Here is a 55,093-nt window from a genome sequence, read left to right as displayed (position 1 = left end):
AAGTCGGGCACGTTCGGCACGACCATCGCCACGCGGGAGCCGCGTCCGATCCCGCGCGCCGCGAGGGCGCCGGCGTAGGCGCGGGTCTGGTCCCACAGCTCGCCGTAGGAGGTGGTGGTCCCCGCGAAGTGCAGGGCCGGGTAGTCGGGATGGCGTCGCGCCGTCTCCGCCAGCAGCGACGCCGCCGAGAGCGTCCCGAAGCCGGGGCCGTCGACGGCGTCGTCGGTGACGTCGTCGGTGACGTCGTCGGTGACGTGGTCGGTGACGTGGTCGGCGGTGGCGCGGGCTGGTCCGGGGGAGCCGGTGGCGGGGGCGCCGGGGTCGGGGATGGTGGTCATGTCCGGTCCTTTCGTCGTCGTCGATCGTGGACGGAGGTGGGTGGGGCTCAGGGGCGGAGCTCGGCCCGCCCGAGGGAGCTCAGGTGCACCTCGTCGGGGCCGTCGGCGAGGCGCAGGGCGCGGGCCGCGGCGAACATCTCCGCGAGAGGCTGGTCGCCCGACAGCCCGGCGGCGCCGAAGAGCTGCATCGCACGGTCGAGGACCGCCTGGACCGCGCGCGGCACGGCGATCTTGATGGCCTGGATCTCGCGCATGGCCTGCCGGTTGCCGACCGTGTCCATGAGCCACGCGGTCTTGAGGACGAGCAGGCGGAGCGCCTCGATCTCGACCCGGGAGGTCGCGACCCACTCGCGCACGACGCCCTGCTCGGCCAGCGGGCGGCCGAACGCGGTGCGCTCGCGGGCCCGCTCCGCGGCGAGCGCCAGCGCCCGCTCGGCCATGCCGAGGGCGCGCATGCAGTGGTGGATGCGGCCCGGCCCGAGGCGTGCCTGGGCGATGGCGAACCCCTCGCCCGCGCCGCCCAGCAGGTTCGCGGCGGGCACGCGGGCGTCGTCGAAGACGATCTCGGCGTGCCCGCCGTGGTCGCGGTCGTCGTAGCCGAACACGGTCAGGGGGCGCACGACCGTCACGCCGGGGGTGTCGCGCGGCACGAGCACCATCGACTGCTGCCGGTGGCGGGGCGCGTCGGGGTCGGTCTTGCCCATGACGACGAGCAGCGTCGCGCCGGGGTTCATCGCGCCGGTCGACCACCACTTGCGGCCGGTGATCACGAGGTCGTCGCCGTCGCGCCGGATGCGGGTGCCGACCTGCGAGGCGTCGCTGGAGGCCACGCCCGGCTCGGTCATGCAGAACGCGGACCGGATGCGCGCGTCGAGCAGCGGGTCGAGCCACTCGCGCTGCTGGTCGGGCGTGCCGAAGTGCGCGAGCAGCTCCATGTTGCCGGTGTCGGGCGCCGCGCAGTTGAACGCGGCCGGGCCCAGCCGGGGGCTCCAGCCGGTGAGCTCGGCCAGCGGCGCGTACTGGAGGTTCGTGAGGCCGGCGCCGCGGTCACCGGCGGGCCCGTCGCTCGGGAGGAACAGGTTCCACAGGCCCTGCTCGCGCGCGGCGGCCTGCAGGTCGCGCACCACGGGCGGCGGGGACCAGTCGTCCGGGGCGGCCGCGAGCTGCGCGTCGAGCACCGGCTCCGCCGGCAGCACGCGCTCGTCGAGGAACGCGCGGACCCGGTCGGTGAGCTCGGCGGTGCGGGCGTCGGGGGCGAAGTCCATGGTCAGGCCCTCCCGGCGGGCGTCGTGGGCGGTGTCGTGCTCGACGGCGTGGTCGGCGTCGTCGACGGCAGGTGTGCGAGACCGTCCTCGGCCAGCGGGGCGACGAGCGCGCCGATCCGGTCGAAGCCGTCGCCCACCGTCTCGCCCGCCCGGTAGCGGTAGTGGATCCCCTCGAGGATCACGGCGAGCTTGTACGCCGCGAACGCGCGGTACCAGGCCAGGTCGGGCGGCGCGGTGCCCGACCGTGCGGCGTAGGCGTCGACGAGCTCCGCGAACTCCGGGTAGCCCGCGCCCGGGACGACGGCGCTCAGCGCGCCGTTGTCGTCGGCGCCGTCCGGGGAGCCGTCCGCGCCGGTGAGGCCGCGGATGTCCCAGTACAGGCCGAGCATGCCGAGGTCGACCAGGGGGTCGCCGAGCGTCGCCATCTCCCAGTCGAGGACGGCGGCGACGCGGGGGGCGTCGGGCGGCCCGACGACGATCGCGTTGTCGAGGCGGTAGTCGCCGTGCACGATGCCGGTGCGCCCGCCCGAGTCGGGGACGCTCGCGGCGAGCCGGTCCTGCAGCGCGTCGAGGCGGGGCTGGGGGCGGGAGCGGGAGGCGTCGTACTGGCGCCGCCAGGTGGCGACCTGGCGGTCGAGGTAGCCGTCGGGGCGGCCGAAGTCCGCGAGCCCGACGGCGGCCGGGTCGACGGCGTGCAGGTCGGCGAGCACCTGCGCGAGCTCGAGTCCGAGGGCGTGGAGGCCGCCGGTCGTGAAGGCGGCGTTCTGCCCCGGCCGGGACAGCACCGTGCCTGCCACGTGCTCCATGACGAAGAAGACGGTGCCCGTGACCTCGGCCCGGTCGGTGTCGTCGACGACGTCGACGGTGCGGGGCACCGGCACGGGGCTGTCCGCGAGGGCGGTGACGACCCGGTGCTCGCGCCGCATGTCGTGCGCGGTGGACAGCACGTGACCCAGCGGGGGGCGCCGCACGACGAGCGGCACGCGGGCCCCGTCGACCCGGTAGGTGAGGTTGCTGCGGCCGCCGGCGATCACGCTCGCGGTGAGCTCGGTGCCGGCGCTCTCGCCGGGACCGCCGCCGGCGAGCTCGGGGTGCTCCCGCTCCAGCCATTGCCGCAGCCCTGCGGTGTCCAGTCCGGGCACGTCGGTCATCGATGACCACCTTCCGTCGACCCGGCTCGTCCCGGGGCTCGCGGCGAGCATACCGCGCAGTCGGTATGTGGAGCGACCATGCCTCCCGTCGCGTGCCGAACAGGCGGGTGGGGGCGTCGCCGCGGGGTCAGTCGAGGGTGGCGACCGCCTCGCGGATGCCGTCCGGCACGGGCACCGGGCGTCGGGTCTGCTCGTCGACGAACACGTGCGTGAACCGCCCGACCGCGATCGGCTCGTCGCCGCCCGCGCGCAGCACGTGCAGGTCCCAGGTGAGGCTGGTGCGCCCCAGGCGCTCCACGCCGATCCCCACCTCGAGCTCCTCGGGATACGACGCCGGGGCGCGGAACTCGCACGACGACGCGACGCACAGCCCGATCACGTCGCCGCGGGGGTCGAGCCCGCCGTGGGCGATCATCCACGCGTTCACGGCGGTGTCCATCGCGGCGTAGTACACGGTGTTGTTGACGTGGCCGTACTGGTCGTTGTCGTTCCAGCGCAGGGGGAACGGGTGACGGGCGCGGGGCATCGGTGCTCCTGGGGTCTCTGGGGTGGGGCGACGGCTCAGGCGGGGGTCGGCGGTACTCGCAGCAGGTGCCGGAACGCGACGGCGGCGCGGTCCGCCTCGGGCGCCTCGCCCGTGATCAGGTCGGCGTAGGTGAACGACTCGGAGACGCGCACCAGCAGGTAGGCGAGGGACGCCGGGTCGATGCCGCCGTCGCCCTCGCCGCCTTCGCCTGCGCCGTCGTCGAACGGGTGGTCGCCGATCTCGGTGCGGACCAGCCACTCGCACGTGGCGAGGAAGCGGTGCTGGATGGGGCTGGCCTTCGTGGTCAGCAGCCGCAGGGCGCGGGCGGGCTCCTTGGCGAGGAAGTCGCGGAAGTAGGGGGCGGTGATGAGGTCGCCCGCAAAGCGCGTGAGGAGGTCGGCGACCCGCGCCGCCCCGCGCTCGGACGCCGTCGCGCGATCGGCCTGGACCAGGGTGGGCACGGCCAGCGACCAGAGCACCTCGGTGAGCAACGCGTCGCGATTGCCGACCCAGCGGAACACGGAGGTGCGGTCCACCCCCAGGCTCGCGGCGAGGGAGCCCATGTCGAGGCGCCGGCCGGCGATGAACGTCTCGCGCGCGAGGTCGAACGCGCGCCGGGCGTCGGCGTGGGCGCCGGGGGCCAGGCGCAGGGACAGTGGCGTGGGCGCGGCCTCGAGGCCGACGGCCGCGACGGGCGCGTCGTGGTGCCCGCCGTCCGGCGCGGCGTCGCGCGCGTCGGCATGCAGCTCGGCATGCAGGTCGGTCGAGGTGCTGGTGGCGCTGTCCGGCATGCCCGCAGCCTAGTGCGGCGGGCCGAGATTCGTGCAACATCTTGGAAAATGATGCACGCGGGTGCACACTGGTCGCGTTCGACGACGATCGGAGCAACGATGACGTTCACCGCCCCGGCCCCCGACGTGGCCACCGTCCCCGCCCTGCTGGACGCCGACTTCTACGGCTTCCAGGGCCTGCTGTCTCCCCGCGAGCAGGAGGCGGCGCTCGCCGTACGCGAGTTCATGGAGCGCGAGGTGCGCCCCCTCGCCGACGACTACTGGGAGCGCGCGGAGTGCCCCGTGCACCTGTTCAAGCCCTTCGCCGAGCTGGGCACGGTGGGCGCGGCGTGGCCCGAGTGCGCGCCGTTCGAGAGCTCGGCCGTGTTCCGCGGCTGGATCGGCATGGAGCTGGCCCGCGTGGACTCCTCCTTCTGCACCTTCATCGGCGTGTCCTCGGGGCTCGCGATGAGCGCCATCGGGCTCGGCGGCTCGCCCGAGCAGCGCGCGCAGTGGCTGCCGCCCATGGCGAGCGGCGACCTCATCGGGGCGTTCGGCCTCACCGAGCCGCTGTCCGGCTCGGACACCGCCAAGGGCCTGCGCACCACCGCCACCCGCCACGGCGACACCTGGACGCTGCACGGCGCCAAGCGCTGGATCGGCAACGCGACCTTCGCCGACGTCGTCGTGATCTGGGCCAAGGACACCGCGGACGACCAGGTCAAGGGCTTCCTCGTGCGGAAGGGGACGCCGGGCTTCACCGCGACGAAGATCGAGCGCAAGCAGTCGCTACGGATCGTGCAGAACGCGGACATCGAGCTCGACGGCGTCCAGGTCGCGGAGGCCGACCGGCTGCAGCGCATCGACAGCTTCCGCGACGTCGCCCAGGTGCTGCGCGTCACCCGCGACGGCGTGGCCTGGCAGTCGCTCGGCACGATGATCGGCGCGTACGAGGCGGCCGTCGCGTACACGAGGCAGCGCGAGCAGTTCGGGCACCCGATCGCCAGCTACCAGCTGATCCAGGACAAGCTCGCCACCGCGCTCGCCAACGTCACCGCGAGCCTGGCCGTGTGCGTGCGGGTGTCCCAGCTGCAGGACGCCGGGACGCAGCGCGACGCGCACGCCGCGATGGCCAAGTCGTTCGTCACCACCCGCATGCGCGAGACCGTCGCCCTCGCCCGCGAGGCCTGCGGGGGCAACGGCATCACCCTCGACACCGGCGTCGCGCGGTACTTCGCCGACGCCGAGGCCGTGTACACGTTCGAGGGCACCCGGGACATGAACAACCTCATCGTCGGGCGCGAGATCACCGGCCACGCGGCGTTCGTCTGAGCCCGTCCGTCAGCGCCGCGCACCCCCTCGCACCACCGACCCGCACCGCTCTCCACCGACCCGCTCCGACCTCGCAAGGAGACACGACATGACCGAGGCGTACATCGTCGCCACCGCGCGCTCGCCGATCGGCCGCGCGCACAAGGGCTCGCTCAAGGACGTCCGCGCCGACGACCTCGCCGCGCGGATGGTCTCCGCGGCCGTCGCGCAGGTGCCCGGGCTCGACCCGGCCCGCATCGACGACCTGCTGCTGGGCTGCGGGCTGCCCGGCGGCAGGCAGGGCATGAACATGGCCCGCGTCGTGGCGGTCCTGAACGGCTGGGACTCCGTGCCCGGCACCACCGTGACCCGCTACTGCTCCTCCAGCCTGCAGACCACGCGCATGGCGTTCCACGCCATCAAGGCGGGGGAGGGCGACGTCTTCGTCTCCGCCGGGGTCGAGTCGGTGAGCGGCATGGCCGTCGGGTCGAGCGACGAGATCCCCGGGGTCGACCTCACGAACCCGCGCTTCGCCGACGCGCTGGAGCGCACCGCGAAGCGCGCCGTCGGCGGCGCCGGGACGTGGACGGACCCGCGTGCCGACGGCGGCCTGCCGGACGCCTACATCGCGATGGGCCAGACGGCGGAGAACGTCGCGGACCTGCGCGGCATCTCGCGCCGCGACCAGGACGAGTTCGCGGCGCGCAGCCAGCAGCGCGCCGAGGCGGCGATCGCGGACGGCTTCTGGGCGCGGGACATCACGCCCGTCACGCTCGACGACGGGACCGTGGTGTCCGCGGACGACGGCCCGCGCCCCGGGACGACGGTCGAGAAGCTCGCGACCCTCGACCCGGTGTTCCGCCCCGACGGCACGGTCACGGCGGGCAACGCGTGCCCGCTCAACGACGGGGCCGCCGCCGTCGTCGTGGTCTCCGACCGAGTGGTCGAGGAGCTCGGCCTCACGCCGCTCGCCCGCGTCGTGTCGACCGGCGTCACGGGCCTGTCGCCCGAGATCATGGGCCTCGGCCCGGTCGAGGCGAGCCGGCAGGCGCTCGGCCGCGCCGGCCTCGGGATCGACGACATGGACCTCGTCGAGATCAACGAGGCGTTCGCCGCGCAGGTCATCGCGTCGGCCCTCGAGCTGGGCATCGAGGACGAGCGGCTGAACGTGCACGGCGGCGCCATCGCCGTCGGGCACCCGTTCGGCATGACCGGCGCCCGCATCACGTCGACGCTCATCAACGGGCTCGAGGTGTCCGGCGGCCGCTACGGCCTGGAGACGATGTGCGTCGGCGGCGGGCAGGGCATGGCGATGGTGCTGGAGCGCGTCGCGTAGACCGACGACCCTCACCCCACGAACGCCTGCGTGCCCAGGACGACGGCGAGCGCGAGCCGCTCGGCGTCGTCGGTGTCGGGCTCGGCCCCGTAGACCATGACCCGCAGGTCGTCGCCCGCGACGACCAGCGTGTCGCAGTCGAGGGTGAGGCGCCCGACCGCGGGGTGGTCGACGACCTTGCGTCGGGACGGGACGTCGCGGCGCGCGACCTCGGCCGACTCCCAGAGCTCGACGAACCGCGGGCTCAGTGTGCCCAGCTCGGCCACGAGCCGCCGCACGCGGGGGTCGGCGGGGTAGCGCGCCGCCGTCAGGCGCAGGTCGCCGACCAGGCCGGCGACGAGGTCGGCGTACTCGTCGGCGGTGTGCACGACGCGCGAACCCGGCCCGACGAGGTGGCGCCACAGCGCGTTGCGCTCGATGCCGCGCCACGCCGTCGTCGCTCCGAGCAGGGCGTCGTACGCCGCGTTGGCCGTGACGAGCGTCCACGTCGCGTCGTAGACGGCGACCGGGCTGTCCGCCAGGCGGTCCAGCAGCCGCTGCACGCTGGGCGGGATCCGCGTCGGGACCACGCCGGTGCCCGGCACCGGGAGGCCCCCGAGGCGGAACAGGAGCTCCCGCTCGGGGTCCGTCAGGCGCAGCGCCCGCGCGAGCGCCTCGGCGACCTGTGCCGACGGCGACGTGGCGCGGCCCTGCTCGAGGCGCGTGAGGTAGTCCACCGAGATGCCGGCCCGGTCCGCCAGCTCCTCGCGGCGCAGCCCGGGCGCCCGCCGTCGCGCGCCGACGGGTACGCCCGCCGCGTCCGGGGTGACGCGGTCGCGCCAGCGGCGCACCGCCCGGCCGAGCTCCGTGGATCCCACGCGTCGAGTGTGCCTCCCGGGCGGCCCGGCTGTCCTGGCCCTGCCGGTCCTACGACAGCCCGACGACTGCCTGCCGCGACGCGCGGCGGCGAGGCTGACGGCATGACGACGACACTGATCACCGGAGCGACCATGGGCCTCGGCGAGGAGACGGCGCGCCGGCTCGCGGCCGTCGGCCACGAGGTGTGGATCGGGGCCCGCGACGCGGGCCGCGGGCGCGCCGTCGCCGCGAGGATCGGGGCGCGCGTTGTGCCCCTCGATGTCCTCGACGACGCCTCCGTGGCGGCCGCGGCCGACCTCGTCGAGGCGGCGGGCGGCCTCGACGTGCTGGTCAACAACGCCGGGATCGAGCCCCGCCTCGCCGGCAACGCGATCCCGACGCCCGCGGACGAGACGGCGGCCGACGTGCTGCGGACGTTCGCGACCAACGTGCTCGGCGTCGTCCGCGTCACGCACGCCTTCTGGTCGCTGCTGCACCGCTCGGCGGCGCCCGTGATCGTCAACGTGTCCAGCGGCCTGGCGTCGTTGACCGGGCTGAGCGATCCGTACAGCCCGACGCACTTCTACCCGGGGCTCGGCTACCCGGCGTCGAAGGCCGGGGTGAACGCGCTGACCGTCCAGTACGCGAAGGCGTTCCCAGCTGCGCGCGTCAACGCCGTCGAGCCGGGGTTCACCGCCACCGCGCTGAACGGCTTCGCCGGGACGCAGACCGTCGCCGAGGGGGCCGAGACCATCGTCCGGCTGGCGCAGCTCGGCCCCGACGGGCCGACCGGGACGTTCGTCTCCCGGGACGGCGTGCTGCCGTGGTGACGGCCGCGAGCCCGCGCCTCAGAGCCACTCGCCGTCGCGCATGAGGGTGCGGCCGGCGAGCTCGTCGACCTCGCGCCAGGCCTGGACGCGGTGGGGGCGGAGCACGAGGTAGACGTCGTGCTCGCGGCCGGGGCGCGGGTCCCAGTCCGCCTGCGCGGCGTAGCCCTCGGCGAGCTCGGGCGGCGCCTCGGCGACGCGGACCGAGCGCTCCAGGACGGCGTCGATCATGACGACGTCGCGCGTCGCCCCGAGGGAGAGCCGTGCGGTGCCGGTGGCGAGCAGGTTGCGGCCGGTGCGCGACGTCGCCTCGAGCGCGAGGACGACGCGGTCGTCGATCCATGCCAGCGACAGCGGGACCAGGTACGGCACGGGCATGCCGTCGTCGGCCACCGAGGCGGTGGCGACCCACAGGTCCCGCGCGGGGGTGCGGAGCATCGCCAGGGTGTCGGCCAGGCGCTGTTCGCGCGGGCGGGGACCGGGGGCGACCTGCGGGTTCGTCGTCATGGCGTCATCTTGCCTGACCCGGTCGGGGCCGGGCAGGGCGGGCTGCCCGATCAGCGTGGCTGGGTGTGTGCCCCGAGCCAGTCGGCCATCGTGTCGAGCGCGAGGTGGGTGTCGGCGACCGTGAGCACGAAGTCGGCCATCTCGATCTGTCCGCCGACGAGCCGGCGGCCGTTCATGGCGTAGAAGACGTGCACGAGGATCAGTGGCAGCCGCTTGTTCCCGTCGTGCAGCGGGTGGAGGCGGTTGGCCGAGTCCATGAGCGCCGCGGCCTTGAGGTCGAGCCCTTCGTAGAGCTCGACGTCGTACATGCGCGACCTCGGCCTCTGGCACACGGAGTCCAGGAGGCCGAGGTCGCGCACCTGCCAGTCGTTGCGGTCGACGACGGCGAGGGCGTCGGTCAGGGCGACGTACCGTGTCACGCGAGGCGGTCCAGGGCTTCGCCCCAGGAGTCCATGGCGTCCGTGATGTAGGCCTGGATGTTCTCGTCGCCCGCCTCGTCGAGAAGCCGTTCGAGCGCCTCGCCCTGCGTCAGGTGCTGCGCCTCCGCGCGCGCCTTGAGCCGGTCGCGCACCGCGGTCGGCACCTTGATGGTCGTCATCTCCACCGGCGTGGTCATACCGCGAGTATACCCGCCGCCTACCGCTCGGGGACGTACAGCGCCAGCGTCTGTGCGACGAGCGCCGGCTTGTCGATCCCCTCGATCTCGACGGTCACCGTCGAGGCCAGCCGCACGCCCTGGGCGACGGTCTCGGCGCCCGTGAGCTCCGTCGTCGCGCGCACGCGCGAGCCGGCGGGGACGGGGTGCAGGAAGCGCACCTTGTCCAGGCCGTAGTTCATCGCCATGGCGACGCCGCCCACCTCGACCAGCGACGACGCCAGCCGGGGCAGCAGCGACAGGGTGAGGAACCCGTGGGCGATCGTCGTGCCGAACGGGCCGTCGGCGGCGCGCCACGGGTCGACGTGGATCCACTGGAGGTCCTCGGTGGCGTCGGCGAACGCGTCGATGCGCTCCTGCGCGACCGGGAACCACTCGCCCGTGGCTCTTTGCCCGACGGCGTCGCCCAGCGTGGCGGGGGAGGAGACCTTGATGGTCGTGCTCACGCCTTGCTCCACTCCCGTCACGCCTTCGGCCCGCCCGCCACGTAGAGCACCTGGCCCGAGACGAACGACGCCTCCTCGGAGCAGAAGAACGACACGGCGGCCGCGATGTCCTCCGGCTGCCCGACCCGCCCGACGGGCACGTCCTTGGCGGCCTCGGCGTGGAACTGCTCGGGCGTCATGCCGATGCGCTCGGCCGTCGCCGCGATCATGTCGGTGGCGATGACGCCGGGCGCCACCGCGTTGGCGGTGACGCCGAACTTGCCCAGCTCGATCGCGAGCGTCTTGGTGAACCCCTGCATGCCCGCCTTCGCGGCGGAGTAGTTCGCCTGGCCCCGGTTGCCCAGCGCGGACGTGCTGGACAGGTTGACCACGCGGCCCCAGCCGGCGGCGACCATGTGCGACTGCACGGCCCGCGTCACGACGAACGCGCCGCGCAGGTGCACGCGCAGCACGGCGTCCCAGTCGTCCTCGGACATCTTGAACAGCAGGTTGTCGCGCAGGATGCCGGCGTTGTTCACGACGATCGTCGGCGCGCCGAGCTCGTCGGTCACGCGCGCGACGGCGGCCTCGACCGCCGCGGCGTCGGCGACGTCCACGCCGATCCCGATCGCCCGCCCGCCGGCGGCGACGATGCCGGCGGCGGTCTCGGCGGCCTGCTCCTCCAGGAGGTCGAGGACGGCGACGGCGTGGCCGTCGGCGGCCAGGCGGCGCGCGGTCGCGGCGCCGATGCCGCGGGCGCCGCCGGTGACGACGGCGACGCGCGGGGTGGAGTCGGTGGTGGCGGTCATGCGGTGTTCCTCTCGTCGAAGGTGATGAGCTGGCGCAGCTGGGCGCCGGCGGCGAGCTGGTCCAGGGCGGTGGGCAGGTCCTCGAGCCCGATGCGGGCCGAGACGAGCGACTCGAGCGGCAGGCGGCCTGCGCGCCACAGGTCGATGTACCGCGGGATGTCGCGCCGCGGCACGGACGACCCGAGGTAGGAGCCCACGACGGTGCGGGCCTCGGCCGTCAGGGTCAGGGGCGCGACGGACGCGCGGGCGTCGGGGCCGGGCAGCCCGGCCGTGACGGTGGTCCCGCCGGGCGCGGTGAGTGCCAGGGCGGTCTCGAACGCACGCGCCGACCCGGCCGCCTCGACGACCACGGGCGCCCGCTCGCCGCCGTCGAGGGCCGCGTCGAGGGCCTCCGTGGGGGTGCAGGCCGTGGCGCCGAGGTTGCGGGCGAGGTCGAGCTTGGCGGGCACCGGGTCGACGCCCAGCACCTCGTGCCCCAGGGCGCGCGCCACGAGCAGGGCGGCCATCCCGACGCCGCCGAGCCCGACGACGGCCACGCGGTCGCCGGGCGCCGGGCGGCCGGCGTTGACGACCGCGCCGCCGCCCGTGAGGACCGCGCAGCCCAGCAGGGCGGCGACGTCGGCGGGCACGTCGTCGTCCACCGGGACGACGGAGGTGCGGTGCACGACGGCGTGGGTGGCGAAGGCGCTGGCGCCCAGGTGGTGGTGCACGAGGGTGGGGCCGCGGTGCAGCCGTACCGCGCCGCCGACGAGCGTGCCGGCCGCGTTGGCGGCGCTGCCCACCGAGCAGGGCAGCCGGCCGTCCGTGGCGCAGGCCGCGCAGGTGCCGCACCGCGGCAGGAACGTCAGGACGACGCGGCGGCCGGGGACGATGCCGTCGGGCTCGCCGTCGGCGTCGTCGGCGCTGTGCTCCGACCCGGCGCCGACCGCCTCCACGATCCCGGCGGCCTCGTGGCCGAGGAGCATGGGGACAGGGCGTTCGCGGCTGCCGTCCACCACGCTCAGGTCGGAGTGGCACAGCCCGGCGGCCTCGATGCGGACGAGGAGCTCGCCGGGGCCGGGCGGGTCGAGCTCGAGGGTGGTGGCACGCAGCGCCCCGGAGGTGGCGTACGGCGGAGGTGCTCCGGTGCGGTCCAGCACGGCGCCCACGATCTGCACGGTCGACCTCCTCGTCGTCGAGGGCCCAGTCTGCTCCCGAGAGCCCTTTCGTTCGACATACCGACTGCGCGGTATGTCGAGTGCAGCGTACACGAGCCGGGCGCTCACCCGGACGACCTGCGCGGTTGACAGCGGTCGCCACCGCGACGTCTACTGACAGTGTTCGAACAAGCGTTCGAACGCGATGTTCGCGTCGTGCTGGTCGTTGCTGGTCCATTGCTGGTCATGGTCCGCCGGGTCTCTCCCGCGTCGGGCCCGGGGGGAGGTCGCGTGACGGTCGTCGCCCCGCCGCGGACCGCGGCCCGCCCCCTGCCCGAGCGCGACCGCCCGCTCGACCGTGCCGCCGTGGACCGTGCCGCCGTGGACCGTGCCGCCGTGGACCGTGCCGCCGTCGCGCGGGCGGCGCTGCGGGCGGCGGAGCAGCGCACCGGCCAGCGGCCCGTGGAGCGCCCCGTCCCGCACCCCGGTCAGCGGCTCGGCGGTCGTGGGACGGAACCGGGCGGCCGCCTGCTGCCGGTGCACCCGGGGCTGGCGGGCCTCCTGCCCGACGGCGGCCTGACGGCGGGCACGGTGCTCGCCGTGCGCGGCTCGACCACCCTCCTGCTCGCGCTGCTGGCGGAGGCGTCGCGGTCCGGCGCGTGGGTCGCGCTCGTCGGCGCGCCGAGCGTCGGGATGCTGGCCGCCGCGGACGCCGGGATCGCGCTCGGGCGGACCGTGCTCGTGCCCGCCCCGGGCCCGGACGCGCCGGCGGCCCTCGCCGCGCTGCTCGACGGGATGGACGTGGTGGTCGTCGGCCCCGGCGCCACGCTGCTCGACGGCGACCGGCGCCGGCTGGCGGCGCGCGCCCGGGAGCGGGGCGCGGTGCTGGTGGCGCAGGCGGTGTGGCCCGGCGCGCACGTCACCCTGGACGCGCGGGGCGGCACCTGGTCCGGCGTCGACCACGGGGCCGGCTGGCTGCGCCGCCGCACCCTGCGCGTGCGGCGCACCGGGCGAGGGGCCGCCGCGCGCCCCCTCGAGGTCGAGGTGGACGTGCCGCTGCGGGTCGAGCGGGTCGTCGGCGGCCCTGCCGCGGCGGCCGCCGGCCCGCACGTCGAGCACGCCGCCGAGCCCGCCGGCGAGCCCGGCCGGCGGGCCACCCGGCTGCGGGTGGCGTGATGACGGTCGCGAAGGATCCTGGCGGGGGCGGGCCGGCTACGACCGGGGCCACCCCGAGGACGGCCGTGCTGTGGGTCCCGGACTGGCCGGTGGTCGCGGCGCTGGCGGGCGCGGGCCTGGACGCGCACGTCCCCGCGGCGGTGCTCGGCGCCCGCTCGGGGGGCGGGTCGAGCGCGGGGCACACCGTCGTGGCGGTCTCCGCGGTCGCCCGCGCGCAGGGGGTGCGGCGGGGGATGCGGCGCCGACAGGCGCAGGAGCGGTGCCCCGAGGTGGCGCTGCTGGCGGCCGACGACGCCCGCGACGCGCGGGAGTTCGAGCCGGTGGCGCTCGCGGCCGAGACGGTGGTGGCGGGCCTGGAGGTGGCCCGCCCGGGGCTGCTCCTGCTGCCGGCGGGCGGGGCCGCGCGCTACCACGGCTCCGAGCTCGCGCTGGCGCAGGCGCTGGTGGGCGCCGTCGCCGCGCGCACCGGGCACGAGAGCCAGGTGGGCGTGGCCGACGGGCTGCTCGCGGCGGTGCTCGCCGCGCGCGAGGACGCCGTCGTGCCCCCGGGCGGGTCCGCGGCGTTCCTCGCCGGCCGTCCGGTCGGGGAGCTGGTGCACGCCGTCTGCGACCCGGCCGGGGTGGCCGCCGTGCGGGAGGCAGCCGGGCTGTGGTGGCGGCTCGGCCTGCGCACCCTCGGCGACCTGGCCGCCCTGCCCGCTGCGAGCGTGCAGGCGCGCTTCGGCGACCTCGGCGCCTGGGCGCAGCGGCTGGCCCGCGGCGAGGACCTGCGCCCGCCGGCGCGGCGCCGCATCGAGGAGGACCTCGCCGTCGCGGAGGAGCTCGACCCGCCCGCCCTGCGGGTCGACGTCGCGACCTTTGCCGCGCGCCGCCTGGCCACCGCGCTGCACGACCTGCTCGCCGTGCGCGGGCTGGCCTGCGGGCGGCTGCGGATCACCGCCCGTACCGCGGGTGCCGACCTCGGCGGGGACGACGTCGGCGGGGATGCGGGCGAGGGTGCCGTGCTGGAGCGGGTGTGGCGCACGGACGACGCCGCGGCCGGCGGCATGAGTGCGGCCCGGATCACCGACCGGGTGCGGTGGCAGCTCGAGGGCTGGCTGACCGCGGCGTCCGCCCGGCGCGGGGGTGAGTCCGACCCGGTCGTCGCGCCGATCGCGCACCTGGCGCTGGCGGCGGAGGACGTCGTCCCGGCGACCACCCACCAGCCCGGCCTGTGGGGCGCGGACGCGGGCGAGGGCGAGCGCGCCCGGCGGGCGCTCGGGCGGGTGCAGGGGCTGCTCGGCGGGCACGCCGTGCTCACGGTGGAGCTGCAGGGCGGCCGCGGCCCCCGCGACCGGGTGCGCCTCGTGCCCTTCGGCACCGAGGGCGGTGCGGGCCGCGACCCTGGGCTGCCCTGGCCGGGCGCCCTGCCCAGCCCAGCGCCCGCGGGTCTGCCCGACGAGCCCGTGCCCGCCCGCGTGCTCGACGCCGCGGGGCACGACGTCGTCGTGGACGCCCGGCTCGCGATGAGCGGCGAGCCCGCCGCCGTCGCGTGCGGCGGCGGTCGCGGGGCGGACGGTGCGCGGGACGTCGCCGCCGTGACGGGGTGGGCGGGTCCCTGGCCGCTCGCCGAGCGCTGGTGGTCGGCGGGCGGGGGCGCCCGCCGCGTCTACCTGCAGGCGGTGCTCGACGACGGGCGGGCGCTGCTGCTGGCGCAGACCGGCGGCGTGTGGCAGGTGGAGGCCTTCTATGACTGAGCGGACGACCAGCGGGTACGCCGAGCTGCACGCGCACTCGGCGTTCAGCTTCCTCGACGGCGCGTCGCACCCGGAGGAGCTGGCGGCCGAGGGCGCGCGCCTCGGGCTGGAGGCGCTGGCCCTGACCGACCACGACGGGCTGTACGGGGTGGTGCGCTTCGCGGAGGCGGCGCGGAAGCTGGAGCTGCCCACGGTGTTCGGCGCCGAGCTGCACCTGCCCGCCCCGGTGACGCCCGGGGCCGCGCCGGGCACCGCCGGGAGCCGTCCGGTGCTCGACCCGCCCACCGGCGTCCCCGACCCGCGCGCCACCCACCTGCTGGTGCTGGCGCGCGGCGACCAGGGCTACCGCAACCTGTCCCGGGCGATCGCGACCGCCCACCTGGACGCGGGGGTCAAGGGCAAGGCCCGGTACGACCTCGAGCGGCTCGGCGCCGAGGCGGGCGGCGAGTGGCTGGTGCTCACCGGGTGCCGCAAGGGCGCCGTCCGGCGCGCGCTGACCGCCCCGGCCGGCGGCGTCGACGCGGCGCGGCGCGAGCTCGACCTGCTGGTCGCCACGTTCGGTCGCGACAACGTGGCCGTCGAGCTCACCGCCACGGGCGACCCGCGGGACGCCGACCTGCACGATGCGCTCGCCGCTCTGGCCCGCGGCGCGCGGCTGCCGGTCGTCGCGACCACGGACGCGCACTACGCCCGCCCGCGCGACGCCGACCTGGCCGGCGCGCTCGCCGCCGTCCGGGCGCGCTCCTCGCTGGACGGCCTGGACGGCTGGCTGCCCGGCGCCCCGGTCGCGCACCTGCGCTCGGCCGCCGAGATGCGGGCGCTGCACCGGCGCCACCCGGGCGCCGTCTCCGCGGCGGCGGGGCTCGCGGCGGAGTGCGCCTTCGACCTGCGCCTGGTGGCGCCGAACCTGCCGCCCTACCCGGTGCTGGAGGGGCACGACGAGGCCAGCTGGCTGCGCGAGCTGGTGCGGCGGGGCGCCACGGACCGGTACGGCCCGCGGCCCACGACGGGCGGTGCCGGGAACGCCAATGCCTGGAAGCAGATCGACCACGAGCTGCGCGTCATCGAGGACCTGACGTTCCCCGGCTACTTCCTCGTGGTCTACGACCTCGTGGAGTTCTGCCGCCGGGAGGGCATCCTGTGCCAGGGCCGGGGGAGCGCCGCCAACTCGGCGGTCTGCTACGCCCTGGGCATCACCGCGGTCGACGCCGTGAAGCACGGCCTGCTGTTCGAGCGCTTCCTCGCGCCGGAGCGCGACGGGCCGCCGGACATCGACATCGACATCGAGTCCGGCCGACGCGAGGAGGTCATCCAGCACGTCTACGCGAAGTTCGGCCGGCAGCACGCGGCGCAGGTCGCGAACGTCATCTCCTACCGGCCCCGCTCCGCGGTGCGCGACGCCGCGCGCGCTCTCGGGTACGACGTCGGGCAGCAGGACGCGTGGAGCAAGTCCATCGAGCGCTGGGGGTCGCTGCGTGGCCCCGACCCGGCCAGCCCGGCGGCCGACGCCGCGGCGCAGGCCGCCCGGGCGGCCGCGGGCTCCGGCGGCTCCGGGGGCGGGACGCCGGCGAACCGGACCGCCGCCAAGGACGCGCGCGTGGCCGCGCTGTGGGGTCCGGCGGAGTCGCTCCCGGACCCGCGGCAGCCACGCGCTCCGGGCGGGGGTCGCGCCGAACGTCCGCACGCGGGGCACCTGCCGGGGACCGGCCGGCGGGACTGGTCGCCGACGCTCGGCCACCGGCAGGGCGACCCGCAGGGCCGCCGCCGCGTCGTCGACCCCCTCGCGACGGACGAGGGGGAGGTGCGTCGTGCCGACGACGCCCACGACGTCGTGCCCGCGCAGCAGCCGCCGTCGGCCGAGGAGGAGGGGCAGATCCCCGGCCCGGTGCTCGACCTGGCCGACCGCATGCTGCGCCTGCCGCGCCACCTGGGCATCCACTCCGGCGGGATGGTCATGTGCGACCGCCCGGTGATCGAGGTCTGCCCCGTGGAGTGGGCGCGGATGGAGGGGCGCACGGTGCTGCAGTGGGACAAGGAGGACTGCGCCGACGCGGGGCTGGTGAAGTTCGACCTGCTCGGCCTCGGCATGCTCACCGCCATCCGGTACGCGTTCGACTCGATCGAGCAGCAGACGGGGGAGCGGCTCACGCTGCACGGCCTGCCCGACGACGACCCGGCGGTGTACGACCTGCTGTGCGCCGCCGACACGGTCGGGGTGTTCCAGGTGGAGTCGCGCGCCCAGATGGCCACCCTGCCGCGCCTGCAGCCACGGACGTTCTACGACATCGTCATCGAGGTCGCGCTCATCCGCCCCGGCCCCATCCAGGGCGGGTCCGTGCACCCGTACATCGAGCGGGCGCGGGGCCGCGAGCCGGTGACGTTCCTGCACCCGCTGCTGGAGAGCTCCCTCGGCAAGACCAAGGGCGTGCCGCTGTTCCAGGAGCAGCTCATGCAGATGGCGATCGACGTCGCGGGCTTCACCCCCGCCGAGTCCGACCGGCTGCGCCGGGCGATGGGCTCCAAGCGGTCGGTCGAGCGGATGGAGGCCCTGCGTGGTCGGCTCATGGAGGGGATGCGGAAGAAGGGCGTGGACGACCCGGCCGTGCGCGAGGAGATCTACGACAAGCTCAAGGCGTTCGCCGACTTCGGCTTCCCCGAGTCGCACGCCTACTCGTTCGCCTACCTCGTGTACGCGAGCTCGTGGCTCAAGGTGCACCATCCCGCCGCGTTCTACGCCGGCCTGCTGGCCGCGCAGCCCATGGGGTTCTACTCGCCGCAGTCGCTCGCCGCCGACGCGCGCCGGCACGGCGTGCAGGTGCTGCGGCCGGACGTCAACGCCTCGCGGGCACTCGCAGGTGTCGAGCGGCTGCCCGACGCGGAGACCGGCCTCACTTCCTCGGCCGGCGAGGACCGGGGCTTCGGGCCGCCGCCCGACCCGGCGCTCGCGGTGCGCCTCGGGCTGAGCGCGGTGCGCGGCATCGGCGACGACCTGGCCGAGCGGATGGTCGCCGAGCGGATCGAGCGCGGCGCGTTCCGCGACCTGCGCGACCTGGCCCGCCGGGTGGGGCTCAGCACCGCGCAGCTGGAGGCGCTCGCGACCGCCGGCGCCACGGAGGGCCTGGGCGCCGGACGGCGGGAGGCGCTGTGGGCCGCCGGGGCGCTCGGGCAGGAGGGGCCGGGCACCCTGCCGGGCGTGTCCGTCGGGATGGACGCCCCGACGCTGCCGGGCATGACCCCGGTCGAGACGGACGTCGCCGACGCCTGGGCCACCGGCATCACGCCCGGCTCGACGTCGCCGCTGGAGCACGTGCGTGAGGGCCTGGAGAAGGCGGGGGTGCTCACCGTCGCGGGGGTGTGCGCCACCGAGCCGGGCCGCCGGGTGGCGGTGGGCGGCGTCGTGACGCATCGGCAGCGCCCGGGCACCGCGGGCGGCGTGACGTTCCTGTCGCTCGAGGACGAGACGGGGCTGCTCAACGTCATCTGCACGGCGGGGCTGTGGCGCCGCTTCCGGACCGTGGCGCGTGGCGCCCCCGCGATGGTGGTCCGGGGCCGGGTCGAGAAGGCCGACGGCGCGGTCAACCTGCTCGCGGAGCACCTCGCGCCGCTGCGGCTGCCCGTGTCCACCCGGTCGCGGGACTTCCGGTGACCGCCTCGTTCACCATCCCGTGGACCAGCCCTCCGGCCGCCCGGTGCCCGCCCACGTCGTGCCGTCCCGCGACTCGAGCCGCACCGATGTGACGTCGCTGGTGTCGCCGTCGAGCACGCCGCCCGCGGTGCAGGCGCCGTCGCGCACGACGCACGCCCCGAGCCGGGACTCGCGCGCGTCCGGCCCGGCGGTGACGACGACCTCGTAGGCGTCCTCCGCGCCGGGGTCGCGGACCACGACGTACGCCCACGACGGGTCGCCGTCGTAGAGGAACGCCGTGCCGACCGAGCGCGCCGTCTCGCCCGGCCCGGCGTCCGCGGCGACCAGGTCGGCCGCGGTGAAGGAGCGCCCGTCCGCGAGGTCGAGCACCTCCCGGTAGGAGGCGGCGAGCTCGCGGTCCGGCGCGGTGGCGGTCCAGACCGTCGCCCCGCCCGCCAGCACCAGGGCCGCGCCGGCGGCGGTGGCGAGCGCGCGGCGTCGGCCCCGGTGCCGGCGGACGGCGGACGCCGCCCCGGGCGTCCCCGCCGCGCCGGGAGAGCTCGGCGTCCCCGGGGCCTGCGACGGGCCCGCCATCCGCGCGAGCACCCGCCCCTCGAAGTCCGCTGACGGCTCGCGCTCCGGGGCGAGCAGCAGCAGCTCGTCGGCCGCGGCCGACAGCGCGGACAGCTCCTCCCGGCAGTGCTCGCACGAGGCGAGGTGCTCCAGGACGGCGGCGCGCGTCACGCCGTCGGCGGTGCCGGTGGCGACCTCCGCGAGAGCGTCGCGCAGGGGCAGGCCCCGCTCGGGGCCGTGCTGACCGAACGGCCCGTCGAACGGCCCGTCGAACGGCCCGGTCGGCCGGTCGGTCGTCATGGCGTCACCTCCCGCAGGGTCGCCAGCTCCTCGCGCAGGTGCCGCAGCCCCAGCCGGATGCGCGTCTTGGCGGTGCCCAGCGGCACCCCGGTCCGCTGGGCGACCTCGGCCCCGGTGAGCCCGAACACGGACGCGAGCACCACCGCCGTCGCCTGCTCGTGCGGCACGCGAGCCAGCGCGGCGTCCACCGTCGTGCCGGTGGCGACCCGCTCCGCGAGGCGGTCGGGCGCCACGAGCGTCTCGGCCATCACCACCGGGTCCACGGGGACGTCGCGCCGCACGCGCACGACGTCGATCGCGGCGTGCCGGGCGATCGCGAGCAGCCACGTCGTCGCGCGGCCGCGGCGCGGGTCGAAGCCGTCGGCGTGCCGCCACGCCCGGACGAACGTCTCCTGCGCCACCTCCTCCGCGACCGCCGGGATGCCCACCACGAGCAGCGCCAGCCCGTACACGCGTGCCTGGTGGCGGCGCACGAAGACGGCGGCCGCGTCCGCGTCGTCCGCGGCCATCCCGGCGAGGAGCGCCTCGTCCGACACCGCCATGACCTTCCTTACGGGCGACGGTCGCCGATGGATCTCTGCCCGCCCGAACTCGTCGGGTCGGGTCGTCGAGAGATCCGTGCGTCGCCGCGGCGCGTAAGGACGGGTGAGGGAAGGGCCGCGGACGGCGACGACGCCGCCGGGCCCGGAGGGAGAGGAACCATGTCCGGTCCGAGCAGGCTTGTCGAGATGGTGACCAGGTCCAGCGTCCGCCCGCCGGGGGAATCCGCGCCACCGGGACGCGCACCGGCGACCGCCCGCGGGCGCACGATCCGGGTGGCCGCCGCAGGGGCGGCGCTCGCGCTGCTCGCCGCGGGCTGCGGCGGTGACGACGGCAGCGGCGGCGGGAGCGGCGGGATGACCCTGGAGATCACCGCGCCCGACGACGGTGCCACGGTCGACGTGCCGTTCACCGTCGAGCTGTCGTCCAGCGAGGAGCTCGGCCCCACGGAGTCCGGCGCGCACCACGTGCACGTCTTCTTCGACGGGGACGACAGCGAGTACCAGGTGGTGGAGAGCGACAGCGTCGAGATCACCGACCTGCCCGCCGGCGAGCACGAGATCGACGCGTCGCTGCGCAACGCCGACCACTCGCCCGCCGGGGTCGAGACGTCGATCACCGTGACGGTGGGCGAGGGCGGCACGGGCGGTACCGGGGGTGGGGATGAGCTCCCGGGGTACTGACCCGCGGCGACGTCCGTCCACGCCCACGGTGGAGCGGAACCCGCGGCCCGCCCGCTGGTTCCACGCGGGTGCCTACGTGACGGTCCTCGTGCTGCTCGCCACCGGGTGGTGGCTGCTGCTGGGGCACGAGGGCAGCCCCAGCGTGGTCGCGCGCGCGACCGGCGTCTCGGACGCCGACCTGCACACCGTGAGCGGCTGGGTCCTGGCCGGGCTCGTGCTGCTCGCGGCGGTCCTGGGCGCGCGGGGCTGGCGCACGTTCTGGCGCGAGTCGGTCCGGTTCCGCCGGGGCGACGGGGCGTGGTTCCGCCGCTGGCCGGCGGCCGTCCTCACCGGGCGGTTCGGTCACCACGACGGCCGGTTCGACCCGGGGCAGCGCGTGGCGAACCTCGTGCTGGTCGGGACCCTGCTGACGCTGGTGGGTTCCGGTGTGGGGCTGGCGCTGGTCGGCGGCGGTCCCGCGTTCGTGTGGTTCGTGCGGGTGCACCGCGTCGCCACCTGGGTCGTGACGCCCGTGATCGTCGGGCACGTCGTCATCGCGTCGGGGATCCTGCCCGGGTACCGCGGGGTGTGGCGCGCCATGCACGGCGGCGGGCACCTGCGCGTGCCGGACGCCCAGCGGGTGTGGCCCGGCTGGACCGCCCGCGCGACCGGCGCGCCCGACCGGCCGGAGCAGCGCGACCGACCGACCCGCCCGGGGCCGCGCCCGCCAGACCGGACGTGACCGTCGGGCGGTCAGCCGGCGGCGCTCGCGGTGGTGCCGGCGTCGTCGGGGGTGTCGTCGAGTGGGGTGGAGCCGGCGGCGCGACGACGCGCGCGACGGCCGCGGGCGACCTCGGTCGCCAGCGCGTCGAGCGGCTGGGCGAACGGCTCCGCGAAGCGGGCCAGCCACAGGCGCACGACGTCGAGGCCGGCGTCGTCGACCGCGTAGAGACGGCGGGCGCCCTCGGGACGGACCGTGACGAGGCGCGCGTCGCGCAGCACCCGCAGGTGCTGGGAGACGGCGGGCTGCGAGATGCGGGCCTCGGCCTGCAGCGTGCCGACCAGGGACCCGGCCGGCTGCTCGCCGGCGGCGAGCAGCTCGAGCAGCCGCCGGCGGACGGGGTCGCCCAGGGCCTCGAAGACGCCGGGGCCGTCGTCGCGCCGGCCGTCGCCCGTGCCGTCGTCCCCCGCGGCGGCGCGGCTCGGCATCAGACCTCCGGCACCGTGGTGTAGAAGGCGAGGGTGCGCTCGGCCGCGGCGCGCGCGGCGTCCGGGTCGTCGCCGGCGGCGATCGCGGCGTCGGCCCATCCCGCGGCGGCGAAGCGGGCGAACTCGACGCCCTGGGGGGACAGGGACCATGCCTCCGCGGCCTTCGGGTCGAACGGGGCCCCCGGGTCGGCGACGTGGAGCCCCAGCCCCACGAGGCCGAGGTCCCAGCCGACGCCCGTGGCGCCGGGGCCGTACTGGTCCCAGAGCTCCTGCGGCACCGAGGCCTCGTGCACGAGCTCCAGCACGGTGTCGTCGCCCGCCTCCGTCAGGGACACCTCGAGCCAGGAGACGGAGCCGCCGAACTCCCACGTCACGGCGAAGGTCTCGGGGGCGTCGCAGCGCTCCACGGTGCCGCCGGCGTTCCCCTCGAGCTGGTACCGGCCGCCGACGGTCAGGTCGCCGCTGACGGGCAGGAACCAGCGGGCGATGCGCTCTGCGGTGGTGACGGCCTGCCACAGGTCGCGGCGGTCGGTGGCGTAGGTGCGGCGCGCGACGGCGATCTTCGTCGGCGCGCCGTCGCGCTCGCCGGTGCGGATCTCCCGCGTCACGAGGCCCGCGGTGGCGGCCGGGTCGATGGTGATGGTCATGGCGACCTCCCTGATCGATATAAGTAGACACTTATATACAACCACGGACCGGTCCGGCGGGGAAGTGGCTCGGCCGATGCGTGCGGGCTCAGTCGACGGGCGCGACGACGCACACGGAGAAGGTCGCCCGTCCCCGGCGCAGGAGATAGCGCACGTCCTCCGCGGCGCGTTCGGCCGCGAGCTCGTCCCGGTAGCTCCAGCGCACGGCCACCCAGAGGAGACCCCAGCCGGCCTCGTCGACGGCACCCGGAGTCGGCACGGCGGCGACGGCCTCGGCGGCCCGCTCGGCCACGGGCCGCGCCCGGTGCAGCTCCAGCACCTGCTCCGGCGACGTCACGACCGTCGACGCGGACTGGCCCACGTGCAGTGCCGGCAGGTCGAACCGTTCGGACAGGTCCTCCAGGTCGCCCGCGCCGAGCGCGAGGCCGAGGTCCGCGAAGAAGGTCGCCAGCGCCTCGTCGTCGTACGCGGCCGGTGTCCCCATCCGCCCACGGTAGCCCCGTGGCATCATCGGCGCTCATGAGCCGTCGTCACGCGCGAGGTCCCCTGCCCGCCGTCGTCGCCCTGACCGTGAGCGCGACCGGGTGCCTCGCCCTGAGCGCGTGCGCCGGCCTGACCGGTGCCGCCACCGCGGGCCCGTCCGACGGGCCCGCGACCCAGGGCGAGATCGCCGCGGCGGCGGAGGCCTGGGGCGCGGCCCCGCGGTACGTGCTCACGACGTCGGCCGAAGGGTTCGCGGCGGTGCCGATGGCGGCCGGCGTCTACGGGGCCGAAGGGTTCTCCCTGCACTTCGGCAGCGAGTCCGGGCACGCGTTCATGCTCTCGGCCGTCGAGGGCTCGATGTCCGCGGACGACTGCCCGACGACGCCGGTGCTGGGCGTCGGCGAGGAGGAGTCCGACGGCCCGGTGACGTGCGTCGAGGAGGACGGCGCGTTCCGGCGCACGGCCGGGGAGGCCGAGGAGTACGCGGTCGTGCGTGACGGCGCCCTCGTGCGCGTCTCCGGGAGTGCCGTCGACCACGACGCCCTCCGCGCAGCGGCCGCGAACGTCCGCACCCCCACGAGCGCGGAGCTGGCCGCGCTCGTGGAGGGCACGCCGAGGGACCCGGACCCCCAGCTCGAGCGCGGCGACCTGCCGCCCGGCGACGGCGCACCCGACAACTCGGTCGGTGCGGGCGGCTGACGGAGGCGTCGGGGCGCGCTCACCAGGCCTGCGCGAAGACGTCCGCGAACAGCTCGTCGGGATCGACCTCGAGGCCGCGGGACGCGAACCACGTGCACACGTTGCGGCAGTCGCGGTGCAGCAGGTCCGCGCCGAACGGGTTGGCCACGAGGTCCACGACCTGCGGCAGGTCGATGATCACGAGGCGTCCGCCGTCGGCGCCCCCGTCGCTGCTCCCGTCGGTGAAGCCGTCGACGAGGATGTTGTACGGCGACAGGTCGCCGTGCGCCCACCCGAGCCGCGCGATGACGCCCATCCCGTGCCGCAGCTGCTCGAACCAGTCCGCGAGCTGCGTCCGTCCGGGGCGGGTGCGCGCGAGGCGCGGCGCGGCCTCGACCGTGCCGTCCGCCGACTCGAGGCCCACGAACTCGAGCAGCAGCTCGGTGCCGTCGATCTGCACCGGATAGGGCACGGGCGCACCGGCGTCCCACAGTCGGGAGAGGGCGAGGAACTCGGCGTCGGCCCACTGGGTCGCGGCGACGGCCTTGCCCCACGAGGACTTGCGGTCCTCGATGGCGCGCTGGTCGCGGGTGCGGCGCACGCGCCGCCCGTCGGTGTACTCGCCGTCGCGGTGGAACTGACGGTGGTCGCGACCGCGGTACCGCTTGGCGGCGAGCAGGCTGCGGCGGCTCGCGTCGTCGGGCACGGCGCGCTCGACGAGGAAGACGTCCGCCTCCTTGCCGGTCTTGAGCACGCCGAGCTCGGTGTCGAGCGCGGCGTCGGCGGTGACGACCCAGTCGGGTCGCGGCTCCGGGCCGCGCTGACCCTTGGTCACGGACGTCCAGGTGGACCACCGCTGGTCGGGCCCCGGCTCCACAGGGAGGTCTCCGGCCGCGTCGGCCCCGAAGGGGACGACAGAGGCGGGAGCGGCGGGGAAGGAAGAGAAAAGGGAAGGGGTGTGCTGGTGCACGCGAGACTCCTGCTCAGGTCGAGGAGCTCGGTCTCGGGCCCCTCAGGATCGGGTGGTGTCCGCCCGCCGGAGAGCCTCCGGGAGGGCGCGCATGACGACGTCGTCCATCGCTCTGCCCTCCTCACGTGCGGGCCCGCGCCGATCGCGTGCCGCCTGCAGGGAGCATGGCAGGCGCGCGCGGCGGTGGTCCACGGATTTATCCGACGGGTGGATGCGACGCGTTCGTGCGACGGGCCGCACCCGGACGTCGTCGTCCGTAGGGTGCGGGCATGGGGTTCGTGCCGGTGGTCACGGGGTCGCGCGGCGTCGAGGACGTCCTGGCCCGCACCGCCCGGCGGTTGCGCACCACGACCACCCTGGTGCTCGCGCCCGCCGGCGGCGATATCCGCGACGGTGCCGGCAACGGCGGCCGCTCCGCGCTGCTGGTCGACCCGGCGTGGGAGCCCGACGAGCTCGTGGCGATCGCCGCCGAGGTGGGCGACCGGGGCGGGCGGCTCGTCGCCGGGTACGCGACGCACGCGCACCACGACCATCTGCTGTGGCACCCGCGTCTCGGCCTCGACGTGCCCCGCTGGGCCACCGCACGGGCGGCGCAGGTCGCGCGCCGGGAGCGTGCGCGGTTGCTGGCGGAGGCGCGGGCCGACGCCGCGCGGTACGGGGGAGCGGTGCACCCGGCCGAGGTGCTCGATCTCCTCGGGCGCGTCGACCCGGTCCCGGCGGGCGAGCCCGGCGTCCCCGACCCGGCCGGCGCCCTGCCGCCCACGGAGCTCGTGGTGCACGACGGTCACGCGCCCGGGCACGGCGCGCTCTGGCTGCCGCGCAGCCGTGTCCTCGTGGCGGGCGACATGCTCAGCGACGTCGAGCTGCCGCTGCCGCTCGACGAGATCGCCGACGAGGCGGCGGGAGCAGAAGCCGCGGCCCGCGCCGTCGAGCGCTACCTCGCCGGGCTGGACCGGCTCGCGTGCCTCGCGACCCGGGCCGCCGTCGTCGTGCCGGGCCACGGGACGCCGACGTCGGACGCGACGGTCCGCCTCGACGCCGACCGGCGCTACCTCGACGCCGTGCTGGCCGGGCGTGCCGCCGACGACCCGCGCCTGGGGCCGCCCGGGGCCGCGGAGGAGGACCGGCGGCTGCGCGCGACCCTGGCCGGTGACGAGCCCCGCTGACGGGGAGACGTGGTGGTCAGCCGCCGATCGCGCCGGCCCAGGCCGTGACCTGCTCCCAGACCGGCTGCGTGTCGAAGCCCATCTGGCCCAGGGCCGCCCAGGCCACGCCGACGACGGCGTAGAGGCTGACGGGCGTCATGACGAGCCACTCCCGCCACGACCCGGCGTCGCCCAGGATCGGCAGCGACAGGTTGCCGCCGTCGCGCCACACGTCGTCGAAGGGCAGCACGCGGTAGCGGCGCACCCAGTAGGGGGAGCGGAACTTCAGCGGCCACAGCAGGGGGACGCCGGCGGTCGTGACCAGGTCGCCGAGCACGTGCACCGTGCAACCGAGGGCGACGGCCAGCGGCATCCAGTTCCACTCCTCGGGCGCGAAGACGGCCACGCACGCGGCCAGGAGCAGCGACAGGGTCCAGGTCCACCAGCGCCTGCCGCCCGTCACCTTCCAGGCGCGCAGGGCGAACGCGATGAGCAGGACCGCCATGACGCCGGGGCCGACCAGCACCTCGCCGAACGCCTCGGTGCTGATGGAGACCATGCCCATCACCCACGCGATCGCGGTGAAGACGGCGATGCCGAGGATGGAGTGGGTGCCGTTGCGGTGCCCGCCGGACACGGTCGCGACGAGCTTCGAGACGCCCTCGGAGACCGGGGGCAGGGAGTGCGCGATGGTGCCGCTGTGGTGGTCGGCGTCGGGCAGCAGGGCGGCGCCCGCGCAGACCAGCGCGCCGGTCATCACGCCGACCTCGGAGACCGGGTGCCAGCCGAACGCGAACGGCGCCGTCGACGTGACCGCGACCCAGGCGGCCGCTCCCGACGCGGCGTGGTGCCCACCCATCATGACCTGCGGCGCTCCGTCCCCGGCGGCCGGTTCGCCGCTGCTCGTCCCGTTCCTCATCCTTGACCGGTTGGTCCGGCCGGGCAGGACGCTACACGCCGCCGCCGACGCGCGGGCCTGTGACCTGGGAGGGTCGACGCGGTTTGCGAGAGCCCGCCCCCGCCGTGCTATGTTTTTCCCCGCACCGAGACGGCGCTGAGGCGCTGTCGAGGTCCACTCGTCCGGGTGGCGGAATGGCAGACGCGCTAGCTTGAGGTGCTAGTGCCCTTTATCGGGCGTGGGGGTTCAAGTCCCCCTCCGGACACTCGTTGAGACAGCGACGACGAAGGCCCCCTGGTCCACAACAGGGGGCCTTCGTCGTTCTCGTGCTCGGGCGGCCACGGCACCATGGCGGCCGGCCGATGGCGCAGGTCACGCCCGGGTGGGCAGCACCGGCCTCTGACGGCCGACGGTCGTGACGTACAGCACCAGGCCTGCGACCGTGAGGGCGGCGCCCGCCCAGACGGTGGACAGCGTCCCCCAGCCCGCGCCGAGGGTGATCGCACCACCGACGGCGCCGAGCGAGTTGGCCAGGTTGAGGGCGGCCAGGTTGAGGGCGCCCATGAGGGTCGGGGCGTCGGGCGCGAACCCCGTCAGGCGGACCTGGATGGTGGGGATGGCGAACATCATCGTCGCTCCGGTGCCGAAGAACCCGACGAGAAGCACCGTGAGGTTGCTCCCGGCCAGGCCGATGAGGACGAGGAAGAGCAGCACGCCCCCGTAGCCGTACAGCAGGCCACGGTTCTGGTACCGGTCGGCGATCCGCCCGCCCCAGCTGTTGCCGACCGCCATACCGACACCGAAGACGGCCAGCGCGATCGGCACGACGGACGGGTCCCGGCCGGCGGCGTCGGTGACGAACGGGCCGATGAACGTGTAGACGGCGAAGATGCTGGAGATGCCGAGGGAGGCGATAGCGACCATCAGCCACACGCTGGGCCGGCGCAGCGCCCCCAGCTCGTTCCGCACGGAGCTTCCGTGCAGGTCGCTGGTACGGGGCAACCAGGACACCAGTGCCGCGCCGGCGAGGAGGCCGAGGACGACAACCGCCCAGTACATGGCCCGCCAGCCGGCGTGCTGCCCGATGAACGTGCCGAGCGGCGATCCGAAGATCGTGGCCATGGTCAGACCGGCCATGACCGTGGCGAACGCCTTGCCGCCCTTGCCCGGGCCGTAGACGTAGGCGGCGACGACCGCGCCCGCACCGAAGAACGCGCCCTGCACGCTGCCCGTGACGAACCTGGCGGCCGTCAGCAGACCGATGGTCGGAGCCCACGCGGAGAGGGCGTTCCCGACGAGGAACAGGACGATCAGCCCGAGCAGCAGCGTGCGACGATTGATGCGCGCGGCGAACAGGGTGATGGCAGGCGAGCCGATCATGACCCCGAGGGCATAGGCGGTGATCGCGGAGGTCGCCACCGGGATCGACACGCCCAGGTCGGCGGAGAAGAGCTGGATGATGCCGTTGCTGCCGAACTCCCCGGTGCCGATGGCGAAGGTCCCCAGAGCCAGGGCGAGCAGCGCCAGCCGTGGATTGCGGATCGGGGAGGTGGCGGACTCGTGCCGCTCCTCCGCGGCCGTGCACTGACTCGCGTACGCCTGCTGGTGCATGGGCATCCGTCCTTGGTCGCGTCGGTGGCGCTGGCTGCTCCTGGCGAAATGCTCACGCAGCCCGATGGACGGCGTCTGGAGCGGCACGGGTCGGCACCGTCGCGGGCGTCCAGTGCCGCTCCAGTGGGACGGACGCGCGAGGGTCGCCCGGTCAAGGCACCGTCCACCGTCGCTCCGTAGCGTTCGAGGCCCGTAGACCTAGCAGAGGAGCCCGATCGTGTTCGGAAAGTCACTGAAGTCATGGGCCGCCGGCTCGGCGGTGCTCGTCGCGAGCATGGGACTGTTCGCCGTCGCGGCGAGCGCGCACCCGGGTGGACACCGCGGCCACCCGGCCACGAAGCCGACGGTCGTGCTGGTGCACGGCGCGTTCGCGGACAGCAGCGGGTTCGACGCGATCAGCCGTCGGCTGCTCGCGGACGGCTACCCGGTCGTCGCCGCCCCCAACCCTCTGCGCGGGGTCGCCTCCGACGCGGCTCAGGTCAGGGCGCTGCTCGAGAGCGTCGAGGGCCCGATCGTGCTGGTCGGACACTCCTACGGCGGCGCCGTCATCTCCTCGGCCGCCACCGGCAACGAGAACATCAGGGCGCTCGTCTACGTCGCGGCGTTCGTCCCGGAGACCGGCGAGAGCGTGGAAGCGCTGGTCGGAAAGTTCCCCGGGAGCACGGTGGGCGAGTCCCTCGAGCCGGTACCGCTGCCTGACGGTCTGGTCGATCTCTACATCGATCCGGCGGTGTTCCCCGAGCGTTTCGCGGGCGACCTGCCTGCGAAGGACGCCGCGCTCTATGCGATCTCGCAGCGCCCCGCGACCAACCAGGCTCTCGGTGAGCCTGCGCAGGGCGAGCAGGCCTGGCACTCGATCCCCAGCTACTACCTGATCAGTGGCGCGGACAAGATCATCCCGCCGGCCGCCCAGGAGTTCATGGCCGAGCGCGCCGGTTCGACGGTGCAGAAGGTCCGGGGCGCGTCGCACATGGTCTTCGCCTCCCGTCCGGACACGACGGTGGGCCTGATCGAGCGGGCGGTCCGTGAGACGGCGCGCTGACCGGGGCCCCCGCGACGGTTCCGCCGGGCGGCTCAGCCGCCGACCCTGCCCGACAGCTCGCGGAGCAGCCGCTCGGCGCTGCGGGCGAACAGGTGGGCCTCCCGCTCGGTCGAGAGCGTCCGGGCGCGCTCCGCTGCAGCCCGCACGACGTGCTCCGGTTCGCCTGACGCGTGCGCCAACCGTGCGTGCAGGAGCAGCAGGAAGCCCTCGGGGTAGCGCTGACCGTACGTCTCGAGGGCCTCGTCGGCGCGGACGAGCGCCGCAGCGGCCTCGGGCGGGCTGCCGGCCGCCAACCACATCTCGGCGAGCAGCCCGTACCAGGTCGCCAGGCCCGATCGCGGCGGGTCGAGCAGGGCGGTGGCGATGAGGTCCTCGGCGCGACGCGCGGCGGCTGCCGGGTCCCGACCTGTCAGCGCCTGCACCCAGCAGCGGGCCAGGCGCTGGTAGCCGCCCAGGAACAGGAAGGAGAACTCGGGATCCACGGCGATCCCGCGGTCCGCGGCGCGCAGCGCCCACGCCGGTTCCCCGGCCAGCGCCGCGACGGTGACGGTGAAGGCCGCCCAGACGGTGATCGCGTACGGGTCGTCGTGCGCGGAGAGCTCCAGGGCGTCGAGCTGCTCCCGGGCCGCTTCGACGTCGCCGTGCAGGGCGGTCATCAGGGCGAGCATCACGGGTGAGAGGAGCTGGAGGTCGTGCCGGAGCTGGGCCTGCTCGTGGCCCGCAGCCTCGTCGAGCATCGTCGTGCGCGACTTGCTCAGGTAGCGGAAGGCCTCACCGATGTTGCCGACGTCCCACTGATGGATGCCCCAGGCGTGCTGCCCGTAGGCCCGCACCACGGCGCTCGCCGACGTCTCGCCGTGGTCGAGGAGCCGGCGCGCCAGGCGGCCCGCGAGGTCGAGCTCGATCCCCTGGGAGTACCCGGCCCACCGGGAGAAGAGGAAGTCGGCGGCCACCACGTCGTGCCCCAGCCCCCGGGCCAGGTGCTCGGCGCGCTCCAGGACGTCGACGGCCGTGGCGACGTAGCCGGAGCGCATCCCGACCACGGCGGTGAGGTGCGAGAGGGCGGCGAGCTCCAGCTCGGCCAGCCCCGCCGCGCGCGCGACCTGTGCGGCCGCACGCAGGTGCTCGGCCGCCGCGCCGAACGCGGACTTTCCGGCGGCGCACCGACCCGCTCCGACCAGGGCAGCCGCCGTTCGACCAGGGTCGGAGAGCGGCCCGGCCGCCCACAGGTGGTGCGCGAGCCGTTCGGCCACCGGCGCGTTCTCGGGACTCGTCCGTTCCAGCGCGTCCGCCAGCCGGAGGTGCAGCCGGCGTGCGTGGGGAGGATCGATGCTTCCCGCGACCGACTCCCGGACCAGGTCGTGCGTGAAGCGGACCGCGAACGGGTTGTCCGGCGTCGCCTCGACCAGGCCCGCGACCTCCGCCGGCTCGAGCCGGGCGTGGCACGTCGGGACGTCGAGGCCCGTGGCCCCGGCCAGGAGTGCCACGTCGACCTCCCGCCCGGCGAGTGCGGCGAGGCACAGCAGCTCCCTCGTCCCTTCCTCCAGGGCGGCCGTGCGCCCCCGCACGACGTCGACGACCGACGACGGCACCCCCGCCCGTGCGACCGCGTCGGACGTGAGCGCACCGCCCTCGGCCAGCAGCCTGGAGAGCTCCCGGACGAAGAAGGCGTTCCCGCCGGTGCGGGCGTGGATGTCGACGGTGACCGCGAGGTCGGGTGTCTGCCCGGTCTCGCGACGGACGAGCTCCGCCACGTCGTCCCGACGCAGGGGTCCGAGCCTGATCCGACGCTGTCCCGGCGCGCGGCTCACCGCCGCGAGCATCCGTGCGAGCTCCGAGTTGGGCTCCGTGCCTCGGTCCCGGAGCGCGCCGATCACGACGGCACCGTCCGGAAGCCTCGCCGCGAGGTGGGCGAGCAGCCGCAACGAGGTGGCGTCGGCCCAGTGCAGGTCGTCGATGACCAGCACCAGCGGTCGGTGCGAGGCGGCGGTGCCGATCACTGTGACCACGTGCTCGAACAGCCGGAACTGCAGGTTGCTGTCGGGGATGATGTCTCCGGCCAGCAGGGCGTCGTGCGGCTCCAGCAGGTAGCCGAGCTCGCCGTCCAGCGCCTTCTTCCGCACGTCGGCGGGCAGGCTCTGCAGGATCGTCCCGACGGCCTGGATCCAGGGCCACATCGTCGGGGCTCCCGCGCCCTCGACGCAGCGCCCCCACACGGCGATGGCGTCCCGCCGCTCCGCCTCGGCCGCGATCTCCTTGAGCAGACGGGTCTTGCCGACCCCCGCCTCGCCCTCGATGAGCGCGAGGCCCGACCCCGCGGCGAAGGCCGGTTCCAGCACGCCGCGAAGCACCGAGAGCTCGTCCGACCGTCCCACGATCCCGGCCGGAGGAGACGCGTCCGCCAGGTCGGTGGGCGGCCCGGCGGGCGAGGGGCGTACGGGCCGGGATGCGGATCCGGCCGCTACCGCGGGTCGGCTCAGCACGCGTTCTCGGGCCTGCCGGAGCTCCGGGCCCGGGTCGATGCCGAGCTCCCGGTCGAGCCCGCGACGCGCCGCCTCGAACGCCGACATCGCCTCGGCGGGGCGTCCGGAGGACGCCAGAGAGGTGACGAGGCTCGCCTGGATCGGCTCGTGGAGCGGTTCCATCGTCGCGGCGAGGCGCAGGTGGGGCAGGAGCAGCTCGGAGCGGCGCAGGTCCGCGGCGAGCGCGGCCGCCTCCAGGCAGGCGTCGAAGAACTCGGCGTTGAGGCCGGCGAGGACCGCCGTCGCGACGGGTTCGTGCACCTGGCCCTCGCAGGCGGGGCCGCTCCAGAGCCCCAGCGACTCGACGTAGAGGTCGAGGGCCACCGCCCGGCGTCCGTCGTCCAGCGCGTCGCCGGCCCGTTCCACCAGCTGACGGAACGCGACGAGGTCCAAGGTCTCGGGCCCGGCGGTGCACAGGTAGGAGTCACCGCGTCGCGGCAGACAGGAGCTCGACCCGCGGGCGGGTCGGTCGGGCTCGAGAAGGTTCCTGAGCGCGCCGACGTACTTGTGGATCGTGTTGAGAGCGCTCGCGGGCGCCGCGTCGCCCCACAGGGAGTCGATCAGCTCGCTCGTGGCGGTCGGCCGGCCGACGCGCGCCAGCAGGATGGCCAGGAGGCGCGCCTGCTGACGCGGTCCGGCGTCCAGCTCGGTGTCCCCGCGCCAGAGCCGCAGAGGCCCGAGCACCTGCAGCCGCACGTCCATGGGCCCACTCCCGGCTCGGCTTGGGTGGCTGGCGCGGGCGGAGGTCAGGCGTGCCGCGCGTGATACCAGAGTTTATGCCGGTGGATGGCGCTGTCCCGGCCCCGCGCGGCGGGTGAAATTCCGCGTCGCGGGCGGCCTGGGCGCCGGACCCGGGCGGGAGGTCACACCGCCTGCGCGGGTGGGGCGGCGAACGCGGCGAGCGCCGCCCGGGTCTTCGTCTCCTGGGGCGCGCCGAGATCGACGCCCCGGCCTGCGAGGAACACCTTCGTCTCGGCCGCCGCCTGGAACGCCGCGGCCGGCGTCGCCTTCGTCGACAGCTCGAGGATGCGGTCGCCGTCGGGCAGGAACCACAGCTCGGCGGTCAGGCGCCGGGGCAGCCCGGCGGGGGAGAACCGGGCCTTGAGCAACGTCGTCGGCCCCAGCACGTCCAGGTCGTCGAGCGCGACGCCGGCCGGAAGGCGCGGCTCGAGCAGCGCGCGCTGCGTGCGGTCGAGCAGCCCGGGCAGCCGGCCGACGTCGCCCAGCAGCGCGCGGACGTCGTCGTCGGGCAGGGGCCGCGTCGACGAGCAGGAGCAGGTGAACCCGGCGGGCGACGCGTCCACCTCGACCTTGAAGCCCTCGGAGCGCCGCGCGCGGGCCGGGGCGTCCGCCGGCAGCATCGGGCGTACCTTCACCGTGAGGTCGCCGTCCTTGCGCTGCGTGCGCCGGGCGCGGACCACGAGCCCCGCGGCGGACAGGTCGAGCGCGGGCGTGTCGAGGAAAGCGACCTGGCGGATCGTCGCGTCGAGCGCGTCGATGCCGAGCCGGTCGAGGACCCGGCGATGGTCGGCCCCGGGCACGGTGAGCTTCAGCTCGACGGTGTCGACGTCGGGCAGCAGGGCGAGGACGGCGGCGAGGGTCTCCGCGTCGTAGGCGGGCAGCGGCGACGACGGCGAGGGCGCCGACGCCCCGCGGGGCTCGTGGGGCTGCGGGGACGTCCCGGTCATGGTGGGCTCCTCCTGTCGCCGGCCGACGTGGGTCCATCGTCCGGCGGCGGGGCCCGTCGCGCACCGGCCACCGGCCGGTCGGGAGGATCCTGCACGGAATTCACCCGCGCGGGCGGCGCGCGTCGTCCTCCCGCATCGGGCGGGAGCGGTGCGGCAGACTGGGCGGACGAGCAGGTGAGAGGAGCACACGGGTGGCGAAGCGCACGAGCGAGAACGTCCCGGCCTGGCTGCGGACGTCGGCCGGTTGGTCGTGGCGGCTCATCGCCCTGACCGCGGCGGTCGCGCTCGTGTTCTGGGCGACGGTGCAGGTGCAGCTCGTGTTCGTCGCCGTGTTCCTCGGGCTGGTCTTCGCGTCGGTCCTCAACCCCGTCGCGGACTTCTACGCCAAGGTCATGCCGCGCCCGCTGGCCACCGCGCTCGCGATCCTCAGCGCGTTCCTCGTGCTGGGCGGCCTGCTCACCTACGTGGTCGCGTCGGTGGCGGGGCAGTGGGAGCAGCTCGCCGGCCAGTTCGACACCGGCGTGCAGCAGATCCTCACCTACGTGGAGAGCGGGCCGTTCGGGCTGTCCGTGACCGGGGACCAGATCAACGAGTGGATCGACCAGGGCCGGCAGTGGCTCGCCGACAACGCCGACTCGCTGGTGAGCCAGGCGGCGCAGAGCGCGGGCTCGGTGTTCGAGGGCTTCGCGATCTTCGCCCTGTCGATCTTCTGCACGGTCTTCTTCGTCGCGTCGGGCGGCAAGATGTGGCGCTGGTTCCTCGGCCAGATCCCCCAGGAGCACCGCACCCGGTGGCAGGCCGCCGCGGGCGCCGGCTGGTACAGCTTCTCCGGCTACGCGCGCGGCACCGTGATCATCGCGTTCGTCGACGGCGTCCTGGCGTTCGTCCTGCTGACGATCCTCGGGGTGCCGCTCGCCGCCCCGCTCGCCGTGCTGGTCTTCATCGGCGCGTTCATCCCGCTGATCGGCGCCCCCCTCGCGATGATCATCGCGGCCGTCGTGGCGCTCGCGGCCAACGGGTTCGTCACCGCGCTCATCGTGACGATCGGCATCGCCCTCATCGGGCAGCTCGAGGGTCATGTGCTGCAGCCGCTCATCATGGGCAAGCAGGTCGCCCTGCACCCCCTGGTCATCGGCATCGGCGTGACCGCCGGCACCGTGCTGGCCGGCATCCTCGGCGCGATCATCGCGGTCCCGCTCATGGCGGTCGCGTGGACGGTGTTCTCGACGCTGCGGGGCGACCGGCCGCACCCCGAGCTCGACGAGCCCCAGGCGGCCGACAGCCCGCTCGCCGTGGCACCGATCGCCGTCCCTCCGGACGGCGACGCCGCGTCGGACGACGAGCCCGGGGAGCCGTCGGACAAATAGCCGGGGCCCCGCGCGCGGTGCGTGCCACGATGCCCCGATGGAACCGTTCGTCCTCGCCACCGACCACGTCCGCCTGTCCGTCCCGACCGGCGCCGACGTCGACCGCATCGCCGAGATCTGCGCCGACCCCGCCATCGCGCGGTGGACGACGGTGCCCACGCCGTACACGAGGTCCGACGCCGAGGGGTTCGTCACCGGGATGGTGGCCGACGGCTGGGCGCAGGAGACGAGCTTCACGTGGGCGGTCCGGGACCCGGGCGACGACGACGGCCCGGTGCGCGGCATGGTCGGGATGACCTGCGAGGGCGTGCCGGGCACGGACCGGACGGGTGAGCTGGGCTACTGGTGCGCCCCCGACGCGCGGGGCCGGGGCCTGACGACGGAGGCGGCGCGCCTCGTCGTCGACTGGGCGCTGGACCCGGAGGGCCTCGGCCTGGCCCGGGCGCAATGGCTCGCCTACGTGGGCAACTGGCCGTCGCGCCGCGTCGCCTGGAAGCTCGGGTTCCGCTACGAGGGCACCCTGCGCCGGTTCGGTCTGCAGCGCGGCACGCGCCACGACTCGTGGGTGGGCTCGTTGCTGCCGGAGGACCCGCGCGGGCCGAGCGAGCCGTGGCCGGCGGAGGCTCCCTCGGCCGCCTGAGCGGCGCGGGCCGTGCCCGCGGCCCGGTATACCGCGGCTTTGGGTGGCGCGGCGGCCAGACCGTATGCTCCCTGCGCGCAAGGGCGCGGATCGAGGCACGCACGGCGCGCGCCGGGAGCATGGAGGCTGGCGATGGGGCTCGAACGACGGGTCGCGGTGATCGGGGCGGGGCCCTCGGGCCTGGCCGCCGCGCGGGCGCTGGACCGCGCCGGGCTCGCCTTCGACGGGTACGAGGCCCACACAGACGTCGGCGGGCTGTGGGACATCGACAACCCGCGCTCGACGGTCTACGAGTCGGCGCACCTCATCTCCTCGCGCACCACGACCCAGTTCGACGAGCTGCCGATGGACTCGGCGGCCGACTACCCGAGCCATCGCGAGCTGCTGCGCTACTTCCGCGCCTACGCGGACGAGTTCGGCCTGCGCGACCGGTTCCGCTTCGGCACGCGCGTGGTCGCCGTCGAGCCGGCGGGCGGCGACGACAGCGGCCGCAGCGGCTGGACGGTGCGATCCGTGCCCGCCGGGTCGGGCCCGGGGGCGGGAGCCGACGACGCCGTCGAGCGCACGTACTCGCACGTCGTCGTCGCCAACGGCACGCTCGCCGAGCCGAACGTCCCCACCCTGCCCGGCACGTTCGACGGGGAGGTGCTGCACTCGAGCGCCTACAAGAGCGCGGACGTGTTCGCGGGCAGGCGGGTGCTCGTCGTCGGGGGCGGCAACTCCGGCTGCGACATCGCGGTCGATGCCGTGCACCGCGCCGCGTCGGTCGACCTGTCGGTGCGGCGCGGGTACTGGTTCGTCCCGCGGTACCTGCTGGGCCGCCCCACGGACACCCTCAACCAGGGCCGGCCGCTGCCCGCGCGGGTCAAGCAGGCCGTCGACTCGCGCCTGCTGCGGCTGCTGAACGGCGACCCGCACCGCTTCGGCTTCCCGGAGCCGGACCACAAGATCTACGAGTCGCACCCCGTGGTGAACTCGCTCGTGCTGCAGCACGCCGGCCAGGGCGACCTGCGGGTGCGGGCCGACGTCGCCCGGTGCGACGGGCGGACGGTGCACTTCGCCGACGGCAGCCACGCCGACTACGACCTCGTGCTGCTCGCCACCGGGTACCGGCTCGACTACCCGTTCCTCGACCCGCGCCATCTCGCGTGGGCGGGGCCGGGCTCCGGGACGGCGCCGCGGCTGTTCTGCAACATCGTGCCGCCGTCGGGCAACGGCCTGTTCGTCGTCGGGATGCTCGAGGCGTCGGGCATCGGCTGGCAGGGCCGTGCCGAGCAGGCCGAGCTGGTGGCGCGCTACCTCGCGACCGTGGCGGCCGCCGACGACGGCGACGTGGCCGCCCGGGAGCGGGCGGTGCGCTTCCGCCGTCGCCTGACCGAGCCGTGGCCGGACCTGACGGGCGGCTACCGCTACCTCGGGCTGGAGCGGATGAGCTACTACGTGAACAAGGACGCCTACCGCCGCACCGTGCGGCGCCTGGCCGACGAGCTCGCTCCGGCCGCGGAGAGCGCGGCATGAACATCGACGACGTCGCCGTGAGCTTCGCGCCCGGGTCGATGGTCGCCCTGGACCTCGTGCTCGGGCTCATCATGCTGGGCATCGCGCTCGACACGTCGCCCGCGGACTTCCGGGCGCTGCGCAACGCCCCGCGGGCGGCGGTGCTCGCGCTGCTCGCGCAGCTCGTGGCGCTGCCCGCCGTGACCTTCGGGCTCACCCTGCTGCTCGACGTGCAGGCGTCCGTCGCCCTCGGGATGATCCTCGTCGCGTGCTGCCCGCCCGGGAACGTGTCCCAGGTGCTCACGCACCGCTCGGGGGGCAACGTCGCGCTGTCCCTGTCGCTCACCGCCGTCGGCAACGCGATCTACATCGTCGCCATGCCGCTCAACCTCGCCCTGTGGGGGTCGCTGCACCCGACGGCGAGCGCCATCCTCACCGACGTGCGGCTCGACGCGGGGCAGATGCTGCTCGAGATCCTCCTGGTCATCGGCGTGCCGTTCGCGGCCGGGATGCTCGTGCGCACGCGCTGGCCGGCGCTCGCCGCGCGGGTGCACCGCCCGGTGCGCTGGGCCAGCCTCGTGGCGCTGGTCGGCTTCATCGTCGCGGCGCTCGCGGGCAACTTCGCGGTCTTCGTCGCGTACATCGGCGTGGTCCTGCTGGCCGTGTTCCTGCACGACGCCGCGGCCCTCGGCCTGGGCTACCTCGCGGGCCGCGCCGGGCGGCTCGCGCCGCGCGAGGTGAAGGCGGTGACGTTCGAGGTCGGCATCCGCAACGCCGGCCTCGGGCTCGGCCTCGTGTTCACGTTCTTCGGCGGGCTGGGCGGTATGGCCGTCGTCGCCGGCTGGTGGGGCATCTGGGACATCGTCGCGGGGCTGGCCCTGGCGACGTTCTGGGCGCGACGGTCCCGGGCCCGCGCGGCCCGGGAGGAGGTGGCCGCATGACGCGCGTCCTGGTCACCGGCGGTGCGGGCTTCCTCGGGTCGCACGCCGTCGCGGCGCTGACGGCGCACGACGACGTCGCGCACGTCGTCGCGGGCGACCTGCGCGAGGCGCGCGTGCCCGACGGCGCGACGTGGGAGCGTCTGGACGTCACGGACCCGGCGTCGGTACGCCGCGTGATCGAGGCGCACGACGTCGACACGGTGGTGCACCTCGCCGCGATCGTGAACCCCGGCACGCTCGACGAGGCGACGGAGCGCGCCGTCGACGTCGACGGCACCCGCAACGTCCTCGACGCCTGCGTGGCCGCGGGCGTGCGCCGGGTGGTGATCTCCTCGTCCGGCGCGGCCTACGGCTACCACGCGGACAACCCGGTGCCGCTGCGCGAGACCGACCCCGTGCGCGGCAACGAGGAGTTCACGTACTCGCGGCACAAGCGCGAGGTCGAGGAGATGCTCGCCCGCTACCGCACCGACCATCCCGGCCTGGGGCAGGTCGTGCTGCGCATCGGGACGATCCTCGGCCCGGGGGTGGACAACCAGATCACGGCCCTGTGGGAGGCGCGCCGGCTCCTGCGGGTGCGCGGCTCGGAGAGCCCGTTCGTCTTCGCCTGGGTCGACGACGTGACCGGCGCCGTCGTCGCGGGCGCGACGGGGGCCACCAACGGCACGTTCAACGTGTGCGGGGACGGCGTGGTGACCGTGGCCGACATCGCGGCACGCCTGGGCCGGCGCACGCTCGACGTCCCGGCGTGGGCGCTCGCCGCCGCCCTGCGGGTCGGGCACGCGCTGCGCCTCACGGTGCACGGGCCGGAGCGTGTCGGGTTCCTGCGCTACCGGCCGGTGCTCGACAACGCGCGCCTCAAGGCCGAGCTGTACGTGCCGCGGCTGACGTCGCGAGAGGCGTTCGAGACCTGGCTGCGCGGCCGCGGCACGCCCGCGGGCGAATCAGGTGGACCCCGCCGCGAGGTCGGGTAGCATCGACGCCGTCCCCGCGGCCACCGCCGCGTGTGAGAGGGGACGGCACCAGGACGAGAGGCGCACCACGGCGATGACGGGCATCCGGACGACCGCCTGACGCGTCGACCCCGAGGCTCCCCGCCGGCCGCACGAACGGCCCGGGGGAGCGGCGTCGACGCACCCGCCGTCCGCCGTACCCCCGCACCGCTGGAGTCCTCCGTGCCCGCTCCCCACCCCTCCGTCGTCCTGCACGACCTCACCTTCTCCTGGCCCGACGGGGCCACCCCGATCGCCGGCGTGTCCGGCGCCTTCTCCCGCGGCCGCACCGGCCTGGTCGGCCTCAACGGCGCGGGCAAGTCCACCCTGCTGCGCCTCGTGGCGGGCCGGCTGCGCCCGACGTCCGGGTCGATCAGCGTGTCCGGTGTCGCGGACTACCTGCCGCAGCGCCTCACCCTCGACACCGACGCCACGGTCGCGGACCTGCTGGGCGTGCGCGACGTCGTCGACGCGGTGCGCGCCATCACGGACGGCACCGCGCCCGAGGCGGAGCTCGCGGCGCTCTTCGACGTCGTCGGCGACGGCTGGGACGTCGAGGAGCGCGCCCTCGCCGAGCTCGCCGGCACGGGCCTCCCGTCCGCCGACGGCGTGCTCGACCGCCCGGTCGGCACCCTCTCGGGCGGCGAGGCGATGCTCGTCGCCGTCACGGGCGTGCGGCTGCGCGGCGCGGACGTGGCGCTCCTGGACGAGCCCACGAACAACCTCGACGGCGATGCCCGCGAGCGGCTGCACGAGCTCGTGCGCACGTGGCGCGGCGCGCTGGTCGTCGTCTCGCACGACCGGGAGCTGCTCGAGCTGGTCGACGAGACCGCGGAGCTGCGCACCGGCTCGCTGACCACGTACGGCGGCACGTACGCGCAGTACGAGGAGCACCTGGCGGCGCAGCAGGACGCGGCGCGCGCCGCCCTGCGCGACGCCGAGCAGGTCCTGCGACGCGAGAAGCGCGAGCGCATCAAGGCCGAGGAGCGCATCGCGCACTCCGAGCGCCGGGGCCGCAAGGACGTCGTCGAGCGTCGGTACGTCAAGGCGCAGATCAACGACCGGCGCAACTCCGCCGAGAAGTCGCAGGCCGCGCGGCGCGGCCAGGCCGCCGGGAAGGAGGCCGACGCCCGGGCGGCCCTCGAGGCCGCCGAGCTGTCCGTGCGCGACGACGACCGCATCGTCGTCGACCTGCCCGACCCGGACGTGCCCGCGGGCCGCCGGCTGGCCGTCCTGCGGGGCACGGACGGCCGCGAGGTCGTGCTCGCCGGGCCGGAGCGCGTGGCGCTGACCGGACCCAACGGCGTCGGCAAGACGACGTTGCTGGAGCGGCTCGTCGGGGTGGTCCCCGTGGGCACCGACGTGGGGACAAGCGCGGTCGCCGAAGCGCTCACCGACCGGGTCGCCTACCTGCCGCAGCGGCTCGACGTGCTCGACGACGACCAGACGGTGCTCGACGCCGTGCGGGCCGGCGCGCCGGACGTGGCGCCCGGGGAGCTGCGCAACCGGCTCGCGCGCTTCCTCGTGCGCGGCGACCAGGTGGGCCGGCCGGTCGCGACGCTGTCCGGCGGCGAGCGGTTCCGCGTCGCCCTGGCGCGGCTGCTGCTCGCCGACCCGCCGGCGCAGCTGCTCGTGCTCGACGAGCCCACCAACAACCTCGACATCGCCAGCACGGACCAGCTCGTGCAGGCGCTGGCCGCCTATCGGGGCGCGCTGCTCGTGGTGAGCCACGACCGGTCGTTCCTGGGCCGGCTCGGCCTCGACGCCGAGCTGCGGCTGGAGCGCGACGGCCGGCTGCTGCAGACCGACCGCCGCGCTCCTCACGCGTGACACGTCGTGGGCGACGGGTCAGGAACAGGCGAGCTCGCCGTCGGCCGGGGCCGTCCCGGTGCCGATGAAGCCCACCGTCGTGCTCTGTCCCGCGCCGAGCGTGGCGTTCCACGCGGCCGGGGAGATGACACCGTCGGCGAGTGCGCCGCCCCAGATGTTCGACGTGGTGATGCCGTCGGCGGCGACCTGCCAGCCGTCGAGCGCGGCGTCGCCGGCGGTCACCACGATCTCGCCCTGGTAGCCGCCCGACCACGAGTTCGTGGTGCTGAACGTGGCCGTGCAGGCTCCGGGGTCGGGGTCGGTCCCCGGGTCCTCGTCCTCGGTGAGGGTCGTGAAGGTCACGGAGGCCGTGGGCTCCGAGACCTCACCGGTGTTGTCGTTGCGTGCTCGGACCGCCACCTCGTACGTGGTCCCGGGTTCGAGCCCGGTCACGTCGATCATCGGGACTCCGTCCGTGGAGGCGAGGATCTCGCCCGTCGCGACGTCGATCACGTCGTAGCCGGTGACGCACCCCGTCGTCCCCGCGCCCCACATGATGTGGGCCTTCGTGGCGGTCACGGAGGTGGCGGACAGCTCGCCGAGCGGTGTGCCCGGAACCTCGTCCGGGCACACCTCGGGCGGGTCCGTGGGGTCGGGGTCGGGATCGGTCTCCCCGTCGATGCCGGTCACCTCGCCGTCGCCGCCGTCGAACGCGACGTCCGAGCAGCTGTAGAAGTTCTCGCTGCTGTCCGAGCGCACCCAGTGCGTGAACACGATGTGCTCGCCGGTCCGGTCCGCGGGCAGGGTGACGTCCCAGTAGTAGTAGTTGTCGCCGCCCGGGCCGCCGGTGTCCGGCGGGTCCGTCACGGAGTCGACCAGCTCGAGGTCCGCCCAGCCGAGCGGCTGTGTCGGGTCGAAGCCCTCGCGGGTCACGTAGACGTCGAACCGGCCCGGGTGCTCGGCCCAGTTGTTGTGCTGGAACTCGTACGTCTCGCCGGCGGTGAGGTGCGTCGTCGGCCAGTCGGTGCGGGGCGCGTTGAACGCGGAGAAGTCGTACGGGCCGCGGTCGCCGCCGGAGCAGATGGTCCCGTCCGGGATGTAGCCCTCGGTGCGGCCGGCGCCGTTCGAGTCCAGGTTGCCGAACCAGTTGTAGTACGCGTTCGGGCCGCTCTGCGCGAGCGCATCCGCGCAGGCGGGGTTCGACGGGTCGAGCTGCCCGGTCGCGGTCTGCGCGTCCACCCAGCACAGGTACTGCCGGGAGCCGGGGAACACCTCGGCCCCGTGGGCGGCCGCCGGCTGCCCGACGACGGCCACGAGGCCGACGGCGGCCAGCACGGTGGCCGCGAGGGATGCCGCGAGTCTTCGCATGATGGTCCTCCTCCTTGAGGTCCGTGGGTGTGTGGGCACGACGGTGGTCCACGGTGCGGACGCCGTCACCCCGGCTAAACGTTTCGCCCGCGGGCGCCGGTACGGTGTCCGGGTGACGCCCCAGCCCTCCGCCCCGTTCCCGAGCACCACACCGTCGACACACCCCACCGCCGAGCAGGAGGTGGTGGGCATCTGCCGCGACCTGCTGCGGATCGACACGTCCAACTACGGCAACGGCGAGGGGCCGGGGGAGCGGAAGGCTGCGGAGCTCGTCGCCGGGCTCCTCACCGAGGTGGGGCTCGAGGTGGAGCTGTTCGAGTCCGAGCCCGGCCGCACGTCGGTCGTGACGCGGCTCGAGGGCGCCGACCGGTCCCGGCCCGCGCTGGTGCTGCACGGGCACACGGACGTGGTGCCCGCGGCCGCCGACGACTGGACGGTCGACCCGTTCGGCGGCGAGGAGATCGACGGCCTTCTGTGGGGCCGCGGCGCCGTCGACATGAAGGACATGGACGCGATGATCCTCGCGGTCGTGCGGCAGATGGTCCGCGAGGGCCGGCGCCCCGCGCGCGACGTCGTCGTCGCCTTCTTCGCCGACGAGGAGGCGGGCGGCGTGCGCGGCGCGCAGTGGGCCGTGCGGCACCGGCCCGAGCTCTTCGAGGGCGCCACCGAGGCGATCAGCGAGGTGGGCGGCTTCTCGGTGGAGGTCGGCGGGCGGCGCGCGTACCTGCTGCAGACGGCGGAGAAGGGGCTCGCCTGGCTGCGGCTCGTCGCCGACGGGCGGGCCGGGCACGGCTCCCAGGTCAACACGGAGAACGCCGTGACCGAGCTCGCGGCGGCCGTCGCGCGGATCGGGCAGCATCCCTGGCCGTACACGCTCACGCCGACGGTGGAGAAGCTGCTGCGCGGGGTGTCCGACCTCACCGGTCTGCCCTTCGACGGCGAGGACCCCGCTGCGGTCGACGCGCTCGTCGCGGCGCTCGGCCCGGCCGCCAAGTTCGTGGGCGCTACGGTGCGGCACACGTCCAACCCGACGCAGCTCGAGTCCGGCTACAAGGCGAACGTCATCCCCGGCCGGGCCGAGGCCACCGTCGACGTGCGCCTCCTGCCCGGGCACGAGGAGGAGGGGATGGCGACGCTTCGCGAGCTGGCCGGGCCTACCGTGCGCGTCGAGCCGATCCACACCGACACCGCCCTCGAGGTGCCGTTCTCCGGCGACCTCGTGGACTCGATGGTCGCCTCCCTCCTGGCCGAGGACCCCGGGGCCACGGTGCTGCCGTACACGCTGTCGGGCGGCACCGACAACAAGTCGCTCTCCCGCCTCGGCATCACCGGGTACGGGTTCGCGCCCCTGCGGCTGCCCGCCGACCTCGACTTCTCCGGCATGTTCCACGGCGTCGACGAGCGCGTGCCGGTCGAGTCGCTGCGCTTCGGCACCCGCGTGCTGGACCGGCTGCTGCGCGACTGCTGACCCGTCGCGCTGACCCCGCCCGCTGACCGCCGCCGTCAGCCGCCCAGCCGGGCGAGCAGGCGGCGGGTCTGCCCGACGTACCCGCCGCCGAAGAGCACGGCGTGCACCGCGAGCGGGTACAGCTGGTGCAGCGGGACACGGTCGCGCCACCCGGGGGCGAGGGGCCAGGCCGCCTCGTAGCCCGCGAGGATCTCGTCCAGGTGCGGCGCCCCGAAGAGCGCGAGCATGGCGAGGTCGGCCTCCCGGTGCCCGCCGTGGGCGGCCGGGTCGATGAGCACCGCCTCCGCGGACCCGGCCGGCCCGGGCGCCCACAGCACGTTCCCCGACCACAGGTCGCCGTGCACGCGGGCGGGCGCCTCGCGCGCGGCGGGGCCCGCGAGCAGGCCGAGGCGCCCGCACACCCGCTCGACGGCGGCCGCGTCCTGCGCCGTGAGCACGCCGCGCTCCCTGCCCTGCGCCACGACGGGACGCAGGCGGGCGTGCGCGTAGAACGCCGGCCAGTCGCCCCACGTCCCGGCCGCCAGGGTCAGGGGGTCGTCGAGGGGGCCGAAGTACCCGCGGTCCGCCCCGGGCGGCAGGACGCCGAACCCGTCGGCGCCCGCGCGGTGCAGGACCGCGAGACGGCGGCCCAGGTCGCGCGCGGCGTCCGGCGCGGGGCGCGCAGCCTCGACCCGCTCCAGGTCGAGGTGGTCCGGGCCGTGACCCAGTACCCGGGCGACCCGCGGGCCGCCCGGCACGGCGAGCCACCGCAGACCCGCGGCCTCGGTGGCGAAGAACCCGGGCGGCGCGTCCGGGCGCGACTTGCGGAACGTGTCGGCCATGTCTGCTCGGGAACGTCTGCTCGGGAACGTCTGCTCGGGGCGGTCCACCGGTCAGAAGGTGGCGCTGACCTTGATGATCTTGCGGCGCAGCCACACCCGGCGTTCGCCGCCCATGTACAGCCGCGTGCGCGCGAGCTCCCACCGGCCGTACTCGGCCTCGTCGGTGAGCATCTTGCGGGCGTCCGGGACGCTGGTGCCCCGGTCGATGGTCAGCACGCGGTACTCGTACTGTCCGTGCTTGCGCCAGGCGGACGGCGCGCCGGAGCGCTCGTCCGCCTGTGACGTCGACGGGATCGAAGCCATCCGCTGTCCTCCCGAAGTGCTGGCGGGCGGTTTTCGTCTGCCCATTGTGCCCCGTGGGGCGCTACGGTCGGAGCATGACCGCTGACCCGCGTGCCGCGCTGGACCGCTTCGTCGCCGCGCTCGAGGCCCACTACCACGCGGTGTCGACCCGGCGGGGTGACGACGACCCCGCGGTCGACGACGCCTACGAGGTCCTGGCCGACGCGTTCGAGGTCTACGAGGACGCGCTGGCGCAGGTCTACTCCGAGGTCACGCCCTTCTTCCTCGACGACGGCGACGACGAGGACGGCGACGACGAGGACGGCGACGACGAGGACGACGACGAGGACGACCTCGACGCCGAGCTGGACACCGACCTCGAGGGCGGGGCGTCCGAGGACCGTCCGGTCGACGAGCCCGGCCAGGCCTACCAGCGCTCGGGGTAGCCGATCTCCGGGGCGGAGACGTCGTCGAGCGCGGCGTGCACCTCGCCCGGCAGGTCGAGGTCCACGGCGGCGAGCGACGCCCGCAGCTGGGCCGGCGTCCGCGCCCCGACGACCGCGCTCGCGACCGCGTCGCGGGCCAGCAGCCAGGCGAGGGCGACCTCGAGCGGCGCGCGCCCCAGCCCGTCGGCCGCGGTGGCCACAGCCTCGACGACCGACGACGCGGCCGCGTCCAGGTAGGGGTCGACGAACGCGGCGAGGTGCGCCGACGCCGCGCGGGAGTCCGCCGGGATCGCCCGCCGGTACTTGCCGGTGAGCACCCCGCGCCCCAGCGGTGACCACGCCAACAGGCCGAGGCCGAGGGCGTCGGCGGCCGGGACGACGTCGCGCTCCGCGCCGCGCTGCAGCAGGGAGTACTCGAGCTCCAGGGCGCTCAGGCCGGTGCCGTCCGTCTCCAGCAGCGTCGCGGCCCGCGCGGACGCCCAGCCAGGGTGGTTGGACAGGCCCACGTAGCGTGCCCGGCCGGACGCCACCGCCAGCCGCAGCGCGGACACGGTCTCCGCGAGCGGGGTCGCCGGGTCGGGGCAGGCGACGAGGAAGAGGTCCACGTGGTCGGTGCCCAGACGGGCGAGCGAGGCGTCGAGGTCGGCGAGCAGGCCCGCCCGCGACGCGTCGACGCGGGCGCCCGCCCGGCCGGCCCGGACGCCGCCCTTGGTGCACAGCACGACGTCGTCGCGGGAGACCTTGCCGTCCAGGAGCGAGCCGATCACGCGCTCCGCGTCGCCGTCGCCGTACGTCGCGGCGGTGTCGACGAGCGTGCCGCCCGCGTCGACGAAGTCGCGCAGCTGCTCCGCCGCGTCCAGATCGTCGGTGTCCCGCCCCCACGTCATGGTCCCCAGGCCGAGCTCGGACACGCGCAGGCCCGTACGGCCCACCTGACGACGCTCCATGGCGGGCCACGCTACCGGGAAACCCTGCTGGTCCGGGTAGTGTGACCGCCCGTGAATGCCTGGGAAGCGATCCTGCTCGGCCTGGTCCAGGGCCTGACCGAGTTCCTGCCGATCTCGTCGAGCGCGCACCTGCGCATCGTCGGAGAGCTGCTCGGCGGGACCGACCCCGGCGCCGCGTTCACGGCGATCACGCAGATCGGCACCGAGGCGGCCGTGCTGCTCTACTACCGCCGCACCATCCGGGACATCTGCGTCGCCTGGTGGAAGTCCCTCGTGGGCACGCACGGCAGCGACTGGCGCTCCCGGATGGGCGCGCACGACGACCAGGCGCGGATGGCCTGGTACATCGCCCTCGGCTCGATCCCGATCGGCGTGCTCGGCCTGCTCTTCCAGGACCAGATCGAGACCTACCTGCGCAACCTCTGGATCACCGTGACGACGCTCGTCATCTTCGGCCTCCTGCTCGGCTTGGCGGACAAGATCGGCCGGCGCACCCGCCGGCTCGACGAGCTCAACCCGAAGCGCGCGATCGGGTTCGGCTTCGCGCAGGCGCTCGCGCTCATCCCGGGCGTGTCGCGCTCCGGCGGCACGATCACGGCCGGGCTCCTCATGGGCTTCACCCGCAAGGCGGCGGCGGACTACTCGTTCCTGCTCGCCATCCCCGCGGTGCTGATGTCGGGCTTCTACCAGCTCGCCAAGTCGGTGGGCGAGGACCCGGCACCGGGGTCGCCCGGCGCCGGCGCGACCCTGGTGGCGACGCTCGTCGCCTTCGTCGTCGGGTACGTCGTCATCATCGGCTTCCTCAAGCTCATCACCACGCACTCGTTCATGCCGTTCGTCTGGTACCGCCTCGGCCTCGCCGCCGTGGTCGTGGTGCTGCTCCTGACCGGCGTGCTCACCGCGAACGGCGGGATCGTCGTCTGACCGGGAGACCCGGCCCCGCCGGAGGGCCGGTAGCCTGGGCGCGTGCGTTCCTGGCCCGCCCCGCAGATCCCCGAGCTCCCCGAACCGGCCGACGGCCGCCGCACCCCCGTCCGGGTGCACGACAGCACCACCGGACGGCTCGTGGACCCGGCCCCGGGCGGCACCGCCCGCTACTACGTCTGCGGCATCACGCCGTACGACGCGACCCACCTCGGGCACGCGAACACCTACCTGGCGTTCGACCTGCTGCACCGGGCGTGGCTCGACGCCGGCAAGGCGGTGACGTTCGTCTCGAACGTCACCGACGTGGACGACCCGCTGCTCGAGCGCGCCGACGCCACGGGCGTCGACTGGCAGGACCTCGCCGCCGACCAGGTGGCCCTCTTCCGCGAGGACATGACCGCCCTCGGCATGGTGCCGCCCGCCACCTGGACCGGCGCCGTCGAGTCCGTGCCCGAGGTGGTCGCCGCCGTCGAGAAGCTCCTGGACCAGGGCGCGGCCTACCGGGTCCCCGTCGAGCCGGGCGCGGGCGGGGACGACCCCTGTCTCGGCGACGTGTACGCCGACCTGTCCGCCGACCCGGCCTTCGGGCAGGTGTCCCGCCTCGACCCGCAGGTCATGGCGGAGCTCTTCGCCGAGCGCGGGGGCGACCCCGACCGCGAGGGCAAGAAGAACCCGCTGGACCCGCTGCTGTGGCGCCGCGAGCGCGTGGGCGAGCCCGCGTGGGACGGCGCGACGCTCGGCACCGGCCGCCCCGGCTGGCACATCGAGTGCGCCGTGATCGCCCGCGACGGTCTGGGCCTGCCGTTCGACCTGCAGGGCGGGGGAGCGGACCTGCTGTTCCCGCACCACGAGATGTCGACCTCGCACGACCGGCTGCTCGGCGGCGGCGGCGCCGGCGTCCACGTGCACGCCGGCCTGGTGGCCTACCAGGGCGAGAAGATGAGCAAGTCGCGCGGCAACCTCGTGTTCGTCTCCGCGCTGCGCCGCGCCGGCGTCGACCCGATGGCGATCCGGCTCGCCCTGCTGGCGCACCAGTACCGCACGGAGTGGGAGTGGACCGACGCCGACCTCGAGGCCGGCGTCGCGCGGCTCGAGCGCTGGCGGTCCGCCGTCTCCGGCAACGGCGGCCCCGACGCGACCGCGACGCTGGCGGCGCTGCGCGCGGCGCTCGCGGACGACCTCGACGGACCCGCCGCGCTCGCCGCCGTCGACGCGTGGGCCGACACCGCGCTCGCGCCCGGGCGGGACACGACCGACGACCTCGAGGGCGCGCCCGGCGTCCTGGCGCGCGCGGTGAACGCGCTCCTCGGCGTCCGGCTCTGACCGGGCGGACCCGGCGTCAGCCCTTGTCGGTGCCCTTGTCGGTGCCCTTGTCGCCCCCGACGTCGCGCCGCCGCAGGTAGCGCTCGAACTCCCGCGCGATGGCCTCCCCCGTCGCCTCGGGCAGGTCGGCGGTGTCCTTCGCCTCCTCGAGCTGCTGCACGTACTCGGCGATCTCGGCGTCGTCGGAGGCCAGCTCGTCGACGCCGTGCTGCCACGCCTCGGCGTCCTCGGGCAGGTCGCCGAGGGGCACCGGCGCGGCGATGAGCTCCTCGACGCGGGCGAGGATCGCGAGCGTCGCCTTGGGCGACGGCGGGTTGGCCACGTAGTGCGGGACGGCGGCCCACAGCGACACGGCCTGGAACCCGCGGCGGTCGGCCTCGTGCTGCAGCACGCCCACGATGCCGGTCGGGCCCTCGTACGTGCTCGGCTCGACGTCGAGCACCGCCTGCAGGCCGTCGCTCTCGGTGGTGGCGGTCATCGGGATGGGCCGGGTGTGCGGCACGTCGGCGAGCAGGGCGCCGAGCGTCACGACCGTGCGGACGCCCAGCTCGGCAGCCAGGTCCAGCAGCTCGGCGCTGTACGAGCGCCACCGGAACGACGGCTCGATGCCGTGCACCAGCACCACCGTGCGGTCGGGCAGCTCCGCGACGGACACGGTCGTGGTCGGCCAGGTGATGCTGCGCACCCCGTCCGGGCTGGTCTCGATCACCGGACGGTTCACCTGGAAGTCGTGGTAGTCCTCGGGGTCGAGCTCGCGCACCTGGCGCGCGTCCCACACGTGGGCGAGGTGGGCGAGGGCGGCGGTGGCGGCGCTGCCGGCGTCGTTCCACCCCTCGAACGCGGCGATCATCACGGTCTGCCGTGCGGCGTGGCGCCCGGTGGTCTCCGGCTCGGTCGTCATCCGTCCAGCGTATACAGCAGGGGCCGTGGGCCGGGGCGCTCGACGTGTCCCGTGTCACGGGCACCGCGGGCGGGCGGGCGGCGGGGCGTCCGTACGATGGACGGGTGCCCGAGACCCTCGCCCCCGCCCCGCACACCCCCGCGCCGACCCTGCCCGCGGCCGTCCTGTGGGACATGGACGGCACCCTCGTGGACACCGAGCCGTACTGGATCCGGGCCGAGCAGGAGCTCGTCGCGGAGCACGGCGGCACCTGGACCCACGAGCAGGCGCTGCAGCTGGTCGGGAACGCGCTGACGGTCTCCGCCGCGATCGTGCGCGACCAGGGCGGCGTGGACCTGCCCCTCGACGAGATCGTCGACCGGCTGCTGGGCCGGGTCGTCGAGCAGGTGCGCGAGCGGGTGCCGTGGCAGCCCGGCGCGCTGGAGCTCCTCACCGCGCTCTCCGACGCCGGCGTGCCGTGCGCTCTCGTCACGATGAGCTACGCGTCCTTCGCGCAGGAGGTGGTCTCGCGGGGCCCCGCCGGCGCGTTCGCGACGCTCGTCACCGGCGACCAGGTGTCGCGCGGCAAGCCGGACCCCGAGCCCTACCTCGTGGCGGCGGAGCGACTCGGTGTCGACGCGGCCGCGTGCGTGGCCATCGAGGACTCGCCCACGGGCATCGCCTCGGCGCGCGCGGCCGGCATCGCGACCCTCGGGGTCGAGGCGGTCGTGCCGGTTCCGCACCTGGACGGGCTCAGCCGCGCCGCGTCGCTGGAGAAGGTCGACGTCGCGATGCTCGCGCGCATCGGCGCCGGCGAGGTCGTGGACCTCACGCGCTGACGGCGTCGACCCCGAGCCGCTCGCGCAGCGCGTCCGGAGGGATCACGGGCGGCGTGCCGCCGAAAGCGGGGCACCGCGCCTGGTGCGCGCACCACCCGCAGAGGCGGCCGGGGCGAGGGCGCCAGTCGCCCGTCCGGGCGGCGTCCTGGATCGCCGACCACAGCGCGCGCACCTTGGTCTCCGTGGCCTCGAGCTCCTGCTCGCGCGGCTCGGCGCGCAGCACCTGGCCGTCGCCGAGATACAGCAGCTGCAGCATGCGCGGCACCTCGCCCCGCTCGCGCCACAGCACCAGCCCGTAGAAACGCATCTGGAACAGGGCCGAGCCCTCGAAGCCCGGCCCGGGCGCGCGGCCGGTCTTGTAGTCGACCACCCGCAGCGCGCCGTCCGGCGCCACGTCGAGCCGGTCCACGATCCCGCGCAGCACCGGACCGTCGTCGAGCGCGGTCTCGACACGCAGCTCCCGCGACGCAGGCTCCAGCCGGTTGGGGTCCTCCAGCGTGAAGTACGTGCCGACGAGCCGGCGCGCCCGCCCGATCCACGCGGCCGGCGTGGTGCCGGCCGCATCTCCGCCCTCGTCGAAGAGGGACGCGTACCGCGGCTCCGCGGCCACGAGGCGCTCCCACTCGACCGGCAGCAGCGCGGCGGCGGCCTCCGGCGTGCGCTCGCCCCGCGGCGCGTCGTACAGCCGCTCGAGGACGGCGTGCACCAGGGTGCCGCGCGCGGCGGCGGACGCGGGCGGCTCGGGCAGGCGGTCGACCACCCGGAACCGGAACAGGAGCGGGCAGCGCATGAAGTCGGCCGCGCGCGACGGCGACAGCGCCGGGGCCCGCACGGCCGTCGACGACGGGTCCGGGGCGGCGGTCGTGGTCATGCGCGCCACCCTACGGGCGGAGGGTGACAGGCCGTCCCACGACCGGTGATGACCGGCCGGCGACCAGCCTGCCCGGATAGCCTGACCGGGTGACCTCTCGCTCCCGGGGATGGGTGGTCGGCCGCATCGCGGGCGCGCCCGTCCTCGTCACCCCGTCGTGGTTCCTCGGAGCCGTCGTCCTCACCCTCGTGTTCGCGCCCTCGGTGCGGACGTGGTTCGCACCCCAGCTGGGCACGACGGCGGTGCTCGTCGTCGCCGCCGCGTTCGTGCTGCTCCTGTTCGGGTCCGTGTTCCTGCACGAGGTCGCGCACGCCCTCGTCGCGCGGTCGCGCGGGCACCGCGTCACCGAGATCGCGCTGACGCTGTGGGGCGGCCACACCGCGTACACCGGATCGGGCGGGCGCCCGCTCGACGGCGCCCTCGTGGCCGTGGTCGGCCCGCTCACCAACCTCGTCCTCGCTGCCGCGTTCTGGGTCGTCTACCTGCTGCAGCCTGCGTCGTCGGTCGTGACGGCGCTGCTCCTGGCCGGCGCGTTCTCGAACGCCTTCGTCGGGCTGTTCAACCTGGTGCCGGGGCTGCCGCTGGACGGCGGGCAGATCCTGGAGTCCGCGGTCTGGGGCGCGACCGGCTCGCGCACGCGGGGCACGCTCGTGGCGGGCTGGGTCGGACGGGTGGTGGCGGTCGGCGTGCTGGTCGTGGCGCTGCTGTGGCCGCTGCTCGAGGGGCGGAGGCCGTCGTGGGTGACGGTCGCGTGGGCGGCGCTCATCGGCGCGTTCCTGTGGTCCGGCGCGGGCGACGCGATCAAGGGCGCGCAGACCAGGGCCCGTGTCGCGACGCTGTCCGCGCGCGGCCTGGCCGTACCGGCCGCCGTGATCCCGGTCTCCACCACGGTCGCGGGCGTCTCCGACGCGGCCGCGAGGCACCCGGGCGCGGTGCTCGCCGTCGTCGGCGCCGCGGGGGAGCCGGTGGGCTGGGTGGACCCGGGAGCGGTCGCGAGCGTGCCCGCGGGTCAGGCCGCCACCACGCCGGTGGAGGCCGTCGTGGTCCCGTTCCCGCCCGGGTCCGCGGTGAGCCCGGACCTCGAGGGCGACGACCTCCTCGACCGTCTCGCGCACGGCTCCTCGGGGGCCCGCGTGGTGCCGGTCGTCGACGCCGGACGCCTGACGGGCGTGCTCGACGTCGCCCGGGTCGCGGCCGCGCTCCGCCGATGAGGGGCCGGGAGGCGGGCCGGTAGACTCGCCCGTCGTGACCTCCGCCGACGCCACCCCGCCCGAGACCCGCCCGACCGCCGCCCCGGCGACGGGGCCGATCGAAGGGTCGACCGCCGGTGCCACGGGCGCCGAGCTGCGCCGCGGCCCGCTGCGCGAGGGCGACCGCGTGCAGCTCACGGACCCCAAGGGGCGCCTGCACACCATCACGCTCAAGCCCGGCGGCACCTTCCACACGCACAAGGGCTACTTCCGCCACGAGGACCTCATCGGCCGCCCCGAGGGGTGGGTCGTGACCAACACCGCGGGCGTCGAGTACCTCGCCCTGCGGCCCCTGCTCAGCGACTACGTGCTGTCCATGCCGCGCGGCGCCGCCGTCGTCTACCCCAAGGACGCCGGCCAGATCGTTCAGATGGCCGACATCTTCCCGGGCGCGCGCGTCGTCGAGGCCGGCGTCGGGTCCGGAGCGCTGACCATGTCGCTGCTGCGCGCCGTGGGCGACGCCGGCGAGCTGCACTCCATCGAGCGGCGCGAGGACTTCGCGGCGATCGCCCGCGGCAACGTCGAGTCGTTCTTCGGCGGCGAGCACCCGGCGTGGCGCCTCTCGATCGGGGACCTCGCGGACGTGCTGCCCACGGTCGCGGAGCCGGGCAGCGTGGACCGCGTCGTCCTGGACATGCTGGCGCCCTGGGAGAACGTCGACCCGGTGGCCCGCGCGCTCGCGCCCGGCGGGGTGCTGATCTGCTACGTCGCGACGGCGACCCAGCTGTCCCGGACGGCCGAGGACCTGCGGACCGACGGCCGGTTCGCCGAGCCGCAGGCGTGGGAGTCGATGGTGCGCGGCTGGCACCTCGAGGGCCTCGCGGTGCGCCCGCAGCACCGGATGATCGGGCACACCGGCTTCCTGATCACCGCGCGCCGGCTCGCCGACGGCGTCACCCCGCCCGAGCGCACCCGCCGCCCCGCGAAGGGCTCGTACCCGGCGCCCGACGCCGAGTGGTCGGAGGAGGAGCTGGGCGAGCGCGCCGTGTCGGACAAGAAGATCCGCCGCGTGCGGCGCGACCTCGGCGTCGCCCCCGAGGACGCCCAGGGCTGACCTCGCGTCACCCGCACCGGGGCGTCGTAGGTCACCGGGAGGTCTCGGTCGTGTGAACCTCGCGACCGCTCCGTGAAATGAACCCCCGGACGCCCGCGTTGATGTCTAGGGTGCTGTACTCCGGGGACGCCTTCCCGCCCGGGGAGGTGGTCACCCGGGCCGCACGAGAGGGGATGCGATGTCCGACAACCCTGTCCGCCCGGAGCCTCGACCGGAGCAGCCGGCGCTGCCCACCGGACCGAGCCACGACGCACAGCTCGCCCTCCTCGCCGCCAAGAACGAGCGGCTCGCCGAGGCGCTCCGCGCCGCCCGCGACCAGATCGTGGAGCTCAAGGGCCAGATCGACGAGCTCGCCAAGCCGCCGGGGACGTACGCCACGTTCCTCGCCGCGCACGACGACGGCTCCGTCGACATCTCGTCGGCCGGCCGCAAGATGCACGTCCAGGCGAGCCCGGGCCTCGACGTCGCCGAGCTGCGCCCCGGCCAGGAGGTCAAGCTCAACGAGGCCATGACCGTCGTCGAGGTCGGCGGGTACGAGCGCACCGGCGAGCTGGTGACCGTCAAGGAGGTGCTCGACGCCGAGCGGGTGCTCGTCGTCGGGCGGGCCGACGAGGAGCGCGTCGTGCGCCTCGCCGGGTCGGTCGCCGACGCCGAGCTGCGCGTGGGCGACGCGCTCACGGTCGACGTGCGCAGCGGGTTCGTCTACGAGGTCGTGCCGAAGTCGGAGGTCGAGGAGCTCGTCCTCGAGGAGGTGCCCGACATCGCCTACGAGGACATCGGCGGCCTGGGGCCGCAGATCGAGCAGATCCGCGACGCCGTCGAGCTGCCCTTCTCGCACCCCGACCTCTTCCGCGAGCACGGGCTGAGGCCGCCCAAGGGCGTGCTGCTGTACGGCCCGCCCGGGTGCGGCAAGACGCTCATCGCCAAGGCCGTGGCCAGCTCGCTGGCCGGGATGGTCGCCAGCGCGCAGGGCGGCGACCCCACGGCCAAGAGCTACTTCCTCAACGTCAAGGGCCCGGAGCTGCTCAACAAGTACGTGGGCGAGACGGAGCGGCACATCCGCCTGATCTTCGCCCGCGCCCGCGAGAAGGCGACGCAGGGCGCCCCCGTCGTCGTCTTCTTCGACGAGATGGAGTCGCTGTTCCGCACCCGCGGCACCGGGCTCTCGTCGGACGTCGAGACGACGATCGTTCCCCAGCTGCTCGCCGAGATCGACGGCGTCGAGCGGCTCGACAACGTCATCGTCATCGGTGCGTCGAACCGCGAGGACATGATCGACCCCGCCATCCTGCGACCGGGCCGCCTGGACGTGAAGATCAAGATCGAACGGCCGGACGCGGAGGGCGCCACCGAGATCTTCGGCAAGTACCTCACGCCCGAGCTGCCCATCCACCCCGACGACCTGGCCGAGCACGGCGGCAGCCAGAGCGAGGCCGTCGGGGCGATGATCAGCAGCGTGGTGGAGCGCATGTACTCCGAGGACGAGGAGAACCAGTTCCTCGAGGTCACGTACGCGTCGGGCGACAAGGAGACCCTCTACTTCAAGGACTTCAACTCCGGCGCCATGATCCAGAACGTCGTGGACCGGGCCAAGAAGTCGGCGATCAAGGACTTCCTGTCCACCGGGCAGCGCGGCATCCGGGTGGAGCACCTGCTGTCGGCGTGCGTCGACGAGTTCAAGGAGAACGAGGACCTGCCCAACACCACCAACCCCGACGACTGGGCGCGCATCAGCGGCAAGAAGGGCGAGCGCATCGTCTTCATCCGCACGATCGTCCAGAAGAAGGGCGGCGACGGCACGCCGCGCACCATCGACACGGTCACGAGCACCGGGCAGTACCTGTAGTCCGCGGGATACCCGTGGTCCGCGGGATCACGAGATCGAGGTACCCGTCTCGAGGTCGACCCACCGTGGGTCGACCTCGAGACCGGTGGGCGGGCACGGCGGCGGAGGGGAGGTCTGGGAGGTCGGG

The 55,093-nt window shown here is 75.2% G+C and carries 53 protein-coding genes and 1 tRNA gene (1 of these 54 cut by a window edge); 26 read left to right on the top strand and 28 right to left on the bottom strand.

Annotation, left to right across the window (positions count from 1 at the left end):
- The 5 genes from ABZ493_RS16745 to ABZ493_RS16725 form a co-directional block, all read right to left on the bottom strand.
- Positions 1-338: the beginning of an AMP-binding protein gene (locus ABZ493_RS16745; protein ID WP_430583284.1), read on the bottom strand. The gene continues 1,372 nt to the left of window position 1, outside the view; the window shows 338 of its 1,710 coding nt (coding positions 1-338); the start codon lies at positions 336-338; its stop codon lies beyond the left edge, outside the window.
- A 47-nt stretch (positions 339-385) separates the two neighbouring features.
- The gene (locus ABZ493_RS16740) at positions 386-1,603 is read right to left on the bottom strand and encodes an acyl-CoA dehydrogenase family protein (protein ID WP_430583283.1); all 1,218 of its coding nucleotides are present in this window, start codon (positions 1,601-1,603) and stop codon (positions 386-388) included.
- 2 nt (positions 1,604-1,605) lie between these two features.
- On the bottom strand, positions 1,606-2,754 hold the full coding sequence (locus ABZ493_RS16735) for a phosphotransferase family protein (RefSeq protein ID WP_430583282.1): 1,149 nt from the start codon (positions 2,752-2,754) through the stop codon (positions 1,606-1,608).
- Between the two features lie 127 nt (positions 2,755-2,881).
- On the bottom strand, positions 2,882-3,280 hold the full coding sequence (locus ABZ493_RS16730) for a thioesterase family protein (RefSeq protein ID WP_430583281.1): 399 nt from the start codon (positions 3,278-3,280) through the stop codon (positions 2,882-2,884).
- A 35-nt stretch (positions 3,281-3,315) separates the two neighbouring features.
- Positions 3,316-4,071, bottom strand: a complete 756-nt coding sequence (locus tag ABZ493_RS16725) for a QsdR family transcriptional regulator (RefSeq protein ID WP_430583280.1) — start codon at positions 4,069-4,071, stop codon at positions 3,316-3,318.
- A gap of 99 nt (positions 4,072-4,170) precedes the next feature.
- Between ABZ493_RS16725 and ABZ493_RS16720 the strand changes: the two genes are divergently transcribed.
- Both ABZ493_RS16720 and ABZ493_RS16715 read left to right on the top strand, forming a co-directional pair.
- Positions 4,171-5,382: an acyl-CoA dehydrogenase family protein gene (locus ABZ493_RS16720; protein ID WP_430583279.1), complete on the top strand. Its 1,212-nt coding sequence runs from the start codon at positions 4,171-4,173 to the stop codon at positions 5,380-5,382.
- Positions 5,383-5,470: 88 nt separating this feature from the next.
- Complete coding sequence (locus tag ABZ493_RS16715) at positions 5,471-6,697, top strand: acetyl-CoA C-acetyltransferase (RefSeq protein ID WP_430583278.1); 1,227 nt, start codon at positions 5,471-5,473, stop codon at positions 6,695-6,697.
- A gap of 11 nt (positions 6,698-6,708) precedes the next feature.
- Here ABZ493_RS16715 and ABZ493_RS16710 read toward each other — a convergent pair whose 3' ends face one another.
- Positions 6,709-7,554 (bottom strand): helix-turn-helix transcriptional regulator, encoded by an 846-nt coding sequence (locus ABZ493_RS16710; protein WP_430583277.1) that lies wholly within the window; start codon positions 7,552-7,554, stop codon positions 6,709-6,711.
- Positions 7,555-7,656: 102 nt separating this feature from the next.
- Between ABZ493_RS16710 and ABZ493_RS16705 the strand changes: the two genes are divergently transcribed.
- The gene (locus ABZ493_RS16705) at positions 7,657-8,364 is read left to right on the top strand and encodes an SDR family NAD(P)-dependent oxidoreductase (RefSeq protein WP_430583276.1); all 708 of its coding nucleotides are present in this window, start codon (positions 7,657-7,659) and stop codon (positions 8,362-8,364) included.
- Positions 8,365-8,382: 18 nt separating this feature from the next.
- On the opposite strand, the gene ABZ493_RS16700 is transcribed toward ABZ493_RS16705, so the two are convergent.
- From ABZ493_RS16700 to ABZ493_RS16675, 6 genes are read right to left on the bottom strand one after another with little or no spacing between them, the layout of a single operon-like run.
- Positions 8,383-8,868: a pyridoxamine 5'-phosphate oxidase family protein gene (locus tag ABZ493_RS16700; RefSeq protein ID WP_430583275.1), complete on the bottom strand. Its 486-nt coding sequence runs from the start codon at positions 8,866-8,868 to the stop codon at positions 8,383-8,385.
- Positions 8,869-8,918: 50 nt separating this feature from the next.
- Complete coding sequence (locus ABZ493_RS16695; protein ID WP_430583274.1) at positions 8,919-9,287, bottom strand: Fic family protein; 369 nt, start codon at positions 9,285-9,287, stop codon at positions 8,919-8,921.
- Positions 9,284-9,484: a hypothetical protein gene (locus tag ABZ493_RS16690; protein ID WP_430583273.1), complete on the bottom strand. Its 201-nt coding sequence runs from the start codon at positions 9,482-9,484 to the stop codon at positions 9,284-9,286. The genes ABZ493_RS16695 and ABZ493_RS16690 overlap by 4 nt, the downstream gene beginning before the upstream one ends.
- A 20-nt stretch (positions 9,485-9,504) precedes the next feature.
- Positions 9,505-9,969: a MaoC family dehydratase gene (locus ABZ493_RS16685; protein ID WP_430583272.1), complete on the bottom strand. Its 465-nt coding sequence runs from the start codon at positions 9,967-9,969 to the stop codon at positions 9,505-9,507.
- Positions 9,970-9,986: 17 nt separating this feature from the next.
- Positions 9,987-10,757 (bottom strand): 3-oxoacyl-ACP reductase FabG, encoded by a 771-nt coding sequence (gene fabG / locus ABZ493_RS16680; protein WP_430583271.1) that lies wholly within the window; start codon positions 10,755-10,757, stop codon positions 9,987-9,989.
- Positions 10,754-11,914: a zinc-binding dehydrogenase gene (locus tag ABZ493_RS16675; RefSeq protein ID WP_430583270.1), complete on the bottom strand. Its 1,161-nt coding sequence runs from the start codon at positions 11,912-11,914 to the stop codon at positions 10,754-10,756. Before ABZ493_RS16675 ends, fabG begins: the two co-directional genes overlap by 4 nt.
- Positions 11,915-12,184: 270 nt before the next feature.
- Here ABZ493_RS16675 and ABZ493_RS16670 point away from each other — a divergent pair, with 270 nt between their 5' ends.
- The 3 genes from ABZ493_RS16670 (at position 12,185) to ABZ493_RS16660 (ending at position 18,451) form a co-directional block, all read left to right on the top strand.
- Positions 12,185-13,069: a hypothetical protein gene (locus ABZ493_RS16670; RefSeq protein ID WP_430583269.1), complete on the top strand. Its 885-nt coding sequence runs from the start codon at positions 12,185-12,187 to the stop codon at positions 13,067-13,069.
- 65 nt (positions 13,070-13,134) lie between these two features.
- Positions 13,135-14,805, top strand: a complete 1,671-nt coding sequence (locus ABZ493_RS16665; protein ID WP_430583268.1) for a DNA polymerase Y family protein — start codon at positions 13,135-13,137, stop codon at positions 14,803-14,805.
- The gene (locus ABZ493_RS16660) at positions 14,798-18,451 is read left to right on the top strand and encodes an error-prone DNA polymerase (protein WP_430583267.1); all 3,654 of its coding nucleotides are present in this window, start codon (positions 14,798-14,800) and stop codon (positions 18,449-18,451) included. Before ABZ493_RS16665 ends, ABZ493_RS16660 begins: the two co-directional genes overlap by 8 nt.
- Before the next feature lie 9 nt (positions 18,452-18,460).
- Here ABZ493_RS16660 and ABZ493_RS16655 read toward each other — a convergent pair whose 3' ends face one another.
- Together ABZ493_RS16655 and ABZ493_RS16650 are read right to left on the bottom strand one after the other, a co-directional pair.
- The gene (locus ABZ493_RS16655; RefSeq protein ID WP_430583266.1) at positions 18,461-19,303 is read right to left on the bottom strand and encodes a zf-HC2 domain-containing protein; all 843 of its coding nucleotides are present in this window, start codon (positions 19,301-19,303) and stop codon (positions 18,461-18,463) included.
- Entirely contained in the window at positions 19,300-19,845 is a 546-nt protein-coding gene (locus ABZ493_RS16650; RefSeq protein ID WP_430583265.1) for a sigma-70 family RNA polymerase sigma factor, read from the bottom strand. Before ABZ493_RS16650 ends, ABZ493_RS16655 begins: the two co-directional genes overlap by 4 nt.
- 273 nt (positions 19,846-20,118) lie before the next feature.
- On the opposite strand from ABZ493_RS16650, the gene ABZ493_RS16645 reads away from it, so the two are divergent.
- The gene (locus ABZ493_RS16645; protein ID WP_430583264.1) at positions 20,119-20,526 is read left to right on the top strand and encodes a hypothetical protein; all 408 of its coding nucleotides are present in this window, start codon (positions 20,119-20,121) and stop codon (positions 20,524-20,526) included.
- Positions 20,507-21,247 (top strand): cytochrome b/b6 domain-containing protein, encoded by a 741-nt coding sequence (locus ABZ493_RS16640; RefSeq protein ID WP_430583263.1) that lies wholly within the window; start codon positions 20,507-20,509, stop codon positions 21,245-21,247. Before ABZ493_RS16645 ends, ABZ493_RS16640 begins: the two co-directional genes overlap by 20 nt.
- An 11-nt stretch (positions 21,248-21,258) precedes the next feature.
- On the opposite strand, the gene ABZ493_RS16635 is transcribed toward ABZ493_RS16640, so the two are convergent.
- From ABZ493_RS16635 to ABZ493_RS16625, 3 genes are all read right to left on the bottom strand, one after another.
- Positions 21,259-21,714, bottom strand: coding sequence for a metalloregulator ArsR/SmtB family transcription factor (locus tag ABZ493_RS16635; protein WP_430583262.1), 456 nt, complete (start codon positions 21,712-21,714; stop codon positions 21,259-21,261).
- Positions 21,714-22,361 carry an SRPBCC family protein gene (locus ABZ493_RS16630; protein ID WP_430583261.1) on the bottom strand — a complete coding sequence of 216 codons (648 nt, stop codon included), beginning with the start codon at positions 22,359-22,361 and terminating at the stop codon, positions 21,714-21,716. The genes ABZ493_RS16635 and ABZ493_RS16630 overlap by 1 nt, the downstream gene beginning before the upstream one ends.
- A gap of 88 nt (positions 22,362-22,449) precedes the next feature.
- On the bottom strand, positions 22,450-22,845 hold the full coding sequence (locus tag ABZ493_RS16625; RefSeq protein WP_430583260.1) for a hypothetical protein: 396 nt from the start codon (positions 22,843-22,845) through the stop codon (positions 22,450-22,452).
- A 35-nt stretch (positions 22,846-22,880) separates the two neighbouring features.
- Here ABZ493_RS16625 and ABZ493_RS16620 point away from each other — a divergent pair, with 35 nt between their 5' ends.
- Positions 22,881-23,543, top strand: a complete 663-nt coding sequence (locus ABZ493_RS16620) for a hypothetical protein (RefSeq protein WP_430583259.1) — start codon at positions 22,881-22,883, stop codon at positions 23,541-23,543.
- A gap of 19 nt (positions 23,544-23,562) precedes the next feature.
- On the opposite strand, the gene ABZ493_RS16615 is transcribed toward ABZ493_RS16620, so the two are convergent.
- Positions 23,563-24,357 carry an RIO1 family regulatory kinase/ATPase gene (locus ABZ493_RS16615; RefSeq protein WP_430583258.1) on the bottom strand — a complete coding sequence of 265 codons (795 nt, stop codon included), beginning with the start codon at positions 24,355-24,357 and terminating at the stop codon, positions 23,563-23,565.
- Between the two features lie 404 nt (positions 24,358-24,761).
- Here ABZ493_RS16615 and ABZ493_RS16610 point away from each other — a divergent pair, with 404 nt between their 5' ends.
- Positions 24,762-25,658 (top strand): MBL fold metallo-hydrolase, encoded by an 897-nt coding sequence (locus ABZ493_RS16610; RefSeq protein ID WP_430583257.1) that lies wholly within the window; start codon positions 24,762-24,764, stop codon positions 25,656-25,658.
- Positions 25,659-25,674: 16 nt separating this feature from the next.
- Here ABZ493_RS16610 and ABZ493_RS16605 read toward each other — a convergent pair whose 3' ends face one another.
- Positions 25,675-26,499, bottom strand: a complete 825-nt coding sequence (locus ABZ493_RS16605; RefSeq protein ID WP_430583256.1) for a metal-dependent hydrolase — start codon at positions 26,497-26,499, stop codon at positions 25,675-25,677.
- Between the two features lie 216 nt (positions 26,500-26,715).
- Here ABZ493_RS16605 and ABZ493_RS16600 point away from each other — a divergent pair.
- Positions 26,716-26,800, top strand: a tRNA-Leu gene (locus ABZ493_RS16600).
- Positions 26,801-26,907: 107 nt separating this feature from the next.
- Here the strand turns inward: ABZ493_RS16600 and ABZ493_RS16595 are convergent.
- Positions 26,908-28,146 (bottom strand): MFS transporter, encoded by a 1,239-nt coding sequence (locus ABZ493_RS16595; RefSeq protein ID WP_430583255.1) that lies wholly within the window; start codon positions 28,144-28,146, stop codon positions 26,908-26,910.
- Positions 28,147-28,363: 217 nt separating this feature from the next.
- Here ABZ493_RS16595 and ABZ493_RS16590 point away from each other — a divergent pair, with 217 nt between their 5' ends.
- Positions 28,364-29,188 carry an alpha/beta hydrolase gene (locus ABZ493_RS16590; RefSeq protein WP_430583254.1) on the top strand — a complete coding sequence of 275 codons (825 nt, stop codon included), beginning with the start codon at positions 28,364-28,366 and terminating at the stop codon, positions 29,186-29,188.
- 32 nt (positions 29,189-29,220) lie between these two features.
- Here ABZ493_RS16590 and ABZ493_RS16585 read toward each other — a convergent pair whose 3' ends face one another.
- On the bottom strand, positions 29,221-32,412 hold the full coding sequence (locus ABZ493_RS16585; protein WP_430583253.1) for an AAA family ATPase: 3,192 nt from the start codon (positions 32,410-32,412) through the stop codon (positions 29,221-29,223).
- A gap of 161 nt (positions 32,413-32,573) precedes the next feature.
- Positions 32,574-33,398, bottom strand: a complete 825-nt coding sequence (locus ABZ493_RS16580) for a hypothetical protein (protein WP_430583252.1) — start codon at positions 33,396-33,398, stop codon at positions 32,574-32,576.
- A 191-nt stretch (positions 33,399-33,589) separates the two neighbouring features.
- On the opposite strand from ABZ493_RS16580, the gene ABZ493_RS16575 reads away from it, so the two are divergent.
- From ABZ493_RS16575 to ABZ493_RS16550, 6 genes are all read left to right on the top strand, one after another.
- Positions 33,590-34,765, top strand: a complete 1,176-nt coding sequence (locus ABZ493_RS16575) for an AI-2E family transporter (RefSeq protein ID WP_430583251.1) — start codon at positions 33,590-33,592, stop codon at positions 34,763-34,765.
- A gap of 37 nt (positions 34,766-34,802) precedes the next feature.
- Complete coding sequence (locus tag ABZ493_RS16570; RefSeq protein ID WP_430583250.1) at positions 34,803-35,405, top strand: GNAT family protein; 603 nt, start codon at positions 34,803-34,805, stop codon at positions 35,403-35,405.
- 132 nt (positions 35,406-35,537) lie between these two features.
- Positions 35,538-36,923 carry an NAD(P)/FAD-dependent oxidoreductase gene (locus tag ABZ493_RS16565; protein WP_430583249.1) on the top strand — a complete coding sequence of 462 codons (1,386 nt, stop codon included), beginning with the start codon at positions 35,538-35,540 and terminating at the stop codon, positions 36,921-36,923.
- Complete coding sequence (locus ABZ493_RS16560; RefSeq protein WP_430583248.1) at positions 36,920-37,843, top strand: bile acid:sodium symporter; 924 nt, start codon at positions 36,920-36,922, stop codon at positions 37,841-37,843. Before ABZ493_RS16565 ends, ABZ493_RS16560 begins: the two co-directional genes overlap by 4 nt.
- Complete coding sequence (locus ABZ493_RS16555; protein ID WP_430583247.1) at positions 37,840-38,817, top strand: SDR family oxidoreductase; 978 nt, start codon at positions 37,840-37,842, stop codon at positions 38,815-38,817. The genes ABZ493_RS16560 and ABZ493_RS16555 overlap by 4 nt, the downstream gene beginning before the upstream one ends.
- Positions 38,818-39,018: 201 nt before the next feature.
- Complete coding sequence (locus ABZ493_RS16550; protein WP_430583246.1) at positions 39,019-40,665, top strand: ABC-F family ATP-binding cassette domain-containing protein; 1,647 nt, start codon at positions 39,019-39,021, stop codon at positions 40,663-40,665.
- Between the two features lie 18 nt (positions 40,666-40,683).
- On the opposite strand, the gene ABZ493_RS16545 is transcribed toward ABZ493_RS16550, so the two are convergent.
- A complete protein-coding gene (locus ABZ493_RS16545; protein WP_430583245.1) occupies positions 40,684-42,012 on the bottom strand; it encodes a lytic polysaccharide monooxygenase in 1,329 nt (442 codons plus the stop codon).
- Positions 42,013-42,124: 112 nt separating this feature from the next.
- Here ABZ493_RS16545 and ABZ493_RS16540 point away from each other — a divergent pair, with 112 nt between their 5' ends.
- Positions 42,125-43,480, top strand: coding sequence for a M20/M25/M40 family metallo-hydrolase (locus ABZ493_RS16540; RefSeq protein WP_430583244.1), 1,356 nt, complete (start codon positions 42,125-42,127; stop codon positions 43,478-43,480).
- 35 nt (positions 43,481-43,515) lie between these two features.
- Here ABZ493_RS16540 and ABZ493_RS16535 read toward each other — a convergent pair whose 3' ends face one another.
- The gene (locus tag ABZ493_RS16535) at positions 43,516-44,301 is read right to left on the bottom strand and encodes a fructosamine kinase family protein (protein ID WP_430583243.1); all 786 of its coding nucleotides are present in this window, start codon (positions 44,299-44,301) and stop codon (positions 43,516-43,518) included.
- A gap of 51 nt (positions 44,302-44,352) precedes the next feature.
- Positions 44,353-44,604 carry a DUF5703 family protein gene (locus ABZ493_RS16530; protein ID WP_430583242.1) on the bottom strand — a complete coding sequence of 84 codons (252 nt, stop codon included), beginning with the start codon at positions 44,602-44,604 and terminating at the stop codon, positions 44,353-44,355.
- Positions 44,605-44,678: 74 nt separating this feature from the next.
- Here ABZ493_RS16530 and ABZ493_RS16525 point away from each other — a divergent pair, with 74 nt between their 5' ends.
- A complete protein-coding gene (locus ABZ493_RS16525; RefSeq protein WP_430583241.1) occupies positions 44,679-45,029 on the top strand; it encodes a primosomal protein in 351 nt (116 codons plus the stop codon).
- On the opposite strand, the gene ABZ493_RS16520 is transcribed toward ABZ493_RS16525, so the two are convergent.
- Positions 45,011-45,976: an aldo/keto reductase gene (locus ABZ493_RS16520; protein ID WP_430583240.1), complete on the bottom strand. Its 966-nt coding sequence runs from the start codon at positions 45,974-45,976 to the stop codon at positions 45,011-45,013. The genes ABZ493_RS16525 and ABZ493_RS16520 overlap by 19 nt on opposite strands.
- 51 nt (positions 45,977-46,027) lie before the next feature.
- Between ABZ493_RS16520 and ABZ493_RS16515 the strand changes: the two genes are divergently transcribed.
- Positions 46,028-46,900, top strand: coding sequence for an undecaprenyl-diphosphate phosphatase (locus ABZ493_RS16515; protein WP_430583239.1), 873 nt, complete (start codon positions 46,028-46,030; stop codon positions 46,898-46,900).
- Between the two features lie 42 nt (positions 46,901-46,942).
- Positions 46,943-48,226 carry a cysteine--1-D-myo-inosityl 2-amino-2-deoxy-alpha-D-glucopyranoside ligase gene (gene mshC / locus ABZ493_RS16510; RefSeq protein WP_430583238.1) on the top strand — a complete coding sequence of 428 codons (1,284 nt, stop codon included), beginning with the start codon at positions 46,943-46,945 and terminating at the stop codon, positions 48,224-48,226.
- A 16-nt stretch (positions 48,227-48,242) separates the two neighbouring features.
- Here mshC and ABZ493_RS16505 read toward each other — a convergent pair whose 3' ends face one another.
- Positions 48,243-49,127 (bottom strand): PAC2 family protein, encoded by an 885-nt coding sequence (locus ABZ493_RS16505; RefSeq protein WP_430583237.1) that lies wholly within the window; start codon positions 49,125-49,127, stop codon positions 48,243-48,245.
- A gap of 104 nt (positions 49,128-49,231) precedes the next feature.
- Here ABZ493_RS16505 and ABZ493_RS16500 point away from each other — a divergent pair, with 104 nt between their 5' ends.
- The gene (locus ABZ493_RS16500) at positions 49,232-49,945 is read left to right on the top strand and encodes an HAD family phosphatase (protein WP_430583236.1); all 714 of its coding nucleotides are present in this window, start codon (positions 49,232-49,234) and stop codon (positions 49,943-49,945) included.
- On the opposite strand, the gene ABZ493_RS16495 is transcribed toward ABZ493_RS16500, so the two are convergent.
- Complete coding sequence (locus tag ABZ493_RS16495; RefSeq protein WP_430583235.1) at positions 49,935-50,816, bottom strand: PD-(D/E)XK nuclease family protein; 882 nt, start codon at positions 50,814-50,816, stop codon at positions 49,935-49,937. The genes ABZ493_RS16500 and ABZ493_RS16495 overlap by 11 nt on opposite strands.
- A gap of 89 nt (positions 50,817-50,905) precedes the next feature.
- Here ABZ493_RS16495 and ABZ493_RS16490 point away from each other — a divergent pair, with 89 nt between their 5' ends.
- The 3 genes from ABZ493_RS16490 to arc all read left to right on the top strand — a co-directional run bounded on the left by ABZ493_RS16490 (position 50,906) and on the right by arc (position 54,966).
- Entirely contained in the window at positions 50,906-52,027 is a 1,122-nt protein-coding gene (locus tag ABZ493_RS16490) for a site-2 protease family protein (RefSeq protein ID WP_430583234.1), read from the top strand.
- 97 nt (positions 52,028-52,124) lie between these two features.
- Positions 52,125-53,120 (top strand): tRNA (adenine-N1)-methyltransferase, encoded by a 996-nt coding sequence (locus tag ABZ493_RS16485; protein ID WP_430583285.1) that lies wholly within the window; start codon positions 52,125-52,127, stop codon positions 53,118-53,120.
- A gap of 178 nt (positions 53,121-53,298) precedes the next feature.
- Positions 53,299-54,966 (top strand): proteasome ATPase, encoded by a 1,668-nt coding sequence (gene arc, locus ABZ493_RS16480; protein ID WP_430583233.1) that lies wholly within the window; start codon positions 53,299-53,301, stop codon positions 54,964-54,966.
- The last annotated feature ends 127 nt before the right edge of the window (positions 54,967-55,093 follow it).

It is taken from the genome of Isoptericola sp. NPDC019482 (assembly GCF_040632295.1).
Lineage (GTDB): Bacteria > Actinomycetota > Actinomycetes > Actinomycetales > Cellulomonadaceae > Isoptericola.
The sequence above is the reverse complement of the archived record's forward strand: the minus strand, read 5'-3'. Positions and strand labels throughout refer to the sequence as shown.

What these genes read in the sequence shown, in the direction of transcription:
- ABZ493_RS16655 (WP_430583266.1), bottom strand. Translation starts at nt 19,303, where the DNA reads ATGACGACCGACCGGCCGACCGGGCCGTTCGACGGGCCGTTCGACGGG.
- ABZ493_RS16725 (WP_430583280.1), bottom strand. Translation starts at nt 4,071, where the DNA reads ATGCCGGACAGCGCCACCAGCACCTCGACCGACCTGCATGCCGAGCTG.
- ABZ493_RS16640 (WP_430583263.1), top strand. Translation starts at nt 20,507, where the DNA reads ATGAGCTCCCGGGGTACTGACCCGCGGCGACGTCCGTCCACGCCCACG.
- ABZ493_RS16525 (WP_430583241.1), top strand. Translation starts at nt 44,679, where the DNA reads ATGACCGCTGACCCGCGTGCCGCGCTGGACCGCTTCGTCGCCGCGCTC.
- ABZ493_RS16560 (WP_430583248.1), top strand. Translation starts at nt 36,920, where the DNA reads ATGAACATCGACGACGTCGCCGTGAGCTTCGCGCCCGGGTCGATGGTC.
- ABZ493_RS16580 (WP_430583252.1), bottom strand. Translation starts at nt 33,398, where the DNA reads ATGACCGGGACGTCCCCGCAGCCCCACGAGCCCCGCGGGGCGTCGGCG.
- ABZ493_RS16650 (WP_430583265.1), bottom strand. Translation starts at nt 19,845, where the DNA reads ATGGCGGTGTCGGACGAGGCGCTCCTCGCCGGGATGGCCGCGGACGAC.
- ABZ493_RS16730 (WP_430583281.1), bottom strand. Translation starts at nt 3,280, where the DNA reads ATGCCCCGCGCCCGTCACCCGTTCCCCCTGCGCTGGAACGACAACGAC.
- ABZ493_RS16630 (WP_430583261.1), bottom strand. Translation starts at nt 22,361, where the DNA reads ATGACCATCACCATCGACCCGGCCGCCACCGCGGGCCTCGTGACGCGG.
- ABZ493_RS16555 (WP_430583247.1), top strand. Translation starts at nt 37,840, where the DNA reads ATGACGCGCGTCCTGGTCACCGGCGGTGCGGGCTTCCTCGGGTCGCAC.
- ABZ493_RS16715 (WP_430583278.1), top strand. Translation starts at nt 5,471, where the DNA reads ATGACCGAGGCGTACATCGTCGCCACCGCGCGCTCGCCGATCGGCCGC.
- ABZ493_RS16545 (WP_430583245.1), bottom strand. Translation starts at nt 42,012, where the DNA reads ATGCGAAGACTCGCGGCATCCCTCGCGGCCACCGTGCTGGCCGCCGTC.
- ABZ493_RS16520 (WP_430583240.1), bottom strand. Translation starts at nt 45,976, where the DNA reads ATGGAGCGTCGTCAGGTGGGCCGTACGGGCCTGCGCGTGTCCGAGCTC.
- ABZ493_RS16535 (WP_430583243.1), bottom strand. Translation starts at nt 44,301, where the DNA reads ATGGCCGACACGTTCCGCAAGTCGCGCCCGGACGCGCCGCCCGGGTTC.
- ABZ493_RS16625 (WP_430583260.1), bottom strand. Translation starts at nt 22,845, where the DNA reads ATGGGGACACCGGCCGCGTACGACGACGAGGCGCTGGCGACCTTCTTC.
- ABZ493_RS16705 (WP_430583276.1), top strand. Translation starts at nt 7,657, where the DNA reads ATGACGACGACACTGATCACCGGAGCGACCATGGGCCTCGGCGAGGAG.
- ABZ493_RS16635 (WP_430583262.1), bottom strand. Translation starts at nt 21,714, where the DNA reads ATGCCGAGCCGCGCCGCCGCGGGGGACGACGGCACGGGCGACGGCCGG.
- ABZ493_RS16605 (WP_430583256.1), bottom strand. Translation starts at nt 26,499, where the DNA reads ATGATGGGTGGGCACCACGCCGCGTCGGGAGCGGCCGCCTGGGTCGCG.
- arc (WP_430583233.1), top strand. Translation starts at nt 53,299, where the DNA reads ATGTCCGACAACCCTGTCCGCCCGGAGCCTCGACCGGAGCAGCCGGCG.
- ABZ493_RS16740 (WP_430583283.1), bottom strand. Translation starts at nt 1,603, where the DNA reads ATGGACTTCGCCCCCGACGCCCGCACCGCCGAGCTCACCGACCGGGTC.
- ABZ493_RS16610 (WP_430583257.1), top strand. Translation starts at nt 24,762, where the DNA reads ATGGGGTTCGTGCCGGTGGTCACGGGGTCGCGCGGCGTCGAGGACGTC.
- ABZ493_RS16735 (WP_430583282.1), bottom strand. Translation starts at nt 2,754, where the DNA reads ATGACCGACGTGCCCGGACTGGACACCGCAGGGCTGCGGCAATGGCTG.
- ABZ493_RS16595 (WP_430583255.1), bottom strand. Translation starts at nt 28,146, where the DNA reads ATGCACCAGCAGGCGTACGCGAGTCAGTGCACGGCCGCGGAGGAGCGG.
- ABZ493_RS16570 (WP_430583250.1), top strand. Translation starts at nt 34,803, where the DNA reads ATGGAACCGTTCGTCCTCGCCACCGACCACGTCCGCCTGTCCGTCCCG.
- ABZ493_RS16720 (WP_430583279.1), top strand. Translation starts at nt 4,171, where the DNA reads ATGACGTTCACCGCCCCGGCCCCCGACGTGGCCACCGTCCCCGCCCTG.
- ABZ493_RS16565 (WP_430583249.1), top strand. Translation starts at nt 35,538, where the DNA reads ATGGGGCTCGAACGACGGGTCGCGGTGATCGGGGCGGGGCCCTCGGGC.
- ABZ493_RS16620 (WP_430583259.1), top strand. Translation starts at nt 22,881, where the DNA reads ATGAGCCGTCGTCACGCGCGAGGTCCCCTGCCCGCCGTCGTCGCCCTG.
- ABZ493_RS16585 (WP_430583253.1), bottom strand. Translation starts at nt 32,412, where the DNA reads ATGGACGTGCGGCTGCAGGTGCTCGGGCCTCTGCGGCTCTGGCGCGGG.
- ABZ493_RS16530 (WP_430583242.1), bottom strand. Translation starts at nt 44,604, where the DNA reads ATGGCTTCGATCCCGTCGACGTCACAGGCGGACGAGCGCTCCGGCGCG.
- ABZ493_RS16690 (WP_430583273.1), bottom strand. Translation starts at nt 9,484, where the DNA reads ATGACCACGCCGGTGGAGATGACGACCATCAAGGTGCCGACCGCGGTG.
- ABZ493_RS16505 (WP_430583237.1), bottom strand. Translation starts at nt 49,127, where the DNA reads ATGACGACCGAGCCGGAGACCACCGGGCGCCACGCCGCACGGCAGACC.
- ABZ493_RS16660 (WP_430583267.1), top strand. Translation starts at nt 14,798, where the DNA reads ATGACTGAGCGGACGACCAGCGGGTACGCCGAGCTGCACGCGCACTCG.
- ABZ493_RS16700 (WP_430583275.1), bottom strand. Translation starts at nt 8,868, where the DNA reads ATGACGACGAACCCGCAGGTCGCCCCCGGTCCCCGCCCGCGCGAACAG.
- fabG (WP_430583271.1), bottom strand. Translation starts at nt 10,757, where the DNA reads ATGACCGCCACCACCGACTCCACCCCGCGCGTCGCCGTCGTCACCGGC.
- ABZ493_RS16495 (WP_430583235.1), bottom strand. Translation starts at nt 50,816, where the DNA reads ATGACCACGACCGCCGCCCCGGACCCGTCGTCGACGGCCGTGCGGGCC.